Below are 55,152 nucleotides of genomic sequence, written 5' to 3'. Positions count from 1 at the left end.
ATGGGCTGTCGCATATCAACCCCGCGGTGGCCCGCGGCCTCTGAAACCAGGCAAAAAAAATCGAGCCAAGTAGAGACGCCGGCGTGCCGCCGCGCTGTTCCTACCGGCTCGATTTTTTGTGAGCAGACCGCCGAAAAGGCGGCGACTCGCGTGAAATCTTAGATTTCGGCCGACGAGTAGGCGGTGACTTCCATGCCCACGCAAACTTCGACGATCACAGGGGTGGTCCAGGCCATTGTATTTCCTCCGTTTGGAACTCAGTCGGCTGCTTCCTGCTCTTGGATGTCCTCGGCTTCTCGGGCCGGGCGACGGGGGCAGGTTCGAGCTCGGCGAGAGGCTTATCACGTTCATCTCGGCGGCGCAATTGGCCTAGCCTGCGCACCTGTTCATAAGAAACGCGGGCGCGCGGCGGCGCGGGTGCGGCGCCTTACGTCTCGACATGGGGCGTGACGGCTGCTAGGCATAATCGGCCTTTGGAAGGGGCGGCGGCGCAAGCGGCCCGGCCCGAAGCGCGTCAAACAAAAAAGCCTTTGAGTTTTCCTCCGGCCGCCGGCATAGCGAGGGCGACTTGGGCCCGCGTGGCGACCCGCCCGCGGCATTTTCAACGACCGCCCAGCGGCACGAGGCAGGAAGCGGATGAGCAAGGCGACGCTCGACGGCAAAGCGATTGCGCTCGAAGACGCCTATAAACAGGTGGCGCGGATTCTGAGCGACGCGACATTTCCTCTTGTCGGGGGCCTGGGGGCCGACGTTCCGGGCGCCCGCGCGGCGATTCTTCTCGCCGAGCGGCTGCGCGGCGCCTTCGATCATCTCGCCTCGCGCGATTCCCTCGCCGATCTCGACGTCAAGCGCTCCTTCGGCATGTTCACGACGACAGCCAACGAGGCCCGCGTGCGCGCCGACGTCGTGGTGCTTCTCGGCCCCGGCCTGACAAAGGAATGGCCCGGCATGCTGGAGCGCCTCGCGCTCGATCAGGCCCCGCGCCACGGCTCGCAGGCCGGCCAGCCGCGCAAGGTGATCTGGCTCGGGCCGGACGCCGGCGAGACGGACGCCGTTCCCGGCGCCAAAATCATTCCCGCCAGCCTTCAGGAAATCTCCGGCGTCCTCGCCGTATGGCGCGCGCGCGTCGGCGGCCGTCCCGTGGCGCTCGACGCGGCCAAGCTCGAACGCGTCGACGGTCTTGCGGAGACGCTGAGGAGCGCGCGCTTCGGCTGCTTCGTCTGGGCGGCGTCGACCGGGCTCGACGCGCTCGCGATCGAGATGATGCAGGCGCTCGTGACCGACTTGAACGTCACCACCCGCTTCACCGGCGTCCATATCGGGGCCCGCGCCGGCGCCGCGGGCGTGACCCAGGCGTCGGGCTGGATGACGGGCTTTCCGCCGCGCACCGGCTTCGGCCGCGGCTATCCGGAGCACGATCCATGGCGCTTCGAGGCCGCGCGTCTCGTCGACAGCGGCGAAGCGGACGCGGCCTTGTGGATTTCCGCCTTTGACGGCGAGGCGCCGCCGTGGTCGCGCGCCGACATTCCGCTTGTTACGCTCGCACCGGCGGGCGCCGCGCCCGCGCGCGGGCTTTACATTGAGGTTGGCCGGCCCGGCGTCACCCATGACGCCGTGCTCATGGCCCAGGAGACCGGCGGCCTGACGCTGCGCGCGGCGACGGCGCCGTCGGACGCGCCGACGGTTGCGCAAGTCATCGACGCCATCATGGCGAATGTTTCGGAGGTCGCGCCTTGCTGACAGTTTTGCGTGGCGGCCATGTCGTCGATCCGGCGACGGGCAAGGACGGCGTCGGCGACGTCTGGTTCGAAGACGGCCGCATCGTCGCGCCGCCGGCGGGCCGCAAGGCCGATCGGGAAATCGACTGCACGGGCCATGTCGTCATGGCCGGAGCCATCGACATCCATTCGCACATTGCCGGCGGCAATGTGAACACGGCGCGCCTGCTGCTCCCCGAGCTGCACCGCGCGATCCGCGCGCGTCTTTCCGGCACGCCGCTCTCGACGGCCAAATGGTCGACCTATGAGACCGGGCGGCTCTATGCGCAGATGGGCTTCACCACCGTCGTCGAGCCGGCGATGGCGCCGCATCATTCGCTGCAGACGCACTTCGAACTCAACGACGTGCCGATCATCGACAAGGGCGCATTGACGGTTCTCGGCAACGACGACTTCCTGCTGCGCCAGTTGCGCGCCGGCGAGTCGGAGACCGCGATCAACGATTATGTCGCGCAAACCGTGAGCGGCACGAAGTCGCTCGGTTTGAAGTGCATCAATCCGGGCGGCTGCGAAGCCTTCAAGGAGAACATGCGCGCCTTCGGTCTGGACGACGAGGTGCCCTTCTACGGCCTTACCTCGCGCAAGATTTTCCAGTCGCTGCAGAAGGCGACGCAGGCGGTGGGCATCCATCACCCGCTGCATCTGCACATGAACAATCTCGGCATCGCCGGCAATATTCAGACGGCGCTCGACACGATCGACGCGTCGCAGGGCCTGCCGCTGCATCTCGCCCATGTGCAGTTCTACGCTTACGGCACGGAAGGGAAGAACGCCTTTTCTTCCGCCGCAGCCGCCTTCGCCGAGAAGATCAACGCCAATCCGAATATCACGGTCGACGTCGGCCAGGTGATGTTCTCGCAGACCGTGACGATCTCGTCGGATGTGCTGAAGCAGTTCAACAGCATGCCGGGCGGCAGCCCCAAGAAGGGCGCGATCTTCGACGGCGACGCCAATGGCGGCGGCATCGTGCCTTACGCCTACAAGATTTCGAACTACTACAACGCCGTCCAATGGGCGGCGGGGCTGGAGCTGTTTCTGCTCATCAAGAATCCCGAGCAGGTCTTCTTCACCACCGACCATCCGAACGGCGGCCCCTTCACCGCCTATCCGGAACTTTTTGCGCTGTTGATGAGCGCGGATCTGCGCGAACAGGTCATGTCGCGCCTGCCGGCCGAGGTGCTGGAGCACACGACGCTGCCGTCGCTCAAGCGCGAATATTCCTATTACGAAATCGCGCAGATGAGCCGCTCGGGCGCGGCGAAGCTCTTCGGCTTCACCGATCGCGGCGCGCTCGCGCCGGGGGCCATCGCCGACGTCGCAGTCTATAAAGAGAGCCGCGACAAGGCGGGCATGTTCCGCCGCGCGGCTTATGTCTTCAAGGACGGCGACCTTGTCGTGCGCGACGGCGAGGTTTCGCATTACCGTCGCGGCAAGACGCTGCACATCAGCCCGCGTTTCGACACGTCCATCAACAAGCGGCTCGACAGCTATTACGAGGAGCTCTACGGCCTGCCGCGCGGCGTCTTCGACGTGCCGGACGCCGCTCTGCCGCACAAGGACGCCTTTGCGGAGGTCGCATGCAAGGTATAGTTCGCAACGGCGTTCGGATCGACGATAGTTTCGCCGAAGCCTTTCCCATGGCCGCGACGGGACTCATCGTCACGGCGCCGACTCGCAAATGGGCCAATCAGGCGGCGGCGACGGCGACGGGCTACGCCACCTCGGTCATCGGCTGCGACTGCGAAGCGGGAGTTGACGCCGAGCTTTCCGAAGACGAGACGCCCGACGGCCGCCCCGGCGTCCGCCTGCTGTTCTTCGCCTTTTCGGCGAAGGGCGCGGAGAAGGCCCTCGTCAATCGCGTCGGCCAGTGCATTCTCACCTGTCCCGGCACGGCCCTTTATTCGGCGTTCGACGGCGATCTGAAAATCAAGGTCGGCGACTCGATGCGTCAGTTCGGCGACAAATGGCAGACGTCGAAGGCGATCGACGGGCGCCGCTTCTGGCGCGTGCCGGTGATGGACGGCGAATTTTTCGTCGAGGGCCAGGTCGGCGTGCTGAAGAAATGCGTCGGCGGCGGAAATCTGCTGGTGATGGGCGCGGACTGGGAATCGACCATGCGCGCCACCGAGGCGGGGGTGAACGCTATCCATGCCGTCCCGGACGCGATCATGCCCTTCCCGGGCGGCATCGTGCGTTCGGGCTCCAAGGTCGGCTCGCAATACAAGGGCATGAGCGCCTCGACCAATGACGCCTACTGCCCGACGCTGAAGGGCGTGACCAAGACCGCGCTCGAGCCCGACATCGGCTGCACGCTGGAAATCGTCATCGACGGCTTGACGGACGACGCCGTGCGTCAGGCCATGCGCGCCGGCCTCAAGGCGATCATCGATCTCGGTCCCGAAAAGGGCGCGAAGCGCGTCGGCGCCGGCAATTACGGCGGCAAGCTCGGACCGTTCCACTATCACCTGAAGGATTTGCTGCCGTGAAGCCCTTCACCTTCACGCTTCGCCAGGAGCCGCCGCAGCGCGTCGACCTCTCGGCGCTCACGCCCGATCGCCTCGCCGGCAAATCCCTTGCCGAGATCGAGAAGATCGAGATCGGAACGACCCGCGCCTCCGCCAAGGTCGGCGATCTGTTCAAGCTCGCCGAGGGCGACCTCAAGAGCGTCCGCTACGACGGCGGCTCCGCGCGCTTCGACCGCGTCGGCGCCAAGCTGCTGCCCGGCTTCTCGATCCATGTCGACGGCGACGTGGGTTTGGAGCTCGGCCGCCTCGCCAAGGGCGGCGTCATTACCGTGACGGGCGGCGCCGGAGCCTATGCCGCCTCCGGCAATGAAGGGGCCCATATCGAGATCAAAGGCGACGCGGGCGAGATGCTGGCGGGTCCGCTCGCCGGCGAACTCGCCGGCATGTCGGGCGGGCGGGTCGTCGTGCGCGGCAAGGTCGGCGCGCGGGCGGGCGATCGGCTGCGGCGCGGCATTCTGATCATTGAAGGCGACGCCGGCGACGATCTGGGCGCGCGCTTCATCGCGGGCACGATCATCGCGCTGGGTCAGACCTCGGGCCGGGTCGGCTATCTCAACAAGCGTGGCTCGATCATTCTCGCCAAGCGCCCCGAGCTTTTGCCGACTTATGTTGATTGCGGCGCGCATGTCTTTACATTTGCAGGGCTTTTCGCGCGCGCGCTGAAGGCGGACAGCGCCGGCGCGGCGGCGTTGCTTTCGCAAAAGCTGCATCGTTATGGCGGCGATACGGCGGTCTTTGGCAAGGGCGAGATATTGACCCCCGCCTGACCGGCATTACCCTTGCTTAATGTCAAACGCCGCCGTCAGGGCGGCGTTCACGCAAGGGGTGTTGCCGATGAATTTCGTCCAACTCATCCTGACGGTCTGCGCGATTTCCCAGCCGACGTCCTGCGACGAGCGCAAGCTGACGCTCGAATCCGCCACCGGATCGACGCGCAACTGCGTCATGCAAGCTATGCCCTACATCGCGCAATGGTCAGGCGAGCATCCCAATGTGACGGTCACGCGCTGGCGCTGCGTCACGCCGGGCGCCGAGGGCGACAAGATTTAACGGCCTTTACACTTTCGGGTCCGGGTCCTTCGTATTGTCGCGCCCTTCTTGCAAAATCATGCGGCCGCTCGATGAGGCGCGCCGAAAGGCGGCGGCGCTCTGGTAGTCCGCGTCGTTGTACCAGGCCAGCGCGGTCGCTCGGTTGGGGAATTCGAGGATGACCATACGCTCGGCGAAGGCGGTCCCCTCGACCGTCGTCACGTCGTCGCCGCGGGTGAGAAATTTGCCGCCATAGCGGGCGACGGTCGCCGGGGTAAGCGCCGTGTATTTGCGGTAGGTCTCGGGATCGTGGATTGTCATCGTGCAGATGAAATAGGCGGGCATCCGCGTTTCCTGGCTAGGGGCGCGAACAGTCGAACGACCCAAGGACTGCTATAGACGAGAGCGTGCGCGCGGAGAAGCTCCAGGGCGCGACCTTTACCGTCCGCCCTTTGCCGGCGCGCGTCGGCGACCCCATATCCTTCTCGCAGGAACTTGAACAAGGCGCTGCGAGCCCATGCCGCACGACCCACCGCCGCCATTCGCCGCGCCCTATGCGCCGCCGGACGAAGCGCTTGCCGCGCGCCTGCTCGCTCACCGCCCGGACCTGCAGACGCGCAACGACATCGAAGGCGTAGCGCGCGCGCTGATCCGCGGGATGCGGGCCGGCCGCAGCGCGCTCGGCGGCGTCGAGGATTTTCTGCACGAATTTTCGCTGTCGTCCCGTGAAGGCCTCGCCGTCATGGCGCTGGCGGAATCGCTCCTGCGCGTGCCCGACGACGCCACCGCCGATCAGCTCATCGTCGACAAGCTCGCGGCCGGCGATTTCTCTCATCACGCGGCGGAGTCGGACGTGCTGCTCGTGCAGGCCTGCGCCTTCGCGCTCGGCTTTTCCGCGCGTCTCGTGGGTCCGGGGGAGCCGCGCGGGCTCGTCGCCGATCTCGCGCGGCGCATCGGCCTGCCGGCGCTGCGCGGCGCCGCGCGGCGGGCCATGCGTCTGATGGGATCGCATTTTGTGTTCGGCGAAACGATCGACGACGCGCTGGAGCGCGCACAGGGGCGGCGCGAGCGCTTCTCCTTCGACATGCTCGGCGAAGGCGCGCGCAGCGGCGCGGACGCGAAACGGTATTTCGACGCTTACGCAAGCGCCATTGAGGCGATCGGCGCGCAGGCCGGCGACCAGGGGCTCCCGGCGCGCCCGGGCATTTCCGTGAAGCTCTCGGCCCTGCATCCGCGTTACGAGGCGATCTCCCGGGAGCGCGTGCTGTGTGAATTGCCGCCGCTCGTTCTGGAGCTGGCGCGGTTGGCGCGCGCCCGCGATCTCGCCTTTACGATCGACGCCGAAGAAGCGGACCGGTTGGAGTTGTCGCTCGACGTCATTGCGCGCGTCGTGGCCGACCCATCGCTTGCCGGTTGGGACGGGTTCGGCCTTGCGGTTCAGGCGTATCAGAAACGCGCCGACGCCCTGATCGATTATGTGTTCGCTCTCGCCGAGGCGCATGGTCGCCGCTTCATGGTGCGTCTCGTGAAAGGCGCCTACTGGGACAGCGAAATCAAGCGCGCGCAGGAGCGGGGGCTCGCCGAATATCCGGTGTTCACCCGCAAGGCGATGACCGACCTCAATTACGACGCCTGCGCCGCGAAACTGCTCCAGGCGCCGCGCCTCTATCCCCAATTCGCGACCCACAACGCCCGCAGCGTCGCCGAAGTTCTCGTGCGCGCCGGTCAACGGATAGACTTTGAATTCCAGCGCCTGCACGGCATGGGCGAACCGCTCTATGAAGCGCTCGCGGAGAGGAGCGACGCGCCCGTCCGCGTTTACGCGCCGGTCGGACCGCATCGCGATCTCTTGGCCTATCTCGTGCGTCGGCTGATCGAGAACGGCGCCAACTCGTCCTTCGTCGCGCGCGCCGCCGATCCTCAGACGCCCGAAGCGGCCCTGATCGCCGATCCGCACGACGTCATCGGCGACGCCACGCACGCGCGTCACCCGCGCCTGCCCTTGCCGGCGGAGATCTACGAACCTCTGCGCGGCAACTCGATGGGCGTGGAGTTCGGCGACAGAGCGGCGCTCGCGGCGCTGCTTGCCGAGATCGAAGCGGCGCGCGGCCGCAGCGAGGCCCGCCCGGAAAGCTCCGCCGCCAAGCCGTCGCGCCCCGTCGTCTCGCCGATCGACGGCGCGGCGATTGGCGAGGTGATCGAGTGTGACGACGTGGCGGCGCGTGACGCGATGGCCAGCGCGGCGCGCGCCTTCGCCGGCTGGAACGCCACGCCCGTCGAGACGCGCGCGCGCATCCTCGAGCGCGCCGCCGATCTCCTGGAGGCGCGGCGCGGAGTCTTTCTCGCGCTTCTGCAAAGCGAAGCCGGCAAGACGCTCGACGACGCGCTCGCAGAGGTGCGCGAGGCGGCGGATATGTGTCGCTATTACGCCAATCAGGCGCGGCTCGTCTGCCGCGAAGCGCGGCTTCCCGGTCCAACGGGCGAAGACAACCGTTTACGTTACGAAGGGCGCGGCGTTTTCGTTTGCATTTCGCCGTGGAATTTCCCCTTGGCGATTTTCCTCGGGCAGGTCGTCGCTGCGCTCGTCACGGGCAATGCGGCCGTCGCCAAGCCGGCCGAGCAGACGCCGCTCATCGCCGCGAGAGCGGTCGCGCTTCTTCATGAAGCGGGCGTTCCTCGCGCGGCGCTGCGCCTCGCGCCGGGCGCGGGCGACGTCGGGGCGGCCCTTGTCGACGATCCGCATACGGCGGGCGTCGTCTTCACGGGCTCCGTGGAGGTCGCACAGCAGATCAATCGCGCCCTCGCGGCGCGCGAAGGGGCGTTGGCGCCGCTCATCGCCGAGACCGGGGGCGTCAACGCGATGATCGTCGACTCTACCGCCCTGATCGAGCAGGTGGTCGACGACGTGCTGGCCTCCGCCTTTCGCTCGGCGGGTCAGCGCTGCTCGGCGCTGCGGCTCCTGTGCCTGCAGCACGATATCGCCCCGGCGGCGATCGAGACGTTGATCGGCGCCGCGAAGGAGTTGCGAATCGGCGACCCGCGAATGCTCGGCGTGCATGTCGGGCCGGTGATCGACGCGGCGGCCAAGGAAAAGCTCGATCGTTATGTGGCGCGCGCCAGGGCCGAGGGGCGGCTGCTCTACGCCGGTGAGGCGCCTTCGGCGGGAACCTTTGTCGCGCCCGCCATCATCCGCCTCGATCGCGCCGCCGACCTGCGCGAGGAGGTGTTTGGCCCGGTCCTGCATATCACGACATGGCGCGCCGGGGCCTTCGAGGCTCTTGTGGAGGAAATTCAGGCGGGCGGCTATGGCCTGACTTTTGGTCTCGAGACCCGAATCGGCGAACGGATCGAGGAGGCGGCGCGGCGGGCGCCGGCGGGAAACATCTATGTGAACCGCAACATGATCGGCGCCATTGTCGGCAGCCAGCCTTTCGGCGGCTTCGGCCTGAGCGGCACGGGGCCGAAAGCCGGCGGCCCCGATTATCTGCGCCGCTTCGTCCGTGAAACAACGGTGACGATCAACACCGCGTCGAGCGGCGGCGACGCCACGCTCCTCTCGCTTCAGGAATAGCCGCGACGTTTCGGCGCAAAGCGTCGCGCTTGAATTGCTGATTTTCGGCCCCGATTTCTACGTCGTCAAAAGGTGACGAACCTCGCTCAATTTTGTTGTGTCATTTGTGCATCATCACGAAACGGAGGAGAAAAATGGCTCAAGAGCAAAACGCCCCGGAAAAAAAGGACGGCGGCGCATTGATCTCTCCCGATCTCTGGGACTGGCGCCCCTTCGAGGCGCTGCGTCGTCAGCTCGACCGCTTCTTCGACGAAGCGCCGTTGCAAAAGCGCGGCGGCGGACTGGAGCCGTTCGGATTCATGGGTTGGCAGGGCACGCCGCCTGTCGACTTCGTCGAGCGCGACAAGGATTACGAAGTGACGGCGGAGCTTCCGGGCCTCGATGAGAAGGACGTCGAAGTGAAGCTCGCCGGCGGCGCGCTCGTCATTCACGGCGAGAAGAAAATGGAGCGCGAGGAGAAAAAGGAAGGCATGTTCTTCTCCGAACGGCGCTACGGCTCATTCAGGCGCAGCTTCCATTTGCCCGAGAACGTCGACGTCGCCAACATCTCCGCGTCTTTCGACAAGGGGGTGCTCAAGGTGACCCTGCCGAAGGCGGTCCAGACCAAGACTGAAGAGAAGAAAATAGAGATCGCGGGGAAATAAGAGGCGCCGCCAATGCAGGCGAACCGCCTAGCATATGGTCTTGGAGAGGCGGAAACGGCGCGCGATAATGCTTCAGCGCGCCGTTTTGTTTTGCGCCTTGCTCCCAAGGATCAGGTCATGAAGGTCGAGGATTTTCTCGCTCACGCCGTCCAGCTGGAGGCGGAAGCCGCCATGCGTTTCGACCAGCTCGCCGACGCCATGTCGACGAACGGCAATCCGAAGGTCAGCAAGTTGTTTCGTCGGCTTGCCGACTATTCGCGCCTGCATCTCTCCGACGCGCGCGCCCGGTCGGGGTTCCGCGAGCTGCCGGAGCTGCGTCCCGAGGAGTTCGTCTGGCCTGATCTCGAGAGCCCGGAAAGCGCCGCGATTTGGGGCGCCGATCCGTTCATAGGCCGCGAAGAGGCGCTGAAAATCGCGCTTCAGGCGGAAATGGCGGGACTCGACTACTACCAGTCGGTTCACGACAACACGGACGACCCGGAGACCAGGATCCTCGCGAAGGAGTTCGCCGAGGAGGAGCGCGACCACGTCTCCGAATTGCGCAAGTGGATCGCCGCGCACGCCGCCGGCGACGCTTTGCCCATCGACCCTTGAGGCGCGCTAGCGCATCATGTGGCTCAGAGCCTCGAAGAGGCCGAAATCCACCGCCGCCAGCATCACGCCAATGAGCGCCGCCTGGGCGATGAAGCGATAATTATAGCGATAGCTGGACTGCGCCCGCATCTGACGCTCCTCTCTCCTTCGCCGGAGTTAGAGGGAGGTTCGGGTCCGGCAAGCGGCCGGCTCTCCAACATTTCTCAATATTCGCCGCGCCTCCCGGCGCCCTCTCCCCGCAGGCGCGTGCGCCAGATCGCGAACGCCGCTTCTCCCGCTTGCGGGAAGAGGGGTGGGGTGAGTGTCCTCCCGGACCTCTCGTGCTAGAAGCCGCGCGAGAACAGGCCCCGATATGATCGACGATTCGCCCCTCCGCTACGCCCGCCTCCGTCAGATCCCGTCGAGCGTCTGGGCGCTGGGGGTTGTCTCCCTGCTGATGGATTTCTCGTCCGAGATGATCCATGCGCTGCTGCCCCTCTATCTCGTCGGCGCCATGGGGGCGACGATGGCGGAGGTCGGCGTGATCGAGGGCGTCGCCGAAGCGACAGCCTCGGTGGTCAAAGTTTTTTCGGGCGCCGTTTCGGATTGGTTCGCGAGTCGGAAGCTGCTGGCGATCCTGGGCTACGGGCTCGCGGCCGCGACCAAGCCGATGTTTCCGCTGGCGCCCAATGTCGCCTGGGTGATGGCGGCGCGCTTCATCGACCGGGTGGGCAAGGGCGTTCGCGGCGCGCCGCGCGACGCGCTGGTCGCCGACGTCACGCCGCCGGAATTGCGCGGCGCCGCTTTCGGCCTGCGGCAATCGCTCGACACGGTCGGCGCCTTTCTCGGCCCCGCCGTCGCGATTCTCGCCATGTGGCTGACGGTCGACGATATGCGCGCCGTATTCTGGGTGGCGACGATTCCCGCCGCGCTCGCCGTCCTCGTTCTCGCCGCCGGCGTCAGCGAGCCGGCCGATACGCGCCCGTCTCGCCCGGCGCGCTTTCCGCTTCACTGGGACGAGTTGAAGCGGCTCGGCGGCTGTTTCTGGCTGATTGTGGCGGTGGCAACGCTCTTCGGCCTGGCGCGTTTTTCGGAAGCCTTTCTGATTCTCAAGGCCGCCTCCGTCGGCTTGCCGGACGCGCTCGCGCCGCTGGTGCTCGTCGTCATGAATATCGTTTACGCGGGCGCCTCCTATCCCGCCGGCGCCTTCTCGGACCAGGGCGACCGATTGACGCCGCTGGCGGCGGGGATGGGCGTGCTGCTCCTCGCCGACGTCGCCCTCGCTGTTGCGCCGTCTCTCCCTCTGGTCTGGGTCGGCGTCGCCCTATGGGGACTGCATATGGGGCTGACGCAGGGACTGTTCGCGGCGCTGGTCGCCGACGCGGCGCCGGGAGCGCTGCGCGGCACGGCCTTCGGCGTCTTCAACCTGGCCGGCGGGCTCGCCCTGCTGCTTTCGAGCCTCGGCGCCGGCAAGCTTTGGGACCTCTACGGCCCCTCTGCGACATTCGCCGCGGGCGGGCTTCTGGCGGCGCTATCCCTCGTGGCGATCGTTCCGCTCTCAACAGCCGCACGACGCGCGCCGTGACGGACAGGGTTCATCCTTCGAACCGGGTCAGGAAATGGTAGAGTTGCGGCGCCGCACCATTTGAATTATCCACTCCGAGGGGGCGTTTTTCGGAAACATTCCGGAAAAGCGCGGAAGAGGAAGCAAGCATGGCAAACGCCGGAATCGACGAGCGCGCCGCGAAGCGCCCGCTGTCGCCGCATCTGACCATCTTCAGGCCCTGGCTGACCATGGCCATGTCCATGGCCCACCGCATCACCGGCGTCGCGCTCTATGCGGGCATGGCGCTGCTCGCGCTTTACCTGCTCGGGGCCGGCTTCGGGGGCTTTCTCCACGCGCTCACCGGCTGGCTCGCCTCGGGCTTCATCGGCGGCTTGATCGTCTTCCTCATCACCTGGGCGATTTTCCATCACACGCTCGGCGGGGTTCGGCACGCGCTGTGGGATCGCGGTCTCTACATGGACCCACAAGGCCGCGAGCTTCTGGCTCAGGCGACGCTCTACGGCGGCGTCGGCCTGACGTTGCTGCTCTGGGTTCTCAAGTCTCTCGTCGGCTGAGGAAAGGCGCGTAGATGTCGGTTCCGACTCACTTCAAAAGCGGGCGCACGGGGCAGGGCGAGGCCTATGTCTCGGATCACGAGGGCTCGGTCCACGCCCGCTTCATGCGCCTCTCCTCCTATGCGCTGGCGCCGCTCGGCGTCCTGTCCGCCTGGTGGCTCGCGGGCCTCGTCGGCAAAACGCTCGAGGGCGTCAAGGCCGAGATCGGGCATCCGATTCCGGCGATCGTGCTCATCGTCTTCGGCGTCGTCGGCATGATCCACGCCCGCCAGGGCATGAATGAGATCATCGAGGACTACGTGCATGACGCAGCGCTGCAGGAAAAGGCGCTTTATTGGAACAAGGTCGCATCCATCGCGATCGCCGCCGCCTGGACGCTGGGGATCATGCTGATCGCCGCCCCCAAATAAGCGCGATTTCTGACGAAAAAGCCGCTCAAACGACGACAACAAAGGCTTTGATTATGGTTGCCACTGACGCTGCGACTTCCGTTTCCGTCGGCGGACGGGCCTATCCGATCACCGACCACACATTCGACGTCGTGGTCGTCGGCGCCGGCGGCGCCGGTCTGCGCGCGGTCGTCGGCTGCGCCAAGGCGGGTTTGAACGTCGCCTGCGTCACCAAGGTTTTTCCGACCCGTTCGCATACCGTCGCGGCCCAGGGCGGCGTCGCCGCAGCGCTCGGCAACATGGGGCCGGACGACTGGAAATGGCACATGTACGACACCGTCAAGGGCTCCGACTGGCTCGGAGACCAGGACGCGATCGAATATCTGTGCCGCAACGCGCCGCAGGCGGTCTATGAGCTCGAGCACTGGGGCGTGCCTTTCTCGCGCACGACCGAGGGCACGATCTATCAGCGCCCCTTCGGCGGCATGACCACCGACTATGGCAAGGGTCCGCCTGCGCAGCGCACCTGCGCCGCCGCCGACCGCACCGGCCACGCCATGCTGCATACGATGTACGGCCAGGCGCTCAAGCATGAGACGAAATTCTTCGTCGAATATTTCGCGATCGACCTCATCATGGACGCCGAGGGCGCCTGCCGCGGCGTCGTCTGCCTCAAGCTCGACGACGGCACGATCCATCGCTTCCGCTCGGCGCTCACCGTGCTCGCGACCGGCGGCTATGGCCGCGCCTATCTCTCGGCGACCTCGGCGCATACCTGCACCGGCGACGGCAACGCCATGGTGCTGCGCGCCGGCCTGCCGCTGCAGGACATGGAGTTCGTGCAGTTCCACCCGACCGGCATTTACGGCGCGGGCTGCCTCATCACCGAGGGCGCGCGCGGCGAAGGCGGCTATCTGACCAACAGCGAGGGCGAGCGCTTCATGGAGCGCTATGCGCCTTCCGTGAAGGACCTCGCGCCGCGCGACATGGTTTCGCGCGCCATCACCGTCGAAATTCGCGAAGGCCGGGGCGTGGGCAAGCGCAAGGACCACGCCTATTTGCACCTCGAGCATCTCGATCCGCAAATTTTGCACGAACGTTTGCCGGGCATTTCGGAGAGCGCCAAGATTTTCGCCGGCGTCGACGTGACGCGCCAGCCGATCCCGATCCTGCCGACCGTGCATTACAACATGGGCGGCATCCCGACGAATTATCACGGCGAAGTGCTGCGCAAGGTCGGCGACGATCCGGACGCCGTCGTGCCGGGGCTGATGGCGCTCGGAGAGGCGGCCTGCGTCTCCGTGCATGGCGCAAACCGTCTCGGCTCCAACTCGCTCATCGACCTCGTCGTCTTCGGCCGCGCCGCGGGCCTGCGCGCCGCGGAACTCGTCAAGCCTGGCCAGTCGCAGCCGGAGCTCCCGGCCGATTCCGCCGAATTGCCGCTCGCGCGCCTCGACTTCTTCCGCAACGCCAATGGCGAGACGTCCACGGCGACGCTGCGCGACAGGATGCAGCGCGTGATGCAGTCGCATTGCGCGGTCTATCGCACCGGCGAAGTGCTCGCGGAAGGCGTCGCCGGCGTTCATGAAGTCTGGCAAGAAGCGGCGGACGTGAAGGTCACGGATCGCTCGCTGATCTGGAACTCCGATCTCGTCGAGACGCTGGAGTTCGACAATCTCATCGTGCAGGCGGCGGTGACGATCGAGTCCGCGGCGAACCGCAAGGAGTCTCGCGGCGCGCACGCCCGCGAGGATTTCCCTGAGCGCGACGACAAGCACTGGATGAAGCATACGCTGGCGGCGATTGATCGCGACAAGAAGACCGTGTCGATCGATAACCGGCCGGTGCACAGCTACACGATGACGAATGAGGTCGCTTATATCGAGCCGAAGGCGAGGGTCTACTGAGATGGTCGAATTCACCCTCCCCAAGAACTCCGTCGTCGCCGAGGGCAAGGTCTGGCCGAAGCCGGAGGGCGCGGCCAATCTGCGTGAGCTCAAGATTTATCGCTATAATCCCGACAGCGACGCCAATCCGCGCATCGACACCTTCTTCGTCGATACGGACGACTGCGGGCCGATGGTCCTCGACGCCATCATCTGGATCAAGAACAAGGTCGATCCGTCGCTGACGTTCCGCCGCTCCTGCCGCGAGGGCATATGCGGCTCCTGTTCGATGAATATCGACGGGGTGAATGCGCTCGCCTGCACCAAGGGCATGGACGAGATCGAGGGGCCGATCAAACTCTACCCGCTGCCGCATATGGGCGTGGTGAAGGACCTCGTGCCGGACCTCACGATTTTCTACGAGCAGCATGCGGCGATCGAGCCCTGGCTGCACGCCGGCGTCAATCCGGAGAAGGAGCGGCTGCAGTCGCCGGAAGACCGCGCCAAGCTCGACGGCCTTTACGAGTGCATCCTCTGCGCCTGTTGTTCGACCGCCTGTCCGAGCTATTGGTGGAACTCCGACCGCTTCCTCGGGCCGGCGGCGCTGCTCCAGGCATTCCGCTGGGTGCAGGATTCGCGCGACGAGGCGATCGACGAGCGGCTCGGCTATGTCGACGACGTCTTCCGTCTCTACCGCTGTCATACGATCATGAACTGCACCAAGGTCTGCCCCAAGGGGCTGTCGCCGGCGAAGGCCATCGCCGAATTGAAGAACATGGCGATCGCCCGGCAGGAGGGGTGACCCTCCGGGGACTTTGGGGCGCGCCCGCACGCGACCCCCCCTGCGGCGGCTTTCGGCGCGATCTTTGACTTCGCCCAAGACGCCAGCGCCGCGCGCGTCTCAAAGGGCGGGCCGCCTTGGCCAGTTGCTCCTCAGAGGCGCAGGCCCCGGTGATCCCGGCGCTTGATCCCGCCGCCTTGCGGGGTTAGGACGGCTGACTGTTTCATGGAGAACAAGGCTATGCGTTCCAGCGCGCGTCTTTTTCGTGGATCTATCCTCCTCGCCGCGTTCCTGATGGGCGTTGGGTTTGAAGCCGCCCTCGCTCAGGAATTGCAGCTCGACCCCAAGGCGCTCGATTCGTCCGGCGCTTCCTCTGTTCAGGTCAAGCGCAAGGGCAAGAAAGGCGCTGACGCCGCCGCCCAGCAGCCGGCGCAGGGCGGAAAGGGCGGCGCCGCCGCTTCCGGGCCGAACCGTCAGTTCGGCGAACTCGAAGGCTGGTCGCCTGGCAAGGCCCCGCCGAAGCCCAAGGACAGCAAGGACCCGGACCCGTCGCCGAGCCAGGGCAACGCTGTCAACGTGACCCCGTCGGGCAATATGTCCGTCGGACTTCCCTTCTGATATCGGCCAAGGCCGCACGGAGTTCAAAATGGCGTATAAGGTCGCCGTCGCCGGCGCCACCGGCAATGTGGGCCGCGAGATGCTCGACATTCTGGCCGAGCGGCGCTTCCCCGTGTCGGAAGTCGTGCCGCTCGCCTCCTCGCGCTCGATCGGCCTTGAAGTCTCCTTCGGCGACAAGACGCTGAAGTGCAAGCATCTCGACACGTACGACTTCTCCGACACCGACATCTGCCTGATGTCGGCGGGCGGAAGCGTCTCGAAGGAATGGTCGCCGAAGATCGGCGCGCAGGGCTGCGTCGTCATCGACAATTCCTCGGCCTGGCGCATGGACCCGGACGTGCCGCTGATCGTGCCGGAGGTGAACGCCGACGCGACCGCGGGCTTCACCAGGAAGAACATCATCGCCAATCCGAACTGCTCCACGGCGCAGCTCGTGGTGGCGCTGAAGCCGCTGCATGACGCCGCGACGATCAAGCGCGTCGTGGTCTCGACCTATCAGTCGGTCTCGGGCGCCGGCAAGGAGGCGATGGACGAGCTCTTCGCGCAGACGCGCTCGGTCTTCGTCTCGGACCCGGTCGAAGCCAAGAAGTTCCCCAAGCGCATCGCCTTCAACCTCATTCCGCAGATCGACGTCTTCATGGAGGATGGCTTCACCAAGGAAGAGTGGAAGATGGTCGCGGAGACGAAGAAGATCCTCGATCCGAAGATCAAGCTCGTCGCGACCTGCGTGCGCGTGCCGGTCTTCATCTCGCATTCGGAAGCGGTGAACATCGAGTTCGAAAATCCGATTTCGGCGGACGAAGCGCGCGACATCCTGCGCGAGGCGCCCGGCGTGCTCGTCATCGACAAGCGCGAACCCGGCGGCTACATCACGCCGCATGAGGCGGCGGGCGAGGACGCGACCTATATCTCGCGCATTCGCGAAGACCCGACGGTCGACAATGGCCTCGTGCTCTGGTGCGTCAGCGACAATCTGCGCAAGGGCGCCGCGTTAAACGCGGTGCAGATCGCCGAAGTGCTGATGAACCGCAAGCTGCTCACGCCAAAGAAGGCGGCGGCTTAACGAGCGCGGGCTCGCCGTCATGGCGAGCCCGGCGGAGCCCCCTTATTTGCTGATCTTGAACAGCGCCGGGTCGGGCGTCTTGGTCTGATCGATATTGAACAGCGTGATCAGCGTCTCGTAGCCCTGCGGGTCTTTTACCTGCCATTGTTTCAGCTTGAACGACCGCGGGTCGAAGATCAGGCGCAGATGCGAGGTGCCGCCGAAGGTGGCCTTGTCCTCGATGAAGATGGTGACGCCGGAGTCGTCGATCTGCACGTCCTGGACGGTGACGTCCTTGTCCAGATCGATCTTCTCCTTCATCAGGAATTTGAGCGGCGTCTGATTGATGAAATAGAGATCCTGCGTATTCAGCTTTCGGTCGCGCACCGCGACCTGCGCGCCGTCCGCCACGACTTCCATGGTCGCCGGCTGGGCATATTCGAAGCGCACCCGGCCGGCGCGCTGCACATGCAGCTTGCCCTCCGAGCGCAGGCCGTCGGCGCCGATCTGCACGAAATCCGCGGTCATCACCGGCGAGGCGTTGAAAAAGGCGTTGGCGCGCTTGAGCGCCTCGTCGCGGGTGAGCGGCTTGGCGGGTTCGGGCGGGGTCGCCGGATTGGCGAGCTGCACCGGCTCGCCCGGCTTCGCGGCGGCGGCAGCCTTAGCGCCCTTCTTGCCGGGCTTTGCGGATTTCGCGTCCGAGGGCTTTTCCTCAGGCCCCTTTGCCTCCGATCCTTTGCCCTCCGATCCTTTAGCCTCCGACCCTTTGGCCTCGGCCGGCTTGGCCTCCGCGGGTTTTCCCTCAATAGGCTTGCCCTCCACAGGCTTGGCCTCAGCCGGTTTTGCCTCCGCGGGCTTGGGCGCGGTGGGCGTGGCCTCCTCGGCGACGGCCGGCGCGGCGAGGGCGCATGCGAGGGCGATGGCAAGGGCGGTGTGCTTCACTGGGCGGTCATCCGGTGTTCAGGGGCCGAGGTTTCGTCTTCGTAACATAACTTGGCGGAAATAGGGGCGCCCCGCGCTCGCAGCCGCGCGCCGTTTTGACTTTCCCCAAAAGGCGGGTCGAAGAAAGCGGCCGCGACCTCGGGAGCCAAAACAATGATCGACTGGATATATGATTATCCACCCGGCTGGGTCGGCTTTTTCGCCGCGACGGGGCTCGCCGTTGTCACCTGCGCCGGCCTATATCGGGCTCGTCACCGCCTTCATCGCGGTCATGGATCGCCCCTTCCGGGGGGAGTTCAACAAGGGCCCGACGGCGATTGTGGATGTGCTGAATAATGTGATGTCGAATCCAAGCGCTCACAAATAGGCAAGCGTCGCCCGCCTCACTCCGCCGCTTCGATGTCGAAGGCGCCGCGGTCGATCCCGCCGCCGACCAGGATCTCGCGCTTGCCGGCATGATTCGGGGCGGAGACGACGCCCTCTTTCTCCATGCGCTCGACGAGCGAGGCGGCCTTGTTGTAGCCGACCGAGAGACGGCGCTGGATGTAGCTCGTCGAGCATTTCTTGTCGCGCAGCACAATGGCGACGGCGCGATCGTAAAGGTCGCCGCCTTCCTCCGCGTCCATCGAGCCGGGCAGGGGCGCTTCGCCGTCGTCGCCCATCTCGTCGTCGTCGGCGGTGATGGCGTCGAGATATTGCGGCGCGCCCTGGGCCTTGAGATGAGCGACGACGTGTTCGACTTCGGCGTCGGAGACGAAGGGGCCGTGCACGCGCGAGATGCGCCCGCCGCCGGCCATGTAGAGCATGTCGCCCTGGCCCAGGAGCTGCTCTGCGCCCTGTTCGCCGAGAATGGTGCGGCTGTCGATCTTCGAGGTCACCTGGAAGGAGATGCGGGTCGGGAAATTGGCCTTGATCGTGCCGGTGATGACGTCGACGGAGGGGCGCTGCGTCGCCATGATGAGATGAATGCCGGCGGCGCGGGCCATCTGCGCGAGACGCTGGATGGCGCCTTCGATGTCCTTGCCGGCGACGAGCATGAGATCGGCCATTTCGTCGACGATGACGACGATATAGGGCAGCGCCGAGAGATCCATCTCCTCATGTTCGAAGATGGCTTCGCCGGTCTCGCGGTCGAAGCCCGTCTGCACCGTGCGGGTGATCGTCTCGCCGCGCTTCTGCGCGTCGGCGACGCGGGCGTTGTAGCCGTCGATGTTGCGCACGCCGAGCTTCGACATTTTCTTGTAGCGGTCCTCCATCTCGCGGACCGCCCATTTGAGCGCCACGACCGCCTTCTTGGGGTCGGTGACGACGGGCGTGAGAAGATGCGGGATGTTGTCGTAGACGGAGAGCTCCAGCATTTTCGGGTCGACCATGATGAGCCGGCACTCCTCCGGCTTGAGCCGGTAGAGCAGAGACAGGATCATGGTGTTGATCGCCACCGACTTGCCGGAGCCCGTGGTGCCGGCGACGAGGAGATGCGGCATGCGGGCGAGGTCGACGATCACCGGCTCGCCGCCGATGGTCTTGCCGAGCGCGATGGCCAGCTTGTGGTTCGAATGGATGAAATCCTCGCTGCCGATCAGCTCGCGCAGATAAACCGTCTCGCGGCGCTGGTTGGGGAGTTCGATGCCGATGGCGTTTCGGCCCGGCACCACGGCGACGCGCGCCGAGACCGCCGACATGGAGCGGGCGATGTCGTCGGCGAGGCCGATGACGCGCGAGGATTTGATGCCCGGCGCGGGCTCCAGCTCATAAAGCGTGACGACGGGGCCGGGACGGACGTTGATGATGTCGCCGCGCACCGAGAAGTCTTCCAGAACGCCCTCCAGAACGCGGGCGTTGGATTCGAGAATGTCTTCTGAAATTTTCACTGCGCCAGCGGTCTTCTTGGGTTCCGCGAGGAGCGTCACCTCGGGATAGTCGTAGACGCCCGGCGCGACCCGCTGCGGACGGGGGGCGGCCTCGCGGGTGACGCGGCGCGTCGGCGCCGGAGATGGGGCTTGCGCGGCCGTCCGCGCCGACGTCGCCCGCTCGGGGGACGCGTCGTCGTAGGAGTCCTCTTCATCGTCTTCGACGGCGGCCGCCTGGCGCGCGCGACGGGGCGCGTAAGGCATATAGACTTCAATGTCGTCGAATGTCGGCTCGACGCGCGGCTGCGGGGCCGCTGGCTCCTTGGCGGCCGGTCGCGGGGCGAGGCGGCTGCGCATCTTCCCGGCAAGGCGCAGGAGCGACGCTTTTGCGGTGAGGCCGAGATGGATCAGGGCGCCGATGGAAATGAGCGCGAAGCCAGGCTCGCCGGCCCGATCCTCGTCGTCCTCGGCGTAGGGCAGCGGCTCCTCTTCCGGCTCGAAGGCCTCGTCGCGAATGTCATTCGTGGACTCGAAGCCGAGCCCCATGGCCCCGCTGACCGAGAGAATGGCGACGAAGGCCGCGCCGAGGCCGAAGATCGCCATGATCACGCCCGAGCCCGCAAACATGGTGCGGGGCACGGCGAGAATGGCGTCTCCGGCGACGCCGCCGAGGCCCGTGGGCAGCGGCCAGCGGTCGGTCGGCGGCAGCAGCGAGGCGGTGGCGGCGGTCGCGAAAATGCCGGCCACCCAGAGTCCGAGACGCAGCGCGGCGCGCTCGATGCGGCCGCGCCGGATCATGCGCAGGCCCTGGGTCGCCAGCGGCAGGATCGCCGCAATGGCGCCGAAGCCGACGAGCTGCATGAGAATATCCGCCACCGCCGCGCCCGGATGGCCGAGCAGATTGCGGACATGGCCGCCCGTCGCATGGTTGAAGGAAGGGTCCTGCGCGGACCAGCTCACCAGCGCGAGCGTCATGGCGCCGGCGCTTCCCACCATCAGCGCGCCGGCGGCCTCCGCCGCGCGCCGCGCGGAGAATTCGCGAAGCTGTTCGGAAAAATGGTGAAAGCGATGGCTACGCATGTAAAAAAAGCCCGCATGGGGAGGCGCTTCACGAAGGCGCGCCGACTCCGCGACGGTAAAAAACCTCGGTTAAGACGCGCTTAACCCTCGCCGCGCTTATGCGGAAAGCCCACTGCGACGGTTTGGTTCAGTTCTGCGCCGTAGATGAAGATGAGCGCCAAGGTGTAGAGGAAAACGATCGCGATCATGATCGACGCCAGCCCCGCGTAGGTCGAGACGTAATTGCTGGCGAAGGCCGCGAGATAGGCGCCGAACCCGGCGCCGAAGGCGAGCGAGAGGATCAGCGTCAGCAATAGGCCGGGCGCGACCTTGAGCAGGCTGCGCCGCCCGGCGGGCAGGAGCTTGTGCGCGGCGAGAACCGCAAGGCCGACGACGGCGGAGGTGACGCCGTAGCGCACCGGCGCATAGAGCGGCTCGAGTTCGTGCATCAGCCCCGGCGCATGTTTCTCCGCGATCGCGCGCGCCAGCGGCGCAAGCACCATCAGAAAGGCGATGGCGAGGAGCGACGCCGCGCCGAGGAAGACATAAAGAATCGACTCGAGCCGCAGCAGCCACCACGGGCGCTCATCGCGCACGTCGTAAGCGCGGTTGAGCGCGATGCGCAGCGCCTCGACGCCGCTCGACGAGAAATAAATGGCGAGCACGGCGCCGACGGTGAGCAGGCCGCCGCGCGGCTGGGTCAGCACATTATGGATTTCTCCGGCAATGGGCCCCGCGACATTGGGCGGCCAGGTCTCGAAGATGAGCGCGGTCGCTGCGTCGGCTTCCGCGCGGAGCCCGAGAAAGGCGGCGAGCGCGGTGAGGAAAATGAGAAAGGGAAACAGGGAGGTGAGAATCGAGAGCGCAATATGGCTGGCGATGGCCCAGCCGTCGTCTCGGTTGAGCTTCAGATAGGCGTCGAAAAGGAGTCGGATCAGCCGCATCGCAGCCAGCCTAACGGCGACGGGCTTGGGTGGCTAGCGCGGCGCGGAAGCGGCAAGCCGCTGGCCGAAGTCACGCCTGCGCCTCTTGCAGGCGCCCGATCAGCGCCATGGCGGCGGCCGGGTTTCGCGCCTTCGCCCCGCGGATCACGTAGAGAAACACGTCGCGCGCGGCTCGCCTCGGCGAATTGGCGGCGAGCCGCGGCAGATCGTCGGGGGAACCGCCGGCGGCCCAGGTCAGCGCCCGCGACGCCCAAAGATCGAGCCCAGCGGCGTCGTATCCCATGCGCCGCGTCGCTTGCGCGCCCATAATGCGCGCATAGACGAAGGAGGCCGTAAGGTCGGGGATCAGCGGAAAATCGGAGTCGCCCGCGATGACGACGGCGGCGCGATGCGCGCGCGCCAGCGCGACGAATTCGGTCGTTTTGAAACTGTCGTTTCTGACTTCGAGGGCGTGGCGCAAAGCGGCGCCTTCCCATTGCTGCGGCAAGGCTGCGAGAAACCCCTCGAAAAATTGAGGGTCGAATTTGCGGCTCTGCGGAAACTGCCACAGGATCGGCCCGAGCTTCTGGCCCAGCGCCGTGACGCCGCTGTCAAAGAAGCGCAGGATCGATTCTCTCGCCTCCGGCGCGCTGCGGCGCGTGACGGCGTAGCGCGGCGCCTTGACGCTGAAGACGAAGCCCTCGGGCGTGGCGTCGCGCCATTTGAGAAAAGTCTCGCGGGTCTGGGTGCGGTAGAAGGTGGCGTTTATTTCGATCGACGTCAGCCGCCGGCTGGCGAACTCGAGCTCATGCGCGTGCGGGAGGTCTTTCGGATAAAAGAGGCCGCGCCAGGGCGCGAAGCTCCAGCCGCCGACCCCGACGTAAATGCGGCCCGCCGCCATTTGCGCGCTCCTTTCCCAGAGAGCGCAGGTAGCGCGCGCGTTTTGGGGAGCGAGCGGCGAAAGGCGTTTCCTTACGCCGCCGGCTGTGTCGTCGCGCACAGCCCAACGCTTCTTGCGTGATATATTGCCTCGACTCAGCCCGGGAGCAGATTGTTCATGCCGGAGTTCGTTCACGGCCTGTTGGCCTTCGCGGTCTATTTCGCCGGCGCGGTCGGCTTCTGCGCGGCATTCTGCCTGCTCTATTCGCGCGTGACGCGACACGACGAATTTTCGCTGATCGTCGAAGAGCACAACGCTTCCGCCGCCATCGCCTTCGGCGGCAGTCTTCTCGGCTTCGCCATCGCGCTGGCGGCCGCGATTCATCACACCGGGTCCGTCGCCGAGTTCCTGACATGGGGCCTCGTGGCGCTGGTGACGCAGTTTATCGCCTATGGCCTGGCGCGGCTTGCGCATCCCGGCCTGTCGCGCGCGATCGAGGAGAACGCGCTCGCCGCGGCCGTTTGGGTCGCCGCGGTCTCGGTTTCCGCGGGTCTGCTCAGCGCCGCCTGCATGAGCCCGTAAGCCATGACGGAGAAGAAGCCGAGGGAGCCCGGCAAACGCCCGCCTCGTCCGGTCGTCACTCACAAGCCGGCGGCGCGGGGCGCAAATGCGGGTCTTGGGCAGAAGCGGTCGCTGGCCGTAACGCTCGTCATCATGGGCGCCGTGTCGCTCGGCGCCTATGAGGCGTTCGACTGGATCGACCGCAAGCTCAATTGCGAGCCCGATCCCGCCAATCCCGAAGAGCTCATCTGCAAGCATCGCAGCGGCTCCTCGTATCGCCGCTCCAGCAGCAGTTGGTCGTCGTCGCACGGCTCGTCCTATTCGTCGCACAGTTCCTATTCGACGCATGGCGTGTCCTTTGGCGGCTTCGGCCATTCGGGCTCCGGCTATTCAGGGGGCGGCTGATGCGGCGGGAATCTTCGCCGCCGCGCGCAGACGCCAAGGCGCATTTCGAAAAGATCGGTTTTGCTTATGCGCAGATGGACGGCGCGCCCTACTGGGACGAGAGCGCCCGCTATGTGTTCACGCTGCGCGAGATCGAGGAGGATATCGAGGCGGCGGCAAGCGAGATCGACGCCATGTGCCTCGAGCTGGCGGGCCGCATCATCGCCAGCGAATCGCTGATGAATCGTCTGCGCGTCCCTGAACACGCTCGCGAAGTCATTGCGGAAAGCTGGAATCGCCGCGACCCCTCGCTCTACGGGCGTTTCGATTTCGCCTATGACGGCAAGGGGCCGGCGAAGCTTCTCGAATATAACGCCGACACGCCGACGAGCCTGTTCGAATCCGCGGTGGTGCAGTGGCATTGGGTCGAGCAACTCGTCGCGCGCGGCGATCTTCCCGACGGCGCCGATCAGTTCAATTCGCTGCATGAGCGGCTCGTGGCGCGCTGGGCGGAAGTTCTCGGCAAGCGCTTCGTGCATCTTGCGGCGATGAGCGACAATGTCGAGGATTTCGGCACGGCCGCCTATCTCGCCGATTGCGCCGCGCAGGCCGGCAGCGCCGCCGCGCTGCTCGACATGCAGGACATCGGGCTCAAAGACGCGCAATTCTACGATCGCGACGGCCGCCCGATCGAGACGCTCTTCAAGCTTTATCCCTGGGAATGGATGTTCGCCGACGAATTTTCCCATGCGCCGGCCATGCGCGTCACGCGCTTTCTGGAGCCGCCGTGGAAGGCGGTTCTTTCCAACAAGGGCATGCTGGCGTTGTTGTGGGAGATGGCGCCGGGTCATCCCAATCTGCTCGAATGCTATTTTTCCGACGACCCGCGCGCCGGCGCGCTCGGCAGCTACGCCGAGAAGCCGATCTATTCTCGCGAGGGAGCCAACGTCGTGCTGGTGCAAGAGGGGCGGACCCTCGTAAGCGCTTCCGGCGGCTACGGGGCCGAGGGCCATGTAAGGCAGGCTTTGCATCTGCCGCCGTCCTTCGACGGACGCTATCCGGTCGTCGGCGCCTGGATCGTCGGCGGCGTCCCGGCCGGCATGGGCGTTCGCGACGACGCGACGCCGCTTACGTCAAACCAGTCGCGCTTCGTGCCGCATGTCATCCTGGGATGACTTAGAATTTCGGCGCCGGATGGGTCTTGGGTTCGGGATCGACCCAGTCTTCCGACTCGGTGACAAAGCTGACGCCGCGGCTGTGCAGGAAGTCGATGAGACGCCGCTCGACCTCGTCGCGCAGCGCGAAATCGGGGGTGTAGACGAGGCGCCGCCAAGGCAGGAGCGGCGGCTCCAGCGTGACGGCGAGGATGTAATCTTCGGCCGGCTCGTCGGGCAGGGGCCGTCCGGCATGGGCGATCGCGACCCAAAGCGGTGAAAAGCCCTTCTCGCCGATCCAGAAACCCCACCCGTAATCCTCGCCGACCGGATCTCCGAGCTTCAGACGCTCGCCGTCGCGGGCTCGAAGAAACTCGGTGAAATCCAGCGCGAACTGGCGGCCCGGGTGGCCGTGGATATTCTGCGCGCCGCTCGGATCGCCGACGTAACGGTCGGTCGTCGCCTCGAACAACCGCCCCGCGTTTCGGTCGCGCGACATGATGAGCGCCAGCCGGACATTGGCGGCGGAGATGAGCGCGGCCAGGAGGACAAAGGGGACGAGCAGCGCTTTCTCCGGCGTGAATTCATAGATCGCCAGAGCGGGGTCGAGCGCGGCGGAGATTCCCGTCAACACGCCAAACGGCAGGAGCAGGATCAGCACGGCGAGCGCCGGGCCGGACAACAGGGCGACAACAAGGCTCCAAACCAACCGCGTTCTCGTCATTCAGGCTCTCCCGGCTCCGGCGGCAAAGCAGAAACTAGGCAAATTTGGCGGGAAGGCAAAGGGCCGGCTTTCCAGTCCGGCGCGACCTGCGCGGCGTAGGGTCGCCGCTCCGCAGGAGGCAATGAAATGAAATTGATGAGCGAGGCGTTTATCGACGGCGGGGCCCTACCGCAGCACTTCACCTGCGACGGCGAAGACATGTCGCCGCCGCTGCACTGGAGCAACGCTCCAAAGGCGGTGAAGAGCTTCGTCCTGTTCGTCGACGATCTCGATGCGCCGGACGGCGTCTTTCACCACTGGGCCTGCTACGATATTCCCGCCTATCACACCGCCCTGGTCGAAGGGGCGGGCCGTCCCGAAGGCTTCGAGGACTTTCGGCATGGCGTGAATGACTTCGACGAACTCGGCTATGTCGGCCCCTGTCCGCCGGAGGACGACGGCCTGCATCGCTATCGATTCCGCCTGCTGGCGCTCGACTGCGCCGAACTCGCGATCCGCACGCATCCGAGTTGCGAAGAGGTCGAGACAGAAGCCTCGAAACACGTTCTCGCGCAGGCGCAGATCACGGGGCTCTATCGACGGCGCCTGGATGAAGGCTCTTCGCCAGGGTAAACTCTGGCCTCCGGGAGGAGGCGATGGGCGTCTTCGATTTTCTGCGGCCCCGACGGGAAAAGGCGGTCGAGCCCGCGATCGAGGCGGTGGCCGAGGCGGTTCGCGCCAATCTTGCGGCGCTCGGCCTTCGTGTCGGCGCGCAGTCTTACGGGAGGCGCTTCGTCGAGATCAGGGGGTCGACGTCGGACAGGCTCATCACCACGCCCGACAGCAAGGAGGCGTCCGGCGTCGCCGTGCTCATCGCTGGCGGCTACGAGCCGCCGGCAATTGTGTTCGAGCAGATCAATTCGATCGAGGGGGGGCTCGGCCGGCGGATGGTTGGGGCCGTGCTGGCGGGGGCGCGGACCAGGCCCGGCCTCTTTCCCTGCGTCAAGGTCAATGACCTCTCGCCATTCCAGCGCGACGGGCGGCGCTGGTGGGCGCATGTGGCGGACGCCCATGGGGACTTCGACTGGCGCATCACCCACGACCCCGACGAGTCCCACTGGCCCGCGCCGTCGGAGGCTGTCTCCGACACGCCGGATTTTCTGCGCAAGCGTGAGAAGCTTCGCGCCTTGGCTGTCGAATTCGGCCACGACCCCGCCGTCGTGACGCTCAGCCCCGAGCGCAAGGTCTTTCCCTATTTGGGCCAGAGTTTCGCTTCGGAGGGAGAGGCGACGCCCGATGGGCGCGTGACGATCTACTACGACCCCGACATGAGCGACGCGCGGCTCGGCTGTTGTCTCGCCCATGAGCTTCAGCATCTGCGCTATTTCGTGGTCCGCGACGCCTGGCGCGCGGAACCCCCGGACGGCCCGCTGCATCGCCGCTTCGCGCCCTTCACGCCCGAGCTTCTCGCCGCGCAACGCGGCGTCTCCAATTACGCCAATGAACATTGGGACGCCTGGGCGGGGCCCAGCCTACCCCGGCTGTTCTCGGACGAACTCGCGGAGGGCGGCAGCGAACCGATCAACGAAACGATCGCCGAGGTGGCCAAGGCGCTTTACAATTGGGGGCCGGAGGCGCGGATCAATGTCGTCTGGCGGTCGTTGCGCGAGGCCATAGATCAGGAATGCCAGCGCGTCATGTGCGCCCCTCGAACCGCGCCCGGCCAGAAGCGCGGGCCGCCTCGACCGTAAAGGGAGGGAAGAGCGGCGAGCCTCTTCCTCAAATTCCAACGCCGAAGCGCCGCAGGAGCGGCAGCATCATCAGATAGGCGCCCGCCGTCGCCGCCATGGACAGCCCCAGGCTCGTCCAGAACCCGAATCCGTAGCGGACGAGCAGGGGCAGGGTCGGGAACAGCACCAGCGACGGGATGATCAGCCAGAAAATCTGCGCCGAGAGCTCGGCGATCCTGCTTGGCTCGGCGCCATCGATCCTGAGCCAGACGAAGGCGAGCAGGGAGGTGAGCGGCAGCGAGGCGACGAAGGCCGCGACGGCGGTGGAGCGCTTGGCGATTTCCGAGACGGCGACGATGACGAGGGCGGAGAGGAGGACTTTGACGACGTAATAGAGCATGGCGGGCGGGACTGTAGCTTTTCAGCGGCGGGTCGGGCAATGGCGCTTCCTCTCGCGTCATGCTCGCCTTTCCGGCCCGCCTGTGCTAACCCCGACGCTCCCCGCCGGGGCAAGAACAACGGGTCAGGAAACGCAAGGGTCGCGCGAGAGATGTCGGACATTTTCCATGAGGTCGACGAGGACGTCCGCCGGGACAAGGCCGCCGAACTGTGGCGGCGCTATCAGACGCCGATTTTCGTCGTCGCCTTTCTCATCGTCGCCGCGACCGGCGCCTGGAGCTATTATCAGGACAAGCGCCTGAAGGCCGCGGAGGCTGCGAACGCCCGCTATGTGGCCGCCGTGCAGCTCGCCGAAGAGGGCAAGAACGCCGAGGCGGCGGCCGCCTTCGACGCGCTCGCCAAGGACGCTCCCAAGGGCTATGCCGCGCTCGCCCGCATCCGCGCCGCCGAGGCGCGGCCGGATAAGACGCAAGCTTTCGCCGAACTCAACGCCATCGGCGAAGACCCCAACGTCGACAAGCTGACCCAGCACATCGCGCTGCTGCGCGCCGCCTTGATCGTGCTCGAAGGCGACGACCGGCAGAAGCTGGAGCGCGCGCTGGGGCCGCTGATGATCTCGGACGGCCCGTTCCGCTTCTCCGCGCAGGAATGGAACGGCCTCGACGCGCTCTTCAACGACGATTTCGACGAGGCCGAACGGGTCTTCGAGCAGGTGCTCGCCAACGCGGACGCGCCCCAATCCATGCGCCAGCGCGCCTCGGCCTATAAGGGGCTTCTGCACGCCAAGCGCGGCCCCAAGCCCGCTCCGGCCGCGGCCGGCGGCGGGGTCGACGGCGGCAAGATCAACGTCACCCCGGTGATCGAGCCCGAGTCGGGCGGGGCCATGCCCGCCGGCAGCGCCCCGCTCGAGGCTTCGCCTGCGAAGTGAGAGGCGGGGCTCCTTCGAGACGCGAGCTTCGCTCGCTCCTCAGGATGAGGCTTCGAGACGCGAGCTTCGCTCGCTCCTCAGGATGAGGCTTCGAGACGCGAGCTTCGCTCGCTCCTCAGGATGAGGCTTCGACGCGAGCTTTGCTCGCTGCTCAGGATGAGGCCTCAGGCAGGATGCGGCGATAGACAGCCCCTCATGCTGAGGAGCCGCCGAAGGCGGCGTCTCGAAGCACGAGGGGCGGTGCTCCGCACTGGTCGTTGACATGGGACCCTCTCCTGCCCGGAGAGGGTTTCGCGTTATAAAGGTTCAAGGGTTCGCCCATGTCTTTCTCGCTCGCCATCATCGGCCGGCCCAACGTCGGCAAGTCGACGCTGTTCAACCGGCTGACCGGCAAGAAGCTGGCGCTGGTCGACGACAGGCCGGGCGTGACCCGCGACCGCCGCGAGGGCGAGGCGAAGCTCGCGGATTTGCGCTTTACGATCATCGATACGGCGGGGCTCGAGGAGGGGGCGCGCGCGACGCTCGAGGGGCGCATGCGCGCCCAGACCGAGAGCGCCATTCTCGCAGCCGACGCCATTCTCTTCGTCATCGACGCGCGCGCCGGGGTGACGCCGGAGGACAAATATTTCGCCGACCTCGTGCGCCGCGCGGGGAAGCCGGTGATTCTCCTCGCCAACAAGGCGGAAGGGAAGGCGGGGGAATCCGGCGTGCTGGAGAGCTTCTCGCTCGGCCTCGGCGATCCCGTGCCCTTTTCCGCCGAACATGGCGAAGGCGCCGGCGCGCTCTATGACGCGCTCCGCGAGGCGCTTCCCGAACAGACCGCAGAGCCCGCCGAGGAAGACGAGACCCAGGAGGAGAACCTCTACGACGACGAAGAGGACGGCAGCGACCTCGACGTCACCAAGCCCTTGCGCATCACGGTGGTGGGGCGGCCCAACGCCGGCAAATCCACCCTCATCAACCGCATTCTCGGGGAGGAGCGGCTGCTCACGGGGCCGGAAGCGGGCATCACGCGAGACTCGATCGGCGTCGACTTCCTCTGGCGCGACCGCAAGATGAAGCTCTTCGACACGGCGGGCCTGCGCAAGCGCGCCAAGGTCGTCGACAAGCTCGAAAAACTCTCCGCCGCCGATGCGCTGCGCGCGGTGCGCTTTTCGGAAGTGGTCGTGCTGCTCATCGACTCGACCATCCCTTTCGAAAAGCAGGATCTGACCATCGCCGATCTCGCCGCCCGCGAGGGACGCGCCTTTGTCATCGGGCTCGGCAAATGGGACTTGGTGGAAGACAAGGGCGCGACGCTTACGAAGCTGCGCGAGGACGCGGAGCGCCTGCTGCCGCAGGTGCGCGGCTGTCCGGTCGTGCCGGTCTCGGGCGCGACGGGGCAGGGGCTCGACAGGCTCATGGAGGCGATCGTCTCCGTCCATGAAGTGTGGAACCGGCGCATCGCCACCGCGCGGCTGAACCGCTGGCTGTTGCAGGCCGTCGAAGAGACGCCGCCGCCGGCCGTCTCGGGCCGGCGCATCAAGATCCGCTACATGACTCAGGCGAAATCGCGCCCGCCGCATTTCGTGCTGTTCGGCAACCAGCTCGAGGAATTGCCGACGAGTTACGAGCGCTTCCTCATCAACGGCCTGCGCAAGACCTTCGATCTCCCGGGCGTGCCGATCCGCATTTCGCGGCGCGCCGGTGAAAATCCCTATGCCGGGAAAAAGCGGAAGGGGTGAAAATCCGTCGATAACCGCCCTCGCTCTGAGAGCCGCCTCAGCGGCTCCGCGACGAGGGGGCTGCGGCGAACGGCATCCCGGCCTGATGAGGCGCTCCAGAAGAGCTCATTGCTTCTCGAGCCGGATTCTGTAGGCCGGGACGTAGGCCGGAAGGGCGCGCGGATCGGACGGGTACCGCGTGGAAAGGTTCGTTGGGTCCAAGGTCGCGATCAAAACAGAGCCGTTGGCCGCTACTGTAAGATTGTATATTGGCCGCGGTCCCGGATACTCTTGCTCCGTCTGATTGCCATTTTGATCAAACCACCTAGCATTAATTCCGCTCTTGAAAGGAAGGGAGAGTGTGCCCCTGCAGGCGTCCTCGTCCCACGTCAAGGAATACGTTGGATAGTCGATGTAATAACCATAGTCGCCGAAAGCGGACGTCGGGACGCCGGGCTGTGGCGGCGTGCGCACGACTATACGGAAATTCCCTCCTCCGCCTTTTGCGTAGTTCGTCGGATCTTTCATGGGGATGAACCCTTTCCAGGTTTCAGACTGGTTCCCAAGCAGCGCGCCCCCTGGGGCGTAAACCGGCCCTGCGCCGCCGCCGACAAACGAGCCGTTCGGCCTGGCGCAGCGAGCCACGGCCGGGGAAACCAGCGAGACTGCGAAGACAGTGGCGATGCAGATAGGCATAGCGTTGTAGTTAGGCATCTCTCGCTCCCGAGCGTAAGCCGTTCCCGGCTCTGTTTACGCAAATGTATTGGAGGTTGTCCCTGGACCTGCTCTATTGCTTCTCGAGCCGTATGCTGTAGGCCGGGACGTAGGCTGGAAAGGCGTCGTCACGGGGCAGGAATCGTTCGGCGAGGTTCGTTGGGTCCAAGGTCGCGATCAAAACAGAGCCGCCGGCTGCGGCCGTCAGGTTGTATCTGATCTTCGGCAAATGGAGCGGCGTGTCGCTTAACGAAGAACCGCCTGTTTTGTCGCCTTTTTGGTCGACCCACGTGGGGGTTATGTATACGTCATTCGTCAAGCGAAATGAGAGCGCGCCCCTGCAGGCGTCCTCGTCCCAGCTCACAGAGCCATCTGGATACTGCATGCTCAAGTGATAATATCCAAAAACGGATGTTGGGACGCCGGGCTGGGGCGGCGTCCGAACGTCTATGTCAACGCTCGACGCCAGCTTCCCTTGCCCTTTTGGGCCAGCCGCCGGCTCCGTTTTCGCGATGAAGGCGTCCCAGGTTTCAGTCTGGGTTCCGAGCGCCGCGCCCCCTTTCGAATAAACCGGACCTGCGCCGCCGCCGACAAACCGGCCGGTCGGCTTGGCGCATCGGGCCAAGGCCGGGGAATTCAGCAAGAGAGCGACGATCGTGGCGGTATGAATCGTTAGAAGGTTGTATTTTCTCATCTCTCGCTCCCCGGGGCGCAAGCTCGTTTCCGGCTGTCTATGCAGGCGTTTTCCTTCGTCGCCACTTTGATCAACCCACGTGACAAGGGGATTGAAATTCAGGGTGAGAAGGCCTTTGCAATTGTCTTCATCCCAGACGATGGGAAAGCCGCCGGCTGCTGCGGCCGTCCCTTCCGGTAGAATCGCCAAATCCTTGGCCGCATAGAATCCGAAAGCGGAGGTCTGGTCGCCGGGCTGGGGCGGGCTCTGAACTTCGAGCGTCAAACGCCCCGCCACTTTCTTTGTTGGTAGCTGCAAATACCAACTCTCGACCTGGCCTCCGACCGGCGCGCTCCCTGCTAATGTGACAGGCCCCGCGCCGCCGCCGACATAGACGCCAGTCGGCTGCGCGCATTTCGCCAGGGCCGGAGAGGCCAATAGGAGTGCGACGGCGGCAGCGACGCTGACGGGCGCTATTTTGTTTTGTGACATCTCTCTCGCTCTCCGATCCCAGCCGGTCAGGCGGCCGTTTACAGACAAGCTCAAGATGTCTCATTTTGGCGCAATTGCCAATGTTGCGCTCAGGTTGCGCGAAAGAGCTCGGGTTGAGTCGCGCGCGACGAAGCGTCGTAAAGGGTCATCCTGCAAAGGCGGCGAGAGAGATAGAAGAAGCGTCTTTCGGTCGCAAGCATCGAGCAAAGCGCGAGGCCGCCTTATCGCGCCTTCGCGCCGCGCGGCGCGCACGACATCAGCGAAGGCATGATGTCGTGCTTCGTCACTACGGCCGTCTTTGCGGCTCCTGGACGAGGCGCCTGCAGGCAACGCATCATCGCGGCCTGACGAGTCGTCGTTACAGCTTATTGCTTCTCGAGTCGGATGCTGTAGGCCGGGACGTAGGCCGAAAAGGCGTACGGATCGGGCCGGAACCCCTCGGCAAGGATGGTTGGGTCCAAGGTCGCGATCAAAACAGAGCCGCCGGCCGCAGCCATATAGTTATATTTTCTGTCCGCCCTGACGTAAGTCTGCGTCGTCGCATTGCCTTTTTGATCGATCCAGGTGGCTTGGAAGGGTTCAACGTCAAAAGAGAGAGTGCCCGTGCATTCGTCCTCATTCCAAGTCAAACGAAATTTTCTAGTCGCGTTATTACGTTCGTAATAGCCGAATGCGGACGTTTGGACGCCGGGCTGGGGCGGCGTCTGAACGAGTATTATACCGGAGCCCACCGCACTCTTTGGACCGCGCTGCGGCTCGTTATAGAGACGTATTCTCCAGGTTTCAGCCTGGCTTCCGAGCGGCGCGCCCCCTTTCGCATAAACCGGCCCTGCACCGCCGCCGACAAACACGCCGATCGGCTGGGCGCATCCGGCCAGGGCCGGGGACGCCAGCGAGAGTGCGACAAGAGTGATGATATTGACGAGAAGAACTTCGTATTTGGGCATGTCAAACTCCCCGAGCATAAGCTCGCTTTCCCTGCTATTTGCGAATGTTCATTTCGATGACGTCGCGAGAGAAGCTTTATTGCTTTTGGAGCCGGATGTTGTAGCCGGGGACGAAGGCGGGAAAGGCCAAGGCGGTGGGTTGGAATTGACTGGCGAGGCTGGACGGATCCAAGGCCAACACCAAAGTAGAGCCGTTATCTGCGATCGTGATATTGTATACTTTGTCCGCTCCCCCTAAATACGATTGCGTCTTCTTGTTCCCGCTCTGATCAACCCAGGTGACAACGGGGTTGAAATTTATGGTCAGAGTGCCCGCGCAGAGGTCAGCGTCCCAAGTGATGGGATAGGCGCCGACGGACCCGACTGGCAGGATCACCAAATCGTTGACGGAATAGAATCCGAACGCGGATGTCGGGACCCCCGGCTGGGGCGGCGTCTGCACTTGGAGCCTCATCCGCCCTACGACTGTTTTTGTTGGGAGCTGCAAATACCACGACTCGACCTGGCCTCCGGCCGGCACGCTCCCCGGTAAAGTAACCTGTCCCCCGCCGCCGCCGACATAGACGCCAGTCGGCTGCGGGCAATTCGCCAAGGCCGGGGAAGCCAGCAGGAGCGCGAAGGCAGTCGTAACGCTGAAGTGTAGGAACTTATTTTTTGACATCTCACGCTCTCCGATCCCGGCCGAGTTGAGCGACGGCTTACAGACAAGCTCAAGATGCGCGATTCTCACGTTCGCGCCAATGCTGCGCTCAGGTTGCAGCGTCGAGCGGAAGCTCGCGAACGGGATAGGCGCGAGAGGCGTATTTGCTGCGCAGGTTCAACACGCGTTTAGGCGCGCGGGCGCTACTGTGGCCCCCCGTCTCCGCGCGTAATCAAGCAGCGCCCCACGCATGGGACGCCGCTGCGTCATTTACTCCTGCTCGAGCCGGATGCTGTAGCCCGGAATGTAGGGGGGAGGCGACGCAAGGCCGGCTGGGAACTGAGCGGCGACGCTATCCGGGTCCATCGTCAGTATCACGACGTCGCCGCGATTCGAGCTCCTGTAATTGTATTTTTGAGGTTGGCGCACATACGTCTGGAACGTTTTTGTTTTATTCTCGCCGTACCACGTGATGTTGACGTTTGCGTCGACCCAAATCGAACCCTTACAGCCCGCCGGATCCCAGGTTATTTTGGCCCCGATCTGGGGCCTGTCAGTAAAGGAATAGGTTCCGAAAAGTGACGTAGCTACGCCGGGCTGAGGAGGCGTCCGAACGTCTACTGACAATGTGCCGTCGACCGTCCTGGTGGGGAAAGTCAGATCCCAGTTTTCTACCTGATTACCCAGCAATGCGCCTGCCTTAGAAAACGCTGGACCCGCGCCCCCTCCGAAATATCTCCCGCTCGGTTGCGTGCATTTGGCCGAGGCAGGCGCAGCCAGCAAGAGTGCGGCCACAGTGGCGACGCTGACGGGCAGGAACTTGTTTTTTGACATCTCTCGCTCTCCGATCCAGGCCGAGTTAAGCGACCGTTTACAGACAAGCTCAAGATGGCTCGTTTCGGCGCCGCTGCCAATGCTACGCTCAGGTTGTTGGCGTGACGCTCAGGTTGCGCCGTTGCAACAAGCGGCGAGAGCGACGAAGACGCCGAGTTCGGTCGCGAGCGTCGAGCACAGCACGCAGGCGCCGTGTCTCATCCGCCCTGACGCAGCGCCCCGCGCACGGCGTCGGCGAAAGCATGGCGGCTGGCTTCGTCATGCGAAAAGCTTATGCGCAGCGCGCGTGGGATTTCGAGTTGCACGCCCGCGCCACAGCGCCCCCTGTTGCAGATATTTCGGGGGTCGCGTCCGGCGAGCGGATGCCCTTCGCCAACCGGCTTGGCGCGAAACCCGCTGTCCAGAAGCGCGGCGCATATCGAGTCGCGCAACGCCTCGTGCAATCCGCCGACCCAGACAGACGCCCCGTCGTCGCCATTCTTGCGGCCATGCACGCCGATCACGACTTCTGACGCGGCCACGAGTTGCAACGCTTGCGGCTCGTCGAAGCGCGTGGAAGTAATGTGCAGGCCGTCGCCCTTGGCGCGCAGCGTCAGACTTTCGAAGCAATAGAACGAAAAGCATTCGTGGGCGATTGCGAGCGCCGCCTCCGACGTGCCCGGCTCGATGAAGCCGCCGTGCGGCGCGACAATGGCGAGGGGCGAGGCGCGTTGCGCGACTCGAATTCGATAATGCGCGCCCTCGATCTCTCGCGCCGCCAGAGCGGCGAAGCTGTCATATCGATCCGCCATAGAACGAAACTAGCTGCATAGGGAGGCGTATTCCATGACCTTGAAGCCCTCGCCCGAAAAACTCCTCTCGCTGGGCATGTCCTTCTGGAACGCCAAGGCGTTGCTCACGGCGGTGGAGCTCGGCGCGTTCGACGCGCTTTGCGAAGCGCCCGCAGACTGTGAGACGTTGAGAGAAAGGCTGGGCCTGCATCCCCGTTCCGCGCGCGATTTCTTCGACGCGCTGGTGGCGCTGAAGCTTCTCGAGCGCGAGGAGGGGGTCTATCGCAACACCGCCGAATCCGACTTTTTTCTCGTTCGCGGCAAGCCGAGCTATGTCGGCGGCCTGCTGGAGATGGCTAACGCCCGCCTCTATGAGAGCTGGGGCCATCTCTCCGAAGCCCTGAAGACCGGCAAGCGTCAGAGCGAGAACAAGGAGGAGGGCGATCTCTTCGCGGCGCTCTACGCCGATCCGGCGCGGCTGCGGGGCTTTCTCGCGGCGATGAGCGGCGTCAGCGCCGGCGCCGCCAACGCTATCGCCGACAAGTTTCCCTGGAGCCGCTATAAGAGCTTCGTCGATATCGGCGCGGCGCAGGGCATGGTCCCGGCCACAATCGCCCGCGCGCATCCGCATCTGACGGGCGGCGGCTTCGACCTGCCGCAGGTGAAGCCCATCTTCGAGGAATTCGTCGCCGCCCATCGCCTCGCCGACCGGCTGCGCTTTTACGCCGGCGACTTCTTCGCTGATCCCCTGCCGGCCGCGGATGTGCTCATCATGGGCCATATCCTGCACGACTGGGACCTGGCCCAGAAACGCACGCTGCTCAAAAAGGCCTATGACGCTTTGCCCTCGGGCGGCGCGCTGATCGTCTATGAGGCGCTCATCGACGACGATCGCCGCGATAACGCTTTCGGCTTGCTGATGAGCCTCAATATGCTGATCGAGACGGCCGGCGGCTTCGACTACACCGGCGCCGACTGCCAGGGCTGGATGAAGGAAGCAGGCTTCGCGGAGACGCGGGTCGAGCATCTGGTCGGCCCCGACGCCATGGTGGTCGGAATCAAGCGGGGGTGAGGCTTAGGCCCCGCCGCAGCCCGCGCTGGGCGAAAAGCGGCGGGCAAATGTCTAAAATCAGTTGGCCGTCGGCCAGTTTTGAATTATTCTAAGGAAGCGTCGCCGGAGCTCCTGGCGGGTTCCGCGCGCGCCCAATTCTCCTTGGAGGCAATAATGGCATCGCTCAAGGGCAGCAAGACCGAAGAGAACCTGAAGGCCGCTTTCGCCGGCGAGTCGCAGGCAAACCGCCGCTATCTGTATTTCGCTCAGAAGGCCGACGTCGAAGGCTACAATGACGTGGCCGCCGTGTTCCGTTCCACCGCCGAAGGCGAGACCGGCCACGCCCATGGCCACCTCGAATTCCTGGAGGGGGTCGGCGATCCGGCGACGGGCCTGCCGATCGGCAAGACGTCCGACAATCTGAAGGCCGCCGTCGCCGGCGAGACCCATGAATATACCGACATGTATCCCGGCATGGCCCGCTCGGCGCGCGAAGAGGGCTTCGACGAGATCGCCGACTGGTTCGAGACGCTGGCCAAGGCCGAGCGTTCGCACGCCGGCCGCTTCCAGCGCGCGCTCGACGAGCTGAAGTAAGCGCTTTAGATCCCTCTCCCCGCACGCGGGGAGAGGGCGACTCGGGTTTTGACAGGACGATCATGAGAGAAGGCAGTCTCGAAGCGCCCACCCGGCATCCGCTGGACTGGGAAAATCCCGATTTCTATGACGAGGAGAAGCTCGACGCCGAGATGCGGCGCGTCTTCGATATTTGTCACGGCTGCCGCCGCTGCTTCAATCTCTGCGATTCCTTTCCGCGGCTCTTCGATCTCGTCGACGAATCGAAGAGCGGCGAACTCGACACGGTCGCGAGCGCCGATTTCAAGAAGGTTGTGGACGCCTGCACGCTCTGCGACATGTGCTTCCTCACCAAGTGCCCTTACGTGCCGCCGCACGAGTTCAATCTCGACTTCCCGCACCTGATTTTGCGCTATCGCGCAGTGGAAGCGAAGAAGAACGGCGTTGGCGCGATCGATCATGCGTTGACCGAGACGGACCGCAACGGCAAATGGGCGACCCTGATTTCCGGCGCCGTCAATTGGGCGACGCGACGCGGCAGTCCGTTGCGTGGGCTCGAAGAGAAATTCGCCGGCATCGACAAGGACGCCGAACTGCCGGAATACGCCAACCAGTCGCTGCAGGCGAAAGCCAAGGCCAATCCGCCGGCGCGCAACGAGAAGGCGCCCGCGCGGGCGCGCAAGGCGGCGCTCTACGCCACCTGTTACGGCGATTACAACGACACATCGATCGGCATGGCGGCGCTCGCCGTGCTCGCAAGGAACGGCGTCGAGACCGAGGTGGTGCATCCGCACTGCTGCGGCATGCCCAAGCTCGAACAGGGGCTGCTCGGCGAAGTCGCCGAAGCCGCGCGTAAAGTTGCGGCCGCTTTCGCACCCTACATCGAGCAGGGCTACGATATTGTGGCTCCTGTCCCGTCCTGCGCGCTGATGCTGAAATTCGAATGGCCGCTGATTCTGCCCAATGACGCCAGCGTGAAACGGCTCGCCGAGGCGACCTTCGATCTTTCCGAATATATCGTCGACATCGCGCGCAAGGAGGGGCTCGTCGACGGCATGGCGCCGATCGAGGGCGGCGTCGCCTTCCATATGTCCTGCCATTCTCGCGCGCAGAATTTCGGCCAGAAGGGCGCTGAGCTGCTCAATCTCATCCCGCAGGCGGATGTCGCCGTCGTCGAGCGCTGCTCCGGACATGGCGGCGCCTGGGGTTATAAGAAGGGCAATTTCGAAACGGCGATGAAGGTCGGCAAGCCGGCGATGCGCCAGCTCAATACGGCGGGCAAGAAACATGTGGTCTCGGAATGCCCGCTCGCCGGCATCCATCTGGAGCAGGGAATCGAACAGCTTGCCGGCGACGCGCCGAAGCCGGAGCGGGTTGGTCACCCAATCGTGCTGATGGCGCGGGCTTACGGGGTGACGAGCGAATAGAAGCGCGCGGCTCGCTTTTCCTCATCCTGAGGAGGCCGCTTGCGGCCGTCTCGAAGGACGCAGGAAAAAGCCGCTAATACTGAGAGGCGGCCTCGACCTTCGAGACGCGAGCTTCGCTCGCTCCTCAGGATGAGGCCCAAGTGGATGCGACAACGAGCAAGCCCCTCATGCTGAGGAGCCGCCAAAGGCGGCGTCTCGAAGCACGAGGGGCGCCCTTGGTTTGACAGCGTAGTTCGAGGTTACGGAGCACCAACGAGATGACGAACCGTCACGAACTCACCCGCGCCGACATTCTTCCCTGGGCGGAATACGCCAAGGGGCGCGCCGAGCATCGCCGGCGCATCACCGCGATCAAGCGAAACCGACGCGTCGAGGTCGGTCCCTTCGTGACCTTCTATTTCGAAAGCTTCGACACGATGTGGCTGCAGGTGCAGGAGATGCTGCACATCGAGCGCGGCGGCGACGCGCAGATCCCTGAAGAGCTCGCCGCCTATAATCCGCTGATCCCCAAGGGGCGCGAGCTGGTCGCCACCTTCATGATCGAGATCGACGATCCCTTGCGGCGCGCGCGCGTGCTCGCGGGGCTCGGCGGCGTCGAGGAGACCGCCTTTATCGAGGTCGGCGGCGCGCGGGTCGGCGCCAAAGCCGAAACCGATCAGGACCGCACCAGCGCCGACGGCAAGGCGAGCTCGGTGCAATTCGTGCACTTTCCTTTCACCGACGCCGAGGTCGCGGCCTTCCGCGAACCGAATACGCGGGTGATTCTGGGCCTCTCGCATCCCAATTACAGCCATATGGCGGTGTTGTCGGAAGCGACGCGGGCGGCGCTGGCGCAAGATTTCGCGTAAACCTTCACTGTTCCTCCCTTCGCGCCGAACGCGAAGACGGCCCCGCGAAGCGGGCCGACGAGGGGGGTTGAATCCGTCTCGGGATTGCGAAGGGACGCGCTTGCCTTTAAGGCGTGCGCCAGACCAATTGGCCAAACGAGCTTTCCTTGACGACTCCCGATACCCGAGACCCAGTCTCACGGCGACGCACCTTCGCGATCATCTCGCACCCCGACGCCGGCAAAACGACGCTCACCGAAAAGCTGCTGCTTTTCGGCGGCGCGATCCAACTCGCCGGCGCGGTGAAGGCCAAGCGCAATGCGCAGCAGACGCGCTCGGACTGGATGAGCATCGAGCGCGAGCGCGGCATTTCCGTCGTCACCTCCGTGATGACCTTCGAATATGGCGGCTGCGTTTTCAATCTGCTCGATACGCCCGGCCACGAGGACTTTTCGGAAGACACCTATCGGACCCTTTCCGCCGTCGACGCCGCCGTCATGGTGATCGACGCCGCCAAGGGCATCGAGGCGCGCACCCGCAAGCTCTTCGAAGTCTGCCGCCTGCGCGACATTCCCATCGTCACCTTCGTCAACAAGCTCGACCGCGAAGGCCGCGATCCCTTCGAGCTTCTCGACGAGATCGAAAAGACGCTGGCGCTCGACACGACGCCCGTCACCTGGCCGATCGGCTCCGGCAAGAATTTCGCCGGCACCTATCGTTTCGCGACGAAGACCATTCGCAAAATCGACAAGGACGACGAGCTCACGCAGACGCGCGGCCTCGACGATCCGATCTTGGACACGCTGTTGCCGCAAGGCGCCGCCGACGCCTGGCGGGACGAAGCGATGCTGGCGGCGGAAGGCTCGAAACCCTTCGATCTTTCAGCGTTCCGAGAGGGCCATCTCACGCCCGTCTTCTTCGGCAGCGCGCTGCGGAACTTCGGCGTGCGCGACCTGATCGACGCGATGGCCGAATATGCGCCGAGCCCGCGCGCGCAGGCGGCCGACAAGCGCGCCGTCGAAGCCGGCGAGCCGAAGATGACCGGCTTCGTCTTCAAGATTCAGGCGAATATGGATCCCAACCATCGAGACCGCATCGCCTTCATGCGCGTTTGCTCGGGCAAGCTCACGCGCGGGATGAAGGCGAAGCTCATTCGCACGGGCAAGAATATCCCATTGAACGCGCCGCAGTTCTTCTTCGCGCGCGACCGCTCCATCGCCGACGAGGCCTATGCCGGCGATGTGGTCGGCCTGCCCAATCACGGGCAGCTGCGCATTGGCGATACGCTGACGGAGGGCGAGGATCTCGTGTTTCGCGGCGTGCCGAGCTTCGCCCCTGAAATTCTCCGCCGCATTCTCATCTCGGACGCGATGAAGGCCAAGAAGCTGCGCGAAGCCTTGCAGCAGCTTGCGGAAGAGGGGGTCGTGCAGGTTTTCACGCCGCATGACGGCTCCGGCTCGATCGTCGGCGTCGTGGGCGCGCTGCAGCTCGACGTGCTCGCGACGCGTCTCGACGCCGAATACGGCCTCACGACGCGGTATGAGCAGCCGCGCTTCACCGTCTGCCGCTGGGTGACGTCGGACGATCCCGTCAAGCTCAAAAGCTTCCTCGACTCGCATGGTTCGAGCATCGCCGACGATCTCGACGGCGCGCCGGTGTTCATGTCGCCGTCGGCCTTTCAGCTCAATTATGACGCCGAGCGAAACCCGGACATCAAATTCTCGGACGTGAAGGACTATCAGAAAAAGGCGGCTTGACAGGCGCAAAGCTCCGCCGCCTGGCTTGCCGGGAGGACTGGAGCGGGTTTTCGGCGCAAAGCGACATATCTTATTTCCTCTGGCTTCAGAGGGTCGTCGATGTTTGCAGGGAGCGCCACAGCCGCCTTTTTTGTCTTTGCATTGGCGCTGAGCCCAGCCGTGGTGCAGTCCGGCATGGCCAGGCAGTTAGCCAAGTCTTTACGTCTGGAAATCGCCGAGTCACGGAAATTGGAGTGCGTCTTCGGGAAGGAGGGCGCGCCTTCCAAAGTCACCATCAAGCTCGCCTCCAAGAACTCAGGCGACGACGGGTCCGTCTACAACGGGCGCATATGGCTCGACAAAAAGCTCATGTTCGGGGACTCGATCAAATTTCTGTATTCCAAAACGGAAGACGGCAAAGCGACGCTCGGCGCCGGCGTTCTCACGCAAAAGCGCACGCTCTTCTACACGGAGCTTTTCATCAATTATGACCCCGACAGCGGCGAGGCCACTTTCGAAGCGGCCACGAACAAAGTGTCGACCAAACTGCAGGGACGTTGCACATTGAACTAATTTGCAGCCAAGATCGCGGACGAGCTTTCATTGAAAGGGCGGTCATGCTGCAGATTGCAATGCTGATCTATCCGGATATGTTCGACGTCGACCTCATCGGGCCGCAGACTTTTCTGCAGCGTCTCGGCGACGCGGACGTTTTTTATGTTTGGAAAGACCGCGGACCGATCGTCAGCGATCTGGGCGTGACCTACGCCGCCACACACGACTTCGCTTCCTGTCCCGCAAATCTCGACGTTCTCTTCGTTCCTGGCGGCCTCAAGGGCGCGATGCCGCTCCTGCGCGACGGCGCCGTGCTGGACTTTCTCGCCGATCGCGGCGCGCGCGCGAAATATGTCGCAAGCGTCTGCACGGGGTCGCTGCTGCTCGGCGCCGCAGGGCTGCTCACGGGCTACAAGGCGACGAGCTATTGGATGGTGCGCGACCTGCTGCCGCTGTTCGGCGCCGAGCTCGTGCCCGAGCGCGTCGTCATCGACCGCAACCGCGTGACGGGCGGCGGCGCGACCGCGGGGCTCGATTTCGGCCTGACGCTCGCGAGTTTGCTGCGCGGCGAAGATCACGCCAAGATGCTGCAGCTTCTCGTCGAATACGACCCCCAGCCGCCCTATGACGCCGGCGCGCCGGAACGGGCGCCGGCGGGGATGGCCGAGCGGATCAGAGACAAGCGGGCAGGCGAGATGGCGGCCGCGCGGGAAGCGGCGCTTTCCGCGGCGAAGCGGCTGGAGGGCGGGCGAGGGCGCCTGCGGTCCTCGAACGGCGCTTGATCGCTCCGCCAGCGATGCGAGAATGCCGCATTGGTTCTCGGGGAAAAGACGATGCTTGCTTCTGACGCAGAATTCATGGCCGAGGCCTATCGGCTCGCCGAAAAGAGTTTCTCGGAGGGCGGGCTTCCGATCGGGTCGGTGCTCGTGCGCGACGGAAAGATCATCGGCGGCGGACATAACCAGCGCATACAGCGCGGCAGTCCCATCCTCCACGGGGAGATGGACTGCATCGAAAACGCCGGTCGGCAAAGCACCTATCGGGACACGACCATCTATACGACCCTCTCGCCTTGCATGATGTGCTCGGGAACGATCGTGCAATTCAAGATCCCGCGCGTCGTCGTCGGCGAGAACGTGAATTTCGGCGGAAACGAGGACTTTCTGCGGTCGCAGGGCGTCGAGGTCGTCGTTCTGAACGATCCGAAATGCGCGGCGCTCATGCGTCGTTACATCGAGCTCCACCCCAGCGAATGGGGCGAGGACATCGCCGAGACATAAATCAAGCCTTGTGCAGAGGGGGTTTCGCCCGGCCTGTGACGGTAATACGCATCGGGCCGCTCTTCCCGTTCCGCCCGCGTCGTGATAAGCGGAGCGCCTCAACTCGCGCGGCATGGAGAGCCGGTTTGTCCCGCGATATCCGGGCAGCCGACATTTTCGCTTATCTTTCGCGCACTTAGGCTAGAGGAAATTCCATGAGCCAGTCCGGTTTCTTCACCAACTCCGTCGCGCAGACCGACCCGGAGCTCGCCAAGGCGATCGAGCTCGAACTGGGCCGTCAGCGTCACGAGATCGAGCTGATCGCGTCGGAGAACATCGTTTCCAAGGCGGTGATGGAGGCGCAGGGCTCGGTTCTCACCAACAAATACGCCGAGGGCTATCCGGGCAAGCGCTATTACGGCGGCTGCCAGTATGTCGATATCGCTGAGAATCTCGCGATCGACCGCGCCAAGAAGCTCTTCAACTGCGGCTTCGCCAACGTGCAGCCGAACTCCGGCTCGCAGGCGAACCAGGCCGTGTTCCTCGCGCTGCTGCAGCCGGGCGACTCCTTCATGGGCCTCGACCTCGCGGCGGGCGGCCACCTCACGCACGGCTCGCCGGTGAACCTCTCGGGCCGCTGGTTCAAGCCGATCAGCTACACCGTCCGCAAGGACGACCAGCGCATCGACATGGAGCAGGTCGCCGCGCTCGCCCGCGAGCATAAGCCGAAGCTCATCATCGCCGGCGGCTCCGGCTATTCGCGCATCTGGGACTTCGAGGCGTTTCGCAAGATCGCCGACGAGATCGGCGCCTTCTTCATGGTCGACATGGCCCATTTCGCCGGCCTCGTCGCCGCGGGTCTGCATCCCTCGCCGTTCCCGCACGCCCATGTCGTCACCACCACGACGCACAAGACGCTGCGCGGCCCGCGCGGCGGCATGGTGCTGACGAATGACGAGGACATCGCCAAGAAGATCAACTCGGCCGTGTTCCCGGGCCTGCAGGGCGGCCCGCTCATGCATGTCATCGCCGCCAAGGCCGTCGCTTTCGGCGAAGCGCTCACGCCCGAGTTCAAGGCCTATCAGCAGCGCGTGAAGGACAATGCGCAGACCCTGGCGCAGACGCTCGTCGACGCCGGCCTTGCCATCGTCTCCGGCGGCACCGAGAACCATCTCATGCTCGTCGACCTGCGCCCCAAGAAGATCACCGGCAAGGCGGCCGAGGCCGCGCTCGGCCGCGCCCATATCACCTGCAACAAGAACGGCATCCCCTTCGATCCGGAGAAGCCCTTCGTCACCTCCGGCATCCGTCTCGGCACGCCGGCGGCGACCTCGCGCGGCTTCGGCAAGGAAGAGTTCAAGCAGGTCGGCGCCCTGATCGTCGAGGTGCTGGACGGCCTGTCGTCGAAGGGCGAAGAGGGCAATGCGGGCACGGAAGCGGCGGTCAAGGACAAGGTCCATGCGCTGACCGGGAAGTTCCCGATTTACTGAGACCAGTCCCTCTCCCCGCTCGCGGGGAGAGGGATCCCATTTTCTCGAGAACCCTCACCCCATCCGTCTCCCCCAGCGGGAGAGGGTCAGGCTCCCCTCCATGCGCTGTCCCTATTGCGGCTCCTTCGACACGCAGGTGAAGGATTCGCGGCCTGCCGAGGATTCGTCCTGCATCAGGCGGCGCCGGGTTTGTCCGACGTGCGGCGGCCGCTTCACGACCTTCGAGCGCGTGCAGCTGCGCGAGATCATCGTTGTCAAGAAGTCCGGCAGGCGCGCGCCCTTCGACCGCGACAAGCTCACCCGCTCGGTCGAGATCGCGTTGCGCAAGCGCCCCGTGGAGCCAGAACGCGTCGAGCAGATGATCTCGGGCGTGGTTCGTCAGCTCGAGAGCCTGGGCGAAGCCGAAATCGAGAGCCATCGCATCGGCGAATTGGTGATCGAGGGCTTGCGTTCCCTCGACGCCGTGGCCTATGTCCGCTTCGCCTCCGTCTATCGCGACTTCCGGGAGGCGCGCGACTTCAACGCCATCATCGACGAACTGGAAAGCGGCGGCGACATCGCCGGCGACGCCGACGACTAGATGAGCCTTCACACCAAGATCCTCACTCCCGCGACCGACGACGCCTACATGGCGGCGGCGCTGGCGCTCGGTCGGCGCAATATGGGCCGCACGGCGCCCAATCCCGCCGTCGGCGCGCTCGTGGTGCGCGACGGCGTGATCGTGGCCCGCGGCTATACGGCGGAGGGCGGGCGCCCTCATGCCGAGGCGATTGCTCTCGCCGCCGCCGGAGAAGCCGCGCGCGGCGCGACGCTTTATGTCACGCTCGAGCCCTGTTCGCACCACGGCGCCACGCCGCCCTGCGTCGACGCGATCATCGCCGCAGGCGTCGCGCGCGTCGTCACCGCCATGGAAGACCCCGATCCGCGCGTCGCCGGCAGAGGCCACGCCCTCTTGCGTGAGGCGGGCGTCGAGGTCGTCGTCGGGCCGGAAGCGGCGATGGCGCGCTGCGACCATCTGGGCCATTTGCTGCGCGTGACCAAGCATCGGCCGATGGTGACGCTGAAGCTCGCCCAGACGGCCGACGGCTATGCGGCGGGCGCCGTGCATGATCCGCGCCTGCGCATCACCGGGCCGATCGCCGACGCCTTCACCCATGTGCAGCGCTTGCTGCACGACGCCATCATGGTGGGCTCCGGAACCGCGCGGGAGGACGATCCGCTGATGACCGTCCGCCTGCCCGGCCTCGACGGCGCCAGGAAGCTTCGCGTTGTGGTCGACCGCAAGCTCACCCTCTCGCCGGGCTCGCGCCTTGCCGCGACCGCGCGCGAGACGCCGCTGCTCGTCATCGTCGGCGAGGATGTTTCCGAAGAGCAGGCGCGCGCCTTCGCGGCGGCCACCGGCGCGGAGATCGCGCGCGCGCCGGCGCAGGACGACAAGCTCGATCTGCTCGCCGCGCTGCGGCTCCTCGCCGACCGCGGCGTCACGCGCGTTTTCAGCGAAGGCGGGCCGCGCGTCGCGGAAAGCCTCCTGACCATGGGGCTGGCCGACGAGGTGATCCTGCACAAGGGCTATAAGCCCTTAGGGCGCGAAGGCCGCCCGGCGCTGACCCCCGCCGCGCGATCCGCGCTGGAGAGGCGCTACCGGATGATCGAGAGCCGCATGCTGGGGATGGACCAGATGACGCGCTATACGCGGATGGATTGAGGCGACGGCCGACGCGCCCCTCGCTCCAACCCTCTTCTCGCAAGCGGGAGAGGGCGTTGATGCGGAGAGAAGCATGTTTACCGGCATTGTGAGCGACATAGGCGAGGTTGTTTCCGTCGCGCCGCGGGGCGATCTGAAGCGGCTGCGCATCGCCTGTTCCTATCAGGCCGAGACCATTGCGCTCGGCGCGTCCATCGCCTGCTCGGGGACCTGCCTGACCGTCGTCGCGGTCGCGCGCGAGGGCGAGCGTACGGTTTTCGACGTCGACGCCGCCGCCGAGACGCTGGCCAGGACGACCGTCGGGACCTGGACGCAGGGGACCCGCGTCAATCTCGAGCGCGCCTTGAAGATCGGCGACGAACTGGGCGGCCATATTGTCACCGGCCACGTCGATGGACTGGCGCGCATCGACTCGCGCGACGATTTCGACGGGATGGCGCGTTTTTGGATCGAGGCGCCCCGCCAGCTCTCGCGCTTCGTCGCGCAAAAGGGATCGGTGGCGCTCGACGGCGTGTCGCTCACGGTCAACGACATCGACGGCGACCGCTTTTCGATCCTGCTCATTCCGCATACGCTCGCGGTGACGACTTTTGGCGGGCGCGCCGCGGGAGACGCCCTCAACATCGAAGTCGATATGATGGCGCGCTATGCGGCGAGGTTGAGCGGACGCGACGGCTGACAAGGCGGCGCTCCTGTGACATAACACGCGCGCACGAAATCTAAAGAGAAACGGCCCCCACCCCAACCCTCCCCCGCTGCGCGGGAGAGGGAGCTAGGTTGCCGCTTGTACGCAGCGAGAAGCTCACGCCGCTCGTGAGCGACCCTTCTCCCGCGCAACGGGAGAGGGCTGGGAAATGGGTCTTCGGAGTTTCAAACGCATGGCAGGTTTTTCACCCGACGACAGCGACGCGACGCCGGTTCCGGGCGCACGGATTCTCGTCGTCGCGGCAAGGTTCAACGCCGATATCGTCGGCCTTTTGCGGGCGGGCGCGCTTGCGGCGATCGAGCGGCTCGGCGCGACCGCGACCGTGATCGAGGTTCCGGGCGCGCTGGAGATCGCCGCCGCCGCCGCGATCGCGCTGGATGCAGCGGAAGAAGACGGGATGCCGTATGAGGGGCTCGTCGCGCTTGGCTGCGTCATCCGCGGCGAGACATATCACTTCGAAATCGTCTCCAACGAAAGCTCCCGCGCGCTCACCGATCTTTCGGTCGCGCGCCGACTGCCTGTCGGCAACGGAATTCTGACCGTGGAAAACGAAGGCCAGGCGGTCGTCCGCGCCGATCCGGAAAAGGGCGACAAGGGCGCGGACGCCGCTCTCGCGGCGCTTGCGCTCATCCGTCTGAAACGGAGCCTCGCATGAGCCTCGACCAGCGCTCCGCCGCGCGCCTCGCTATCGTGCAGGCGCTGTATCAGATGGAGGTTGCCGGCAAGGGCCTCAACGAAATCTTCGCGGAATTCGAGTCGCATTGGATCGGCCGCGAGATCGAGGGCGTGCAATACAAGCCCGCCGAAATCACGTTTTTCCGCGACGTCTTGCAGGGCGTGCTCACCGATCAGGTGGCGATCGACCGGCAGATCGACCGCGTGCTCTCCGGCGGCTGGCCGCTCGCGCGCATCGAGGCGGTCATGCGCGCGGCCCTGCGCGCCGGCGCCTATGAGCTGCGCGCGCGCAAGGATGTGCCGCCCCGCGTGGTGATCAAGGAATATGTCGACGTCACGGCCGCCTTTTTCGGACCGACCGAGTCCGGCATGGTCAATGCGGTGCTGGACAAGATCGCGCGCGAGGAGCGGCCGGGAGAGATGGGCTAGACCATCCCGGCTCCAGAAACCCTCTCCCCGCCCGCGGGGAGAGGGCAGGGCGGGGCCAGACAGGCCGGTCAGGGAGGGGGCGCAGGCGACATGACGGGGCGCTATAGCGAAGACGAGCTCATCGCCCGCCTGTTCGCGCCCATCGCCGGACCGGCCGGGCTTGGGCTCGAAGACGACGCCGCGCTGCTGCCGGCGTCCTCCGAGCCGATGGTCGCGACGACCGACATGATCGTCGCCGGCGTGCATTTCTTCGCTGACGACCCCCCTGCCCAGATCGCCAAGAAGGCGTTGCGCGTCAATCTCTCCGACCTCGCCGCCAAGGGCGCCGCGCCCGTCGGCTTCTTGCTGTCCCTCGCCTTGCCGCCTGACTGGACCAACGACTGGCTCGCGGCCTTCGCCACCGGTCTCGCGGAAGACGCCGCCCTTTACGGCGCGCCGCTCATCGGCGGCGACACCGCGTCGACGCCGGGGCCGCTGACGATCTCGGTCACGGCGCTCGGCCGCACGTCGCGCTTCGCGCCGCGGGCCGGGGCGCGGCCAGGGGACGCCATCTTCGTCTCCGGGACGATCGGCGACGCCGCGCTGGGCCTGGCCGTGCGGCGCGACCCCGCGCTGGCGGCGCGTCTCTCGCCGGCGGCGCGCGACTGGCTCCTCGACCGATATTTGCTGCCGCGCCCGAGGCTCGACCTCATCGAGACGGTTCGCGGCGGCGCGAGCGCCGCCATGGACGTCTCCGACGGACTTGTGGGCGATCTGGCCAAGCTTTGCCGCGCCTCACGGGTGAGCGCTCTCGTCGAGGCGCCGCTGGTTCCGCTCTCGACGGCGGCGCAGGAGGCGATCGGGCTCTCGCCCAGCCTTTTCGAGACGGCGTTAACGGGCGGAGACGATTATGAAATTCTCTTTGCCGCCGACCCCGCCTATAGGCCTCCGCAAGGCGTCGTCCGTATTGGCGCGATCGTTCCCGGCGCGGCGGCCCCGGCAATTCTCGACGCCTCGAAAACACAAATGATTTTCGGAAAAACCTCTTTCAGTCATTTTTGACCCGCCATTGCCGCTCTGCCCTGTTTCTGGCAGAAAGTCCGCGGAAATTCGCGGCGGCCCGGGCCGATTCGTCGGCGCGGACGCTCTTCCTTTTTTCCCTGTCGCGCGAACCTCTCGCGATCCCGTCCGGCCGCCCTCGGCCGAGAAACGAAAAGGCGAACCCTTATGGTTTTGTTTCTGACCATCGTCTTCGGACTGATGTCCGTCGCCTACGGCGTAAAGACGTCGCAGGAGCTGCTGAAGGCCGATCCCGGCTCGCAGCGCATGCAGGAGATTTCCGGCGCCGTGGCTGAAGGCGCGCAGGCCTATCTCAACCGCCAGTACAAGACCATCGGCATTGTCGGCGGCGTGATTTTCGTGCTGCTCGTCATCCTGCTCGGCTGGGCGGTCGCTTTCGGCTTCGCGATCGGCGCGGCGCTCTCGGGCGCGGCGGGCTATATCGGCATGAACGTCTCGGTGCGCGCTAATGTCCGCACCGCGCAGGCGGCGACGCAGTCGCTGGCGGGCGGCCTCGACATCGCCTTCAAGGCGGGCGCCATCACCGGACTTCTCGTCGCCGGCCTCGCGCTGCTCGGCGTCGCGGTCTATTATGCAATCCTCACCTGGTTCGCCGGCTATACGGCGGCCGACCGCGTCGTCGTCGACGCGCTGGTGGCGCTCGGCTTTGGCGCCTCGCTGATCTCGATCTTCGCGCGTCTCGGCGGCGGCATCTTCACCAAGGGCGCGGACGTCGGCGCCGACCTCGTCGGCAAGGTCGAGGCGGGCATTCCCGAGGACGATCCGCGCAACCCGGCGACCATCGCCGACAACGTCGGCGACAATGTCGGCGACTGCGCGGGCATGGCGGCCGACCTCTTCGAGACCTATGCGGTCACCGTCGTCGCCACGATGGTTCTGGCCTCGATTTTCTTCGCCGGCCAGGAAGGGCTTTCCAGCGCGGTGCTCTATCCGCTCGCCATCGGCGGCCTCTCCATCCTGACCTCCATCGCCGGCACCTATTTCGTCAAGCTCGGCGAGGACGACACGGAGTGGGGCAAGTTCGCGGCGCCTTATTTCGCGAAGATCGGCCTCAAGAACGACTCGATCATGGACGCGCTCTACAAGGGCCTCATTGCGGCGGGCGTTCTGTCGATCGTGGGCCTGTTCCTCGCGACGCTGTTCACCGTCGGCCTCGGCGAGGTCGGCAAGGTCAATGGCGAGCCGATTCACGGCATCGGCCTGTTCGTCTGCGGCGTCATCGGCCTGATCGTGACGGGCGCCATCGTCTACATCACCGAATATTACACCGGCACGGGCAAGCGCCCGGTCGTGTCGATCGCTCAGGCGTCGGTGACGGGCCATGGCACCAACGTCATTCAGGGCCTCGCCGTGTCGCTCGAGTCGACTGCCGCGCCGGCCGTGGTGATCGTGCTCGGCATCATCCTCACCTATAATTTCGGCGGCCTCTATGGCACGGCGATCGCGGTGACGACGATGCTCGGCCTCGCCGGCATGATCGTCGCGCTCGACGCCTTCGGCCCGGTGACCGACAACGCCGGCGGCATCGCCGAAATGTCGGGCCTGCCGAAGGAAGTCCGTCAGTCGACCGACGCACTCGACGCCGTCGGCAATACGACCAAGGCGGTCACCAAGGGTTACGCCATCGGCTCGGCGGGCCTCGGCGCGCTCGTGCTGTTCGCAGCCTATACGAACGACATCAAGCACTTTGCGGCGACGGGCGTGTCCTTCTTCAAGGGCCTCGAGAACATCGACTTCAGCCTGTCGAATCCCTTCGTCGTCGCGGGCCTGATCTTCGGCGGCCTCATCCCCTACCTCTTCGGCGGCATCGCCATGACGGCGGTGGGCCGCGCGGCGGGCTCGGTCGTGGAGGAAGTGCGCCGTCAGTTCAAGGAGAAGCCCGGCATCATGGACGGCTCCGCCCGTCCGGATTACGGCCGCGCCGTCGATATGCTGACCCAGGCGGCGATCAAGGAGATGATCATCCCCTCGCTGCTGCCGGTCGCGGCGCCGCTGGTGATGTTCATCGTCGTGCTGCTGCTCGGCGGCGGCAAGGCCAACGCCCTCGCTGCGGTGGGCGCGCTGCTCCTCGGCGTGATCGTCAACGGCGTCTTCGTTGCCATCTCCATGACCTCGGGCGGCGGCGCCTGGGACAACGCCAAGAAGTCCTTCGAAGACGGCTTCATCGACAAGGACGGCGTGAAGCACCTCAAAGGGTCCGAGGCGCATAAGGCGTCGGTCACCGGCGACACCGTCGGCGACCCCTATAAGGACACCGCCGGCCCGGCCGTGAATCCGGCCATCAAGATCACCAATATCGTCGCTTTGCTGATGCTCGCCATTCTGGCGCATTGGGGCTGATCGAAAGCCAAACGCGTGACGTGAAGGGCGGGGGAGACCCCGCCCTTTTTCGTTCAGGCCTTCGGCGGTCCGTAATAGCCGGGCTTTTTCTGCGTCTCGTCCACGAGCAGCTTGGCGCCGTCGATCACATGCGGCGCGAGCCCCGCGCCGCCGGCGTCGATCAGCGCCAGAAGTTCCTCGCGCATGCGCGGATCCCAATAGGTCCGCAGGTGATTGCGAATGCCCTCGGCGCGCCGCTCCGGCGGATAGGGCGCGAAGAAGTCGCCGATCTGATTGGCCATCAGTACGATGCGGTCGAGCGCCATCACGGGGATGTCGCCGCCCGTATTCTGCTGAGTCACGCTCATTCCGCCGGCTCCAGTTCCTCGATGCGCGGTTTCGCGGCGTCGCGCGCCACATCGGCCGCGGGGCCGTTCGTGCGCACGACGTCGACGGCCGTCACCTTGTATTCGGGGCAGTTCGTCGCCCAGTCAGAGAGATCCGACGTGACGGCGTTCGCCTTCGATTTCGCATGGTGGAAGGTCGTATAGACGACGCCCGGATTGACGCGCTCCGAGATCTTCGCGCGCAATTCGATCTCGCCGAAGCGGCTCGAAACCTTCACCCAGTCGCCATCCTTCACGCCGCGCGACATCGCGTCCTGCTCATTGATCTCAAGAATGTCTTCGGGGTGCCACATCGAGTTCGGCGTGCGCCGCGTCTGCGTGCCGACATTGTATTGCGACAGGATGCGGCCCGTGGTGAGCAGCATCGGATATTTGTCGTTGGTGCGCTCGGCGGTCGGCACATATTCGGTGAGCATGAAGGTGCCGAGACCGTTGGCGCGCGGGAACTTCTCGCGATGCAGGACCTCCGTGCCCTCGGGCGCTTCCTCGTTGCAGGGCCACTGCGCAGAGCCTATTCGGTCGATGAGCGCGAAGCTGATGCCGCGATAGTTGGGCGACAGCCGCGCGATTTCGTCGAGCACCTCGCCGGAATGGGCGTAGGAGACGTTGTAGCCCATGGCGTTCATGAGCTTGACGGTGATCTCCCAGTCCTGCAGGCCGGCCAACGGCTCGATCACCTTGCGCACGCGCGACACGCGGCGCTCGGCGTTGGTGAAGGTGCCGTCCTTCTCCAGCGACGACGAACCGGGCAGGAAGATATGGGCGTATTTCGACGTCTCGTTGAGGAAGAGGTCATGGAGCACGACGCACTCCATGTTCTTCATCGCGGCGATGACGTGGTGCTGGTTCGGGTCGCTCTGCACCGGGTCTTCGCCCATGATGTATATGCCCTTGAACGAGCCGGCGACGGCGGCGTCGAGCATGTTGGGCAGGCGCAGCCCGGGCTCCGCGTCGAGCGTCACGCCCCATTCCGCCTCGAAGCTGGAACGGGTGGCGTAATCGGTCACGAAGCGATAGCCGCTGAAGACATGCGGCCAGCTGCCGAGACAGCTGCCGCCCTGAACGTTGCCCTGGCCGCGCAGCGGGTTCACGCCCACGCCCTCGCGCCCAAGCATGCCGCAGGAAAGGCCGAGATTGCCGAGGCACATCACGCCCGTCGAGCCCTGCGAATGTTCGGTGACGCCGAGGCCGTAGTAGATGGCGCTGTTGGGGCCGCCGGCGTAAATGCGCGCGGCCTTGCGGATGTCGTCCGGATCGACGCCGGCGAGCGGGCCGATGACCTCCGGCGCATATTTGTCGGAGCCGACAAGCTCCTTCCAGTTCTCGAACTCGTTCACCTCGCAGCGCGCGCGCACGAATTCCTCATTGTAGAGCTTCTCGCGCACGATGACATGGGCGATGCTGTCGAGGATCGCGACATTGGTGCCGGGGCGGATGGCGAGATGCACGTCTGCCTTGCAATGCGCCGATTCCACCGTCTCGGTCTTGCGCGGATCGATGACAATCAGCTTCGCGCCCTGGCGCAGGCGGCGCTTCATCAGCGAGCCGAAGACCGGATGGCCTTCCGTCGGATTGGCGCCGACGACCATGATCACGTCGGCCTGCAGGATCGAGTCGAAGTGCTGGCTCGCCGCGCCGGCGCCGACCGTGTTCGTCAGGCCAAACTGCGTCGGCGAGTGGCAGATGCGGGCGCAATTGTCGATATTGTTGTTGCCGAGAACGGCGCGCGCGAATTTCTGCGTGAGGAAGATTTCCTCATTGGTGCAGCGCGAACTGGAAACCGCGCCGACGGACTTCACGCCGTACTTGGCCTGGATACGCTTGAACTCCTTCGCGGCGTAGGCGAAGGCCTCGTCCCAGGAGACCGGCGTCCATGGTTCGTCGATCGAGGCGCGGATCAGCGGCGTGCGGACGCGGTCGGGATGGTTGTAGTAATCAAAGGCGAAGCGGCCCTTGATGCAACTGTGGCCATGGTTCGCCTTGCCTTCCTTCCATGGCGTCATGCGCACGATCTTGCCCCCGCGCGTCTCGGCCTTGAAGCCGCAGCCGACGCCGCAATAGGCGCAGGTCGTGACGACCGATTTTTCAGGCTTCAACGGGTTCGGCATGGACATACTCTCCTTCGAAGAGGCTCTTTTCCACCAGCGCGTGGCTGGGGCAGGCTTGCACGCAAGCGCCACAGCTCACGCATTCCGATTGAAAGAACGGCTGATCCTGGCTCGCGACGACTTTGGAGTCGAAGCTTCGGCCTGCGATTGTCAGCGCGAAAGTTCCCTGCACTTCGGCGCAGGCGCGCACGCATCTGCTGCACACGATGCATTTCGCCGGATCGAACAAGAAATACGGGTTCGACGCGTCAATGCCGGCGCTGAAGTGGTTTTGCCCTTTGCCGTAAGGATGCGAAGCCACGCCCTCGGCCTTCAGCGTCTCGTGAAATTCGCTCCAGCCGCCGTCGACCTCGCTTGGCGGGAAGTCGGAGAGATAGAGCTCCAACACACCCTTGCGCAGACGCTGCAGCGTTTCCGTCTGCGTGCTGACCTTCATGCCGTCGACGACCGGCGTCGTGCAGCTCGCGGGAAAGCCGCCGCGTCCCTCGATCTCCACGAGACAGACGCGGCAGCTCCCGAATGGCTCGAGCATGTCTGTCGCGCAAAGCTTCGGGATGGCCCGTCCCGCCGCGGCCGCGGCGAGCATGACGGAGCTGCCGGCCGGAACCGTCACGGAAACGCCGTCGATTTCCAAAGTGACCGGCGCGCCGTCGCGCGGCGGGGTCCCGTAATCAATGTCGTCCTTCAAGGCGCGCAGTTCGGACCACATTCGCGAAACCTCCCCGTTTAAAACGGCGCCGTCGGAGGCCGGGCGCCTCTCCGTTTGCGCGCCGGCAAGACGCGCCTCTTTTTTAGAACTCTTCAAAAAGGCAGTGTAGCGAGGGAAGTCGGCGGGAAATCATAGAAAAAGTGAAATTCATTCTTCGTAAAAACGGATGAGTCGGGCGGAGCGGCGCGGCCCTATCCCCGCGCGGAACATGACAGGCGCCGCCGCTTCCGGCATTATGGCGGCCCATTCCTCGGGCCGCTCCCGCGCAAGTTCATGACCCACCCCTTCTTCTCGCTCCACACGCATGGCTTTGTTCGCGCCGCCGTCGCCTGTCCGAGCGTGCGTGTCGCCGATCCCGCCTTCAACGTGGCGCGCACCATCGAAATGGCGGAAGACGCGCATCGGCGCGGGGCTTCTCTCGTGCTGTTTCCGGAGCTTGGCCTCTCCGCCTATGCGATCGACGATCTCTTGCAGCAGGAGGCGCTGCTTGGCGCGGTCGAGACGGCGCTCGCCACGCTGCTCGCCGCGTCGCGGTCGCTGCATCCGGTGATCGTCGTTGGCGCGCCGCTGCGCCATCAGGGCCGACTTTACAATTGCGCCGTCGCCATTCTCCGCGGGCGCCTGCTCGCGGTCACGCCGAAAACCTATCTGCCGAATTACCGTGAATTCTACGAGCGCCGTCATTTCGCCTCGGGCGCTTTCATTTCTGGAGAAGAGATCGCGGTCGCCGGAACGCGCGCGCCTTTTGGCTCGGACGTCCTGCTCGACGCGCGCGACTTCCCGGGTCTCGTCGTCCACATGGAGGTTTGCGAGGACGTCTGGGTCCCGATCGCGCCTTCGGCGCGCGCGGCGCTTTCCGGCGCGACGGTGCTGC

Annotated in this window: 57 protein-coding genes and 1 pseudogene (2 of these 58 only partly in view); 40 read left to right on the top strand and 18 right to left on the bottom strand. The window is 65.3% G+C overall.

Annotated elements, in window-relative coordinates; translation table 11 throughout:
- Window positions 1-14: the start of a cytochrome c peroxidase gene (locus RVU70_RS01125; RefSeq protein WP_363349269.1), read on the bottom strand. It extends 1,012 nt beyond the left edge of the window; only the first 14 of its 1,026 coding nucleotides appear in the window; it begins with the start codon at window positions 12-14; its stop codon lies off the left edge, out of view.
- Between the two features lie 144 nt (window positions 15-158).
- Window positions 159-236, bottom strand: a complete 78-nt coding sequence (gene pqqA, locus RVU70_RS01120) for a pyrroloquinoline quinone precursor peptide PqqA (RefSeq protein ID WP_154420341.1) — start codon at window positions 234-236, stop codon at window positions 159-161.
- A gap of 400 nt (window positions 237-636) precedes the next feature.
- Between pqqA and RVU70_RS01115 the strand changes: the two genes are divergently transcribed.
- The 5 genes from RVU70_RS01115 (at window position 637) to RVU70_RS01095 (ending at window position 5,353) form a co-directional block, all read left to right on the top strand.
- Complete coding sequence (locus tag RVU70_RS01115; protein ID WP_363349268.1) at window positions 637-1,740, top strand: formylmethanofuran dehydrogenase; 1,104 nt, start codon at window positions 637-639, stop codon at window positions 1,738-1,740.
- Window positions 1,734-3,368 (top strand): formylmethanofuran dehydrogenase subunit A, encoded by a 1,635-nt coding sequence (locus RVU70_RS01110; protein ID WP_363349267.1) that lies wholly within the window; start codon window positions 1,734-1,736, stop codon window positions 3,366-3,368. Before RVU70_RS01115 ends, RVU70_RS01110 begins: the two co-directional genes overlap by 7 nt.
- Window positions 3,356-4,264, top strand: coding sequence for a formylmethanofuran--tetrahydromethanopterin N-formyltransferase (gene fhcD / locus RVU70_RS01105; RefSeq protein ID WP_363349266.1), 909 nt, complete (start codon window positions 3,356-3,358; stop codon window positions 4,262-4,264). Before RVU70_RS01110 ends, fhcD begins: the two co-directional genes overlap by 13 nt.
- Entirely contained in the window at window positions 4,261-5,070 is an 810-nt protein-coding gene (locus tag RVU70_RS01100) for a formylmethanofuran dehydrogenase subunit C (RefSeq protein ID WP_363349265.1), read from the top strand. The genes fhcD and RVU70_RS01100 overlap by 4 nt, the downstream gene beginning before the upstream one ends.
- A 67-nt stretch (window positions 5,071-5,137) precedes the next feature.
- Window positions 5,138-5,353 (top strand): hypothetical protein, encoded by a 216-nt coding sequence (locus RVU70_RS01095; protein WP_363349264.1) that lies wholly within the window; start codon window positions 5,138-5,140, stop codon window positions 5,351-5,353.
- A 6-nt stretch (window positions 5,354-5,359) separates the two neighbouring features.
- Here the strand turns inward: RVU70_RS01095 and RVU70_RS01090 are convergent, their stop codons facing one another.
- Window positions 5,360-5,677: a DUF1330 domain-containing protein gene (locus tag RVU70_RS01090; protein WP_363349263.1), complete on the bottom strand. Its 318-nt coding sequence runs from the start codon at window positions 5,675-5,677 to the stop codon at window positions 5,360-5,362.
- 172 nt (window positions 5,678-5,849) lie between these two features.
- Here RVU70_RS01090 and putA point away from each other — a divergent pair, with 172 nt between their 5' ends.
- The 3 genes from putA (at window position 5,850) to RVU70_RS01075 (ending at window position 10,141) form a co-directional block, all read left to right on the top strand.
- Window positions 5,850-8,903 (top strand): bifunctional proline dehydrogenase/L-glutamate gamma-semialdehyde dehydrogenase PutA, encoded by a 3,054-nt coding sequence (gene putA, locus RVU70_RS01085; protein ID WP_363349262.1) that lies wholly within the window; start codon window positions 5,850-5,852, stop codon window positions 8,901-8,903.
- A 134-nt stretch (window positions 8,904-9,037) separates the two neighbouring features.
- Complete coding sequence (locus RVU70_RS01080) at window positions 9,038-9,547, top strand: Hsp20/alpha crystallin family protein (protein ID WP_363349261.1); 510 nt, start codon at window positions 9,038-9,040, stop codon at window positions 9,545-9,547.
- Between the two features lie 117 nt (window positions 9,548-9,664).
- Complete coding sequence (locus RVU70_RS01075) at window positions 9,665-10,141, top strand: ferritin family protein (protein ID WP_363349260.1); 477 nt, start codon at window positions 9,665-9,667, stop codon at window positions 10,139-10,141.
- A gap of 6 nt (window positions 10,142-10,147) precedes the next feature.
- Here RVU70_RS01075 and RVU70_RS01070 read toward each other — a convergent pair whose 3' ends face one another.
- Window positions 10,148-10,270 (bottom strand): hypothetical protein, encoded by a 123-nt coding sequence (locus RVU70_RS01070; RefSeq protein ID WP_363349259.1) that lies wholly within the window; start codon window positions 10,268-10,270, stop codon window positions 10,148-10,150.
- Between the two features lie 223 nt (window positions 10,271-10,493).
- Between RVU70_RS01070 and RVU70_RS01065 the strand changes: the two genes are divergently transcribed.
- The 7 genes from RVU70_RS01065 to RVU70_RS01035 all read left to right on the top strand — a co-directional run bounded on the left by RVU70_RS01065 (window position 10,494) and on the right by RVU70_RS01035 (window position 16,978).
- A complete protein-coding gene (locus RVU70_RS01065; protein ID WP_363349258.1) occupies window positions 10,494-11,705 on the top strand; it encodes an MFS transporter in 1,212 nt (403 codons plus the stop codon).
- 128 nt (window positions 11,706-11,833) lie between these two features.
- The gene (gene sdhC, locus RVU70_RS01060) at window positions 11,834-12,241 is read left to right on the top strand and encodes a succinate dehydrogenase, cytochrome b556 subunit (RefSeq protein WP_363349257.1); all 408 of its coding nucleotides are present in this window, start codon (window positions 11,834-11,836) and stop codon (window positions 12,239-12,241) included.
- Window positions 12,242-12,255: 14 nt separating this feature from the next.
- Window positions 12,256-12,651, top strand: coding sequence for a succinate dehydrogenase, hydrophobic membrane anchor protein (gene sdhD / locus RVU70_RS01055; protein ID WP_363349256.1), 396 nt, complete (start codon window positions 12,256-12,258; stop codon window positions 12,649-12,651).
- A 53-nt stretch (window positions 12,652-12,704) separates the two neighbouring features.
- Window positions 12,705-14,537, top strand: a complete 1,833-nt coding sequence (sdhA, locus tag RVU70_RS01050) for a succinate dehydrogenase flavoprotein subunit (protein WP_363349255.1) — start codon at window positions 12,705-12,707, stop codon at window positions 14,535-14,537.
- Window position 14,538: 1 nt separating this feature from the next.
- A complete protein-coding gene (locus tag RVU70_RS01045) occupies window positions 14,539-15,318 on the top strand; it encodes a succinate dehydrogenase iron-sulfur subunit (RefSeq protein ID WP_363349254.1) in 780 nt (259 codons plus the stop codon).
- 219 nt (window positions 15,319-15,537) lie between these two features.
- Window positions 15,538-15,915, top strand: a complete 378-nt coding sequence (locus tag RVU70_RS01040; protein ID WP_363349253.1) for a hypothetical protein — start codon at window positions 15,538-15,540, stop codon at window positions 15,913-15,915.
- Window positions 15,916-15,943: 28 nt separating this feature from the next.
- The gene (locus tag RVU70_RS01035) at window positions 15,944-16,978 is read left to right on the top strand and encodes an aspartate-semialdehyde dehydrogenase (RefSeq protein ID WP_363349252.1); all 1,035 of its coding nucleotides are present in this window, start codon (window positions 15,944-15,946) and stop codon (window positions 16,976-16,978) included.
- 42 nt (window positions 16,979-17,020) lie between these two features.
- On the opposite strand, the gene RVU70_RS01030 is transcribed toward RVU70_RS01035, so the two are convergent.
- The gene (locus tag RVU70_RS01030) at window positions 17,021-17,899 is read right to left on the bottom strand and encodes an outer-membrane lipoprotein carrier protein LolA (protein ID WP_363349251.1); all 879 of its coding nucleotides are present in this window, start codon (window positions 17,897-17,899) and stop codon (window positions 17,021-17,023) included.
- 220 nt (window positions 17,900-18,119) lie between these two features.
- Here RVU70_RS01030 and RVU70_RS01025 point away from each other — a divergent pair, with 220 nt between their 5' ends.
- Window positions 18,120-18,266 (top strand): hypothetical protein, encoded by a 147-nt coding sequence (locus RVU70_RS01025; protein WP_363349250.1) that lies wholly within the window; start codon window positions 18,120-18,122, stop codon window positions 18,264-18,266.
- Between the two features lie 16 nt (window positions 18,267-18,282).
- Here RVU70_RS01025 and RVU70_RS01020 read toward each other — a convergent pair whose 3' ends face one another.
- The 3 genes from RVU70_RS01020 to RVU70_RS01010 all read right to left on the bottom strand — a co-directional run bounded on the left by RVU70_RS01020 (window position 18,283) and on the right by RVU70_RS01010 (window position 22,632).
- Complete coding sequence (locus tag RVU70_RS01020; RefSeq protein WP_363349249.1) at window positions 18,283-20,829, bottom strand: DNA translocase FtsK; 2,547 nt, start codon at window positions 20,827-20,829, stop codon at window positions 18,283-18,285.
- Between the two features lie 80 nt (window positions 20,830-20,909).
- Window positions 20,910-21,752 carry a YihY/virulence factor BrkB family protein gene (locus RVU70_RS01015; protein ID WP_363349248.1) on the bottom strand — a complete coding sequence of 281 codons (843 nt, stop codon included), beginning with the start codon at window positions 21,750-21,752 and terminating at the stop codon, window positions 20,910-20,912.
- Window positions 21,753-21,822: 70 nt separating this feature from the next.
- On the bottom strand, window positions 21,823-22,632 hold the full coding sequence (locus tag RVU70_RS01010) for a DUF72 domain-containing protein (protein ID WP_363349247.1): 810 nt from the start codon (window positions 22,630-22,632) through the stop codon (window positions 21,823-21,825).
- Window positions 22,633-22,788: 156 nt separating this feature from the next.
- Here RVU70_RS01010 and RVU70_RS01005 point away from each other — a divergent pair, with 156 nt between their 5' ends.
- From RVU70_RS01005 to RVU70_RS00995, 3 genes are read left to right on the top strand one after another with little or no spacing between them, the layout of a single operon-like run.
- The gene (locus tag RVU70_RS01005; protein ID WP_363349246.1) at window positions 22,789-23,193 is read left to right on the top strand and encodes a DUF350 domain-containing protein; all 405 of its coding nucleotides are present in this window, start codon (window positions 22,789-22,791) and stop codon (window positions 23,191-23,193) included.
- A gap of 3 nt (window positions 23,194-23,196) precedes the next feature.
- The gene (locus tag RVU70_RS01000; protein WP_363349245.1) at window positions 23,197-23,577 is read left to right on the top strand and encodes a hypothetical protein; all 381 of its coding nucleotides are present in this window, start codon (window positions 23,197-23,199) and stop codon (window positions 23,575-23,577) included.
- Entirely contained in the window at window positions 23,577-24,731 is a 1,155-nt protein-coding gene (locus RVU70_RS00995) for a glutathionylspermidine synthase family protein (RefSeq protein WP_363349244.1), read from the top strand. The genes RVU70_RS01000 and RVU70_RS00995 overlap by 1 nt, the downstream gene beginning before the upstream one ends.
- 1 nt (window position 24,732) lies before the next feature.
- Here the strand turns inward: RVU70_RS00995 and RVU70_RS00990 are convergent, their stop codons facing one another.
- The gene (locus RVU70_RS00990; protein WP_363349243.1) at window positions 24,733-25,434 is read right to left on the bottom strand and encodes a hypothetical protein; all 702 of its coding nucleotides are present in this window, start codon (window positions 25,432-25,434) and stop codon (window positions 24,733-24,735) included.
- Window positions 25,435-25,560: 126 nt separating this feature from the next.
- Between RVU70_RS00990 and RVU70_RS00985 the strand changes: the two genes are divergently transcribed.
- Complete coding sequence (locus RVU70_RS00985; protein WP_363349242.1) at window positions 25,561-26,046, top strand: YbhB/YbcL family Raf kinase inhibitor-like protein; 486 nt, start codon at window positions 25,561-25,563, stop codon at window positions 26,044-26,046.
- A gap of 23 nt (window positions 26,047-26,069) precedes the next feature.
- Window positions 26,070-27,164, top strand: coding sequence for a hypothetical protein (locus RVU70_RS00980; protein ID WP_363349241.1), 1,095 nt, complete (start codon window positions 26,070-26,072; stop codon window positions 27,162-27,164).
- A gap of 28 nt (window positions 27,165-27,192) precedes the next feature.
- Here the strand turns inward: RVU70_RS00980 and RVU70_RS00975 are convergent, their stop codons facing one another.
- On the bottom strand, window positions 27,193-27,543 hold the full coding sequence (locus RVU70_RS00975; RefSeq protein WP_363349240.1) for a DUF3147 family protein: 351 nt from the start codon (window positions 27,541-27,543) through the stop codon (window positions 27,193-27,195).
- A 150-nt stretch (window positions 27,544-27,693) separates the two neighbouring features.
- Between RVU70_RS00975 and RVU70_RS00970 the strand changes: the two genes are divergently transcribed.
- The gene (locus RVU70_RS00970) at window positions 27,694-28,470 is read left to right on the top strand and encodes a tetratricopeptide repeat protein (RefSeq protein WP_363349239.1); all 777 of its coding nucleotides are present in this window, start codon (window positions 27,694-27,696) and stop codon (window positions 28,468-28,470) included.
- Window positions 28,471-28,790: 320 nt separating this feature from the next.
- Window positions 28,791-30,194, top strand: coding sequence for a ribosome biogenesis GTPase Der (der, locus tag RVU70_RS00965; protein ID WP_363349238.1), 1,404 nt, complete (start codon window positions 28,791-28,793; stop codon window positions 30,192-30,194).
- A 105-nt stretch (window positions 30,195-30,299) separates the two neighbouring features.
- On the opposite strand, the gene RVU70_RS00960 is transcribed toward der, so the two are convergent.
- The 6 genes from RVU70_RS00960 to RVU70_RS00935 form a co-directional block, all read right to left on the bottom strand.
- Entirely contained in the window at window positions 30,300-30,887 is a 588-nt protein-coding gene (locus RVU70_RS00960; RefSeq protein WP_363349237.1) for a hypothetical protein, read from the bottom strand.
- A 73-nt stretch (window positions 30,888-30,960) separates the two neighbouring features.
- Window positions 30,961-32,052, bottom strand: a complete 1,092-nt coding sequence (locus RVU70_RS00955; protein WP_363349236.1) for a hypothetical protein — start codon at window positions 32,050-32,052, stop codon at window positions 30,961-30,963.
- A gap of 365 nt (window positions 32,053-32,417) precedes the next feature.
- Window positions 32,418-32,999 (bottom strand): hypothetical protein, encoded by a 582-nt coding sequence (locus RVU70_RS00950; RefSeq protein ID WP_363349235.1) that lies wholly within the window; start codon window positions 32,997-32,999, stop codon window positions 32,418-32,420.
- A 76-nt stretch (window positions 33,000-33,075) separates the two neighbouring features.
- Entirely contained in the window at window positions 33,076-33,660 is a 585-nt protein-coding gene (locus RVU70_RS00945; RefSeq protein ID WP_363349234.1) for a hypothetical protein, read from the bottom strand.
- Window positions 33,661-33,909: 249 nt separating this feature from the next.
- A complete protein-coding gene (locus RVU70_RS00940; RefSeq protein ID WP_363349233.1) occupies window positions 33,910-34,473 on the bottom strand; it encodes a hypothetical protein in 564 nt (187 codons plus the stop codon).
- Between the two features lie 197 nt (window positions 34,474-34,670).
- Window positions 34,671-35,264, bottom strand: a complete 594-nt coding sequence (locus RVU70_RS00935; RefSeq protein WP_363349232.1) for a poly-gamma-glutamate hydrolase family protein — start codon at window positions 35,262-35,264, stop codon at window positions 34,671-34,673.
- 34 nt (window positions 35,265-35,298) lie between these two features.
- Between RVU70_RS00935 and RVU70_RS00930 the strand changes: the two genes are divergently transcribed.
- From RVU70_RS00930 to RVU70_RS00855, 16 genes are all read left to right on the top strand, one after another.
- A complete protein-coding gene (locus RVU70_RS00930) occupies window positions 35,299-36,315 on the top strand; it encodes a methyltransferase (RefSeq protein ID WP_363349231.1) in 1,017 nt (338 codons plus the stop codon).
- Between the two features lie 153 nt (window positions 36,316-36,468).
- Complete coding sequence (locus RVU70_RS00925; RefSeq protein ID WP_363349230.1) at window positions 36,469-36,888, top strand: rubrerythrin family protein; 420 nt, start codon at window positions 36,469-36,471, stop codon at window positions 36,886-36,888.
- Between the two features lie 62 nt (window positions 36,889-36,950).
- Complete coding sequence (locus RVU70_RS00920; RefSeq protein WP_363349229.1) at window positions 36,951-38,294, top strand: heterodisulfide reductase-related iron-sulfur binding cluster; 1,344 nt, start codon at window positions 36,951-36,953, stop codon at window positions 38,292-38,294.
- A 257-nt stretch (window positions 38,295-38,551) separates the two neighbouring features.
- Window positions 38,552-39,142 (top strand): DUF3501 family protein, encoded by a 591-nt coding sequence (locus RVU70_RS00915; protein WP_363349228.1) that lies wholly within the window; start codon window positions 38,552-38,554, stop codon window positions 39,140-39,142.
- A gap of 146 nt (window positions 39,143-39,288) precedes the next feature.
- Window positions 39,289-40,878: a peptide chain release factor 3 gene (locus tag RVU70_RS00910; protein WP_363349227.1), complete on the top strand. Its 1,590-nt coding sequence runs from the start codon at window positions 39,289-39,291 to the stop codon at window positions 40,876-40,878.
- Between the two features lie 99 nt (window positions 40,879-40,977).
- On the top strand, window positions 40,978-41,430 hold the full coding sequence (locus RVU70_RS00905; protein ID WP_363349226.1) for a hypothetical protein: 453 nt from the start codon (window positions 40,978-40,980) through the stop codon (window positions 41,428-41,430).
- Window positions 41,431-41,474: 44 nt separating this feature from the next.
- A complete protein-coding gene (locus RVU70_RS00900; protein ID WP_363349225.1) occupies window positions 41,475-42,194 on the top strand; it encodes a DJ-1/PfpI family protein in 720 nt (239 codons plus the stop codon).
- A 51-nt stretch (window positions 42,195-42,245) separates the two neighbouring features.
- The gene (locus tag RVU70_RS00895) at window positions 42,246-42,692 is read left to right on the top strand and encodes a nucleoside deaminase (protein ID WP_363349224.1); all 447 of its coding nucleotides are present in this window, start codon (window positions 42,246-42,248) and stop codon (window positions 42,690-42,692) included.
- Window positions 42,693-42,886: 194 nt separating this feature from the next.
- Entirely contained in the window at window positions 42,887-44,161 is a 1,275-nt protein-coding gene (glyA, locus tag RVU70_RS00890) for a serine hydroxymethyltransferase (protein WP_363349223.1), read from the top strand.
- Between the two features lie 100 nt (window positions 44,162-44,261).
- Window positions 44,262-44,741: a transcriptional regulator NrdR gene (nrdR, locus tag RVU70_RS00885; RefSeq protein ID WP_363349222.1), complete on the top strand. Its 480-nt coding sequence runs from the start codon at window positions 44,262-44,264 to the stop codon at window positions 44,739-44,741.
- Window positions 44,742-45,866, top strand: coding sequence for a bifunctional diaminohydroxyphosphoribosylaminopyrimidine deaminase/5-amino-6-(5-phosphoribosylamino)uracil reductase RibD (gene ribD, locus RVU70_RS00880; protein ID WP_363349221.1), 1,125 nt, complete (start codon window positions 44,742-44,744; stop codon window positions 45,864-45,866).
- Between the two features lie 73 nt (window positions 45,867-45,939).
- Window positions 45,940-46,545, top strand: a complete 606-nt coding sequence (locus tag RVU70_RS00875; RefSeq protein ID WP_363349220.1) for a riboflavin synthase — start codon at window positions 45,940-45,942, stop codon at window positions 46,543-46,545.
- 199 nt (window positions 46,546-46,744) lie between these two features.
- The gene (ribH, locus tag RVU70_RS00870; RefSeq protein WP_363349219.1) at window positions 46,745-47,227 is read left to right on the top strand and encodes a 6,7-dimethyl-8-ribityllumazine synthase; all 483 of its coding nucleotides are present in this window, start codon (window positions 46,745-46,747) and stop codon (window positions 47,225-47,227) included.
- Window positions 47,224-47,676, top strand: a complete 453-nt coding sequence (gene nusB / locus RVU70_RS00865; protein ID WP_363349218.1) for a transcription antitermination factor NusB — start codon at window positions 47,224-47,226, stop codon at window positions 47,674-47,676. Before ribH ends, nusB begins: the two co-directional genes overlap by 4 nt.
- A 90-nt stretch (window positions 47,677-47,766) precedes the next feature.
- On the top strand, window positions 47,767-48,717 hold the full coding sequence (thiL, locus tag RVU70_RS00860) for a thiamine-phosphate kinase (RefSeq protein WP_363349217.1): 951 nt from the start codon (window positions 47,767-47,769) through the stop codon (window positions 48,715-48,717).
- Window positions 48,718-48,882: 165 nt separating this feature from the next.
- Window positions 48,883-51,075 carry a sodium-translocating pyrophosphatase gene (locus RVU70_RS00855; RefSeq protein ID WP_363349216.1) on the top strand — a complete coding sequence of 731 codons (2,193 nt, stop codon included), beginning with the start codon at window positions 48,883-48,885 and terminating at the stop codon, window positions 51,073-51,075.
- 53 nt (window positions 51,076-51,128) lie between these two features.
- On the opposite strand, the gene RVU70_RS00850 is transcribed toward RVU70_RS00855, so the two are convergent.
- The gene (locus RVU70_RS00850; RefSeq protein WP_363349215.1) at window positions 51,129-51,422 is read right to left on the bottom strand and encodes a formate dehydrogenase subunit delta; all 294 of its coding nucleotides are present in this window, start codon (window positions 51,420-51,422) and stop codon (window positions 51,129-51,131) included.
- Window positions 51,419-54,278 (bottom strand): annotated as a pseudogene (gene fdhF / locus RVU70_RS00845) (formate dehydrogenase subunit alpha). The gene RVU70_RS00850 and the pseudogene fdhF overlap by 4 nt, the downstream one beginning before the upstream one ends.
- Before the next feature lie 273 nt (window positions 54,279-54,551).
- Between fdhF and RVU70_RS00840 the strand changes: the two are divergent.
- Window positions 54,552-55,152: the beginning of an NAD(+) synthase gene (locus RVU70_RS00840; protein WP_363349214.1), read on the top strand. Its footprint extends 1,433 nt past the window's final position; 601 of the gene's 2,034 nt are visible here — the first part of the coding sequence; its start codon is at window positions 54,552-54,554; its stop codon lies off the right edge, out of view.

It is taken from the genome of Methylocystis echinoides, assembly GCF_040687965.1.
GTDB classification, from domain to species: domain Bacteria; phylum Pseudomonadota; class Alphaproteobacteria; order Rhizobiales; family Beijerinckiaceae; genus Methylocystis; species Methylocystis echinoides_A.
The sequence above is the reverse complement of the archived record's forward strand: the minus strand, read 5'-3'. Positions and strand labels throughout refer to the sequence as shown.

Bases quoted from the DNA above. Each gene is read 5' to 3' on its own strand.
- RVU70_RS01045 (WP_363349254.1), top strand. From the start codon at position 14,539: ATGGTCGAATTCACCCTCCCCAAGAACTCCGTCGTCGCCGAGGGCAAG.
- glyA (WP_363349223.1), top strand. From the start codon at position 42,887: ATGAGCCAGTCCGGTTTCTTCACCAACTCCGTCGCGCAGACCGACCCG.
- RVU70_RS00935 (WP_363349232.1), bottom strand. From the start codon at position 35,264: ATGGCGGATCGATATGACAGCTTCGCCGCTCTGGCGGCGCGAGAGATC.
- RVU70_RS00970 (WP_363349239.1), top strand. From the start codon at position 27,694: ATGTCGGACATTTTCCATGAGGTCGACGAGGACGTCCGCCGGGACAAG.
- fhcD (WP_363349266.1), top strand. From the start codon at position 3,356: ATGCAAGGTATAGTTCGCAACGGCGTTCGGATCGACGATAGTTTCGCC.
- RVU70_RS00960 (WP_363349237.1), bottom strand. From the start codon at position 30,887: ATGCCTAACTACAACGCTATGCCTATCTGCATCGCCACTGTCTTCGCA.
- RVU70_RS01090 (WP_363349263.1), bottom strand. From the start codon at position 5,677: ATGCCCGCCTATTTCATCTGCACGATGACAATCCACGATCCCGAGACC.
- RVU70_RS01095 (WP_363349264.1), top strand. From the start codon at position 5,138: ATGAATTTCGTCCAACTCATCCTGACGGTCTGCGCGATTTCCCAGCCG.
- RVU70_RS00975 (WP_363349240.1), bottom strand. From the start codon at position 27,543: ATGCTCTATTACGTCGTCAAAGTCCTCCTCTCCGCCCTCGTCATCGTC.
- sdhC (WP_363349257.1), top strand. From the start codon at position 11,834: ATGGCAAACGCCGGAATCGACGAGCGCGCCGCGAAGCGCCCGCTGTCG.
- RVU70_RS00915 (WP_363349228.1), top strand. From the start codon at position 38,552: ATGACGAACCGTCACGAACTCACCCGCGCCGACATTCTTCCCTGGGCG.
- RVU70_RS01010 (WP_363349247.1), bottom strand. From the start codon at position 22,632: ATGGCGGCGGGCCGCATTTACGTCGGGGTCGGCGGCTGGAGCTTCGCG.
- RVU70_RS01115 (WP_363349268.1), top strand. From the start codon at position 637: ATGAGCAAGGCGACGCTCGACGGCAAAGCGATTGCGCTCGAAGACGCC.
- RVU70_RS00990 (WP_363349243.1), bottom strand. From the start codon at position 25,434: ATGACGAGAACGCGGTTGGTTTGGAGCCTTGTTGTCGCCCTGTTGTCC.
- nusB (WP_363349218.1), top strand. From the start codon at position 47,224: ATGAGCCTCGACCAGCGCTCCGCCGCGCGCCTCGCTATCGTGCAGGCG.
- RVU70_RS01035 (WP_363349252.1), top strand. From the start codon at position 15,944: ATGGCGTATAAGGTCGCCGTCGCCGGCGCCACCGGCAATGTGGGCCGC.
- RVU70_RS00940 (WP_363349233.1), bottom strand. From the start codon at position 34,473: ATGTCAAAAAACAAGTTCCTGCCCGTCAGCGTCGCCACTGTGGCCGCA.
- RVU70_RS00945 (WP_363349234.1), bottom strand. From the start codon at position 33,660: ATGTCAAAAAATAAGTTCCTACACTTCAGCGTTACGACTGCCTTCGCG.
- RVU70_RS01005 (WP_363349246.1), top strand. From the start codon at position 22,789: ATGCCGGAGTTCGTTCACGGCCTGTTGGCCTTCGCGGTCTATTTCGCC.
- RVU70_RS00925 (WP_363349230.1), top strand. From the start codon at position 36,469: ATGGCATCGCTCAAGGGCAGCAAGACCGAAGAGAACCTGAAGGCCGCT.
- RVU70_RS00950 (WP_363349235.1), bottom strand. From the start codon at position 32,999: ATGCCCAAATACGAAGTTCTTCTCGTCAATATCATCACTCTTGTCGCA.
- sdhD (WP_363349256.1), top strand. From the start codon at position 12,256: ATGTCGGTTCCGACTCACTTCAAAAGCGGGCGCACGGGGCAGGGCGAG.
- RVU70_RS00900 (WP_363349225.1), top strand. From the start codon at position 41,475: ATGCTGCAGATTGCAATGCTGATCTATCCGGATATGTTCGACGTCGAC.
- RVU70_RS00875 (WP_363349220.1), top strand. From the start codon at position 45,940: ATGTTTACCGGCATTGTGAGCGACATAGGCGAGGTTGTTTCCGTCGCG.
- RVU70_RS01065 (WP_363349258.1), top strand. From the start codon at position 10,494: ATGATCGACGATTCGCCCCTCCGCTACGCCCGCCTCCGTCAGATCCCG.
- der (WP_363349238.1), top strand. From the start codon at position 28,791: ATGTCTTTCTCGCTCGCCATCATCGGCCGGCCCAACGTCGGCAAGTCG.
- RVU70_RS00955 (WP_363349236.1), bottom strand. From the start codon at position 32,052: ATGTCACAAAACAAAATAGCGCCCGTCAGCGTCGCTGCCGCCGTCGCA.
- putA (WP_363349262.1), top strand. From the start codon at position 5,850: ATGCCGCACGACCCACCGCCGCCATTCGCCGCGCCCTATGCGCCGCCG.
- pqqA (WP_154420341.1), bottom strand. From the start codon at position 236: ATGGCCTGGACCACCCCTGTGATCGTCGAAGTTTGCGTGGGCATGGAA.
- RVU70_RS00905 (WP_363349226.1), top strand. From the start codon at position 40,978: ATGTTTGCAGGGAGCGCCACAGCCGCCTTTTTTGTCTTTGCATTGGCG.
- RVU70_RS00895 (WP_363349224.1), top strand. From the start codon at position 42,246: ATGCTTGCTTCTGACGCAGAATTCATGGCCGAGGCCTATCGGCTCGCC.
- RVU70_RS01075 (WP_363349260.1), top strand. From the start codon at position 9,665: ATGAAGGTCGAGGATTTTCTCGCTCACGCCGTCCAGCTGGAGGCGGAA.
- thiL (WP_363349217.1), top strand. From the start codon at position 47,767: ATGACGGGGCGCTATAGCGAAGACGAGCTCATCGCCCGCCTGTTCGCG.
- RVU70_RS00980 (WP_363349241.1), top strand. From the start codon at position 26,070: ATGGGCGTCTTCGATTTTCTGCGGCCCCGACGGGAAAAGGCGGTCGAG.
- RVU70_RS01015 (WP_363349248.1), bottom strand. From the start codon at position 21,752: ATGCGGCTGATCCGACTCCTTTTCGACGCCTATCTGAAGCTCAACCGA.
- RVU70_RS00850 (WP_363349215.1), bottom strand. From the start codon at position 51,422: ATGAGCGTGACTCAGCAGAATACGGGCGGCGACATCCCCGTGATGGCG.
- RVU70_RS01040 (WP_363349253.1), top strand. From the start codon at position 15,538: ATGCGTTCCAGCGCGCGTCTTTTTCGTGGATCTATCCTCCTCGCCGCG.
- RVU70_RS00930 (WP_363349231.1), top strand. From the start codon at position 35,299: ATGACCTTGAAGCCCTCGCCCGAAAAACTCCTCTCGCTGGGCATGTCC.
- RVU70_RS00985 (WP_363349242.1), top strand. From the start codon at position 25,561: ATGAAATTGATGAGCGAGGCGTTTATCGACGGCGGGGCCCTACCGCAG.
- RVU70_RS00995 (WP_363349244.1), top strand. From the start codon at position 23,577: ATGCGGCGGGAATCTTCGCCGCCGCGCGCAGACGCCAAGGCGCATTTC.
- ribD (WP_363349221.1), top strand. From the start codon at position 44,742: ATGAGCCTTCACACCAAGATCCTCACTCCCGCGACCGACGACGCCTAC.
- RVU70_RS00855 (WP_363349216.1), top strand. From the start codon at position 48,883: ATGGTTTTGTTTCTGACCATCGTCTTCGGACTGATGTCCGTCGCCTAC.
- RVU70_RS01080 (WP_363349261.1), top strand. From the start codon at position 9,038: ATGGCTCAAGAGCAAAACGCCCCGGAAAAAAAGGACGGCGGCGCATTG.
- sdhA (WP_363349255.1), top strand. From the start codon at position 12,705: ATGGTTGCCACTGACGCTGCGACTTCCGTTTCCGTCGGCGGACGGGCC.
- nrdR (WP_363349222.1), top strand. From the start codon at position 44,262: ATGCGCTGTCCCTATTGCGGCTCCTTCGACACGCAGGTGAAGGATTCG.
- RVU70_RS01070 (WP_363349259.1), bottom strand. From the start codon at position 10,270: ATGCGGGCGCAGTCCAGCTATCGCTATAATTATCGCTTCATCGCCCAG.
- ribH (WP_363349219.1), top strand. From the start codon at position 46,745: ATGGCAGGTTTTTCACCCGACGACAGCGACGCGACGCCGGTTCCGGGC.
- RVU70_RS01020 (WP_363349249.1), bottom strand. From the start codon at position 20,829: ATGCGTAGCCATCGCTTTCACCATTTTTCCGAACAGCTTCGCGAATTC.
- RVU70_RS00920 (WP_363349229.1), top strand. From the start codon at position 36,951: ATGAGAGAAGGCAGTCTCGAAGCGCCCACCCGGCATCCGCTGGACTGG.
- RVU70_RS01000 (WP_363349245.1), top strand. From the start codon at position 23,197: ATGACGGAGAAGAAGCCGAGGGAGCCCGGCAAACGCCCGCCTCGTCCG.